General features: G+C 65.6%; 56 protein-coding genes (1 of these 56 cut by a window edge). 38 read left to right on the top strand and 18 right to left on the bottom strand.

The genetic code is table 11. The features are described from left to right. Positions 1-1,234: the 5' portion of a DEAD/DEAH box helicase gene (locus ACYVHH_RS06265; RefSeq protein WP_460564272.1), read on the bottom strand. It extends 464 nt beyond the left edge of the window; the window shows 1,234 of its 1,698 coding nt (coding positions 1-1,234); the start codon lies at positions 1,232-1,234; its stop codon lies off the left edge, out of view. 251 nt (positions 1,235-1,485) lie between these two features. On the opposite strand from ACYVHH_RS06265, the gene ettA reads away from it, so the two are divergent. The 3 genes from ettA to ACYVHH_RS06250 all read left to right on the top strand — a co-directional run bounded on the left by ettA (position 1,486) and on the right by ACYVHH_RS06250 (position 4,541). Continuing rightward, a complete protein-coding gene (gene ettA, locus ACYVHH_RS06260) occupies positions 1,486-3,150 on the top strand; it encodes an energy-dependent translational throttle protein EttA (RefSeq protein WP_460564271.1) in 1,665 nt (554 codons plus the stop codon). A 5-nt stretch (positions 3,151-3,155) separates the two neighbouring features. Further along, positions 3,156-3,725 carry a DUF1415 domain-containing protein gene (locus ACYVHH_RS06255; protein WP_460564270.1) on the top strand — a complete coding sequence of 190 codons (570 nt, stop codon included), beginning with the start codon at positions 3,156-3,158 and terminating at the stop codon, positions 3,723-3,725. A gap of 132 nt (positions 3,726-3,857) precedes the next feature. After that, positions 3,858-4,541, top strand: coding sequence for a helix-turn-helix domain-containing protein (locus ACYVHH_RS06250; protein WP_460564269.1), 684 nt, complete (start codon positions 3,858-3,860; stop codon positions 4,539-4,541). A 19-nt stretch (positions 4,542-4,560) separates the two neighbouring features. Here the strand turns inward: ACYVHH_RS06250 and ACYVHH_RS06245 are convergent, their stop codons facing one another. Then, the gene (locus ACYVHH_RS06245; RefSeq protein WP_460564268.1) at positions 4,561-5,046 is read right to left on the bottom strand and encodes a YqaA family protein; all 486 of its coding nucleotides are present in this window, start codon (positions 5,044-5,046) and stop codon (positions 4,561-4,563) included. Between the two features lie 122 nt (positions 5,047-5,168). On the opposite strand from ACYVHH_RS06245, the gene dusB reads away from it, so the two are divergent. The 9 genes from dusB to ACYVHH_RS06200 all read left to right on the top strand — a co-directional run bounded on the left by dusB (position 5,169) and on the right by ACYVHH_RS06200 (position 11,567). Then, positions 5,169-6,179: a tRNA dihydrouridine synthase DusB gene (gene dusB, locus ACYVHH_RS06240; RefSeq protein ID WP_460564267.1), complete on the top strand. Its 1,011-nt coding sequence runs from the start codon at positions 5,169-5,171 to the stop codon at positions 6,177-6,179. Further along, positions 6,176-6,412, top strand: a complete 237-nt coding sequence (locus tag ACYVHH_RS06235; RefSeq protein WP_460564266.1) for a helix-turn-helix domain-containing protein — start codon at positions 6,176-6,178, stop codon at positions 6,410-6,412. The genes dusB and ACYVHH_RS06235 overlap by 4 nt, the downstream gene beginning before the upstream one ends. A 49-nt stretch (positions 6,413-6,461) precedes the next feature. Continuing rightward, the gene (gene purH / locus ACYVHH_RS06230; RefSeq protein ID WP_460564265.1) at positions 6,462-8,069 is read left to right on the top strand and encodes a bifunctional phosphoribosylaminoimidazolecarboxamide formyltransferase/IMP cyclohydrolase; all 1,608 of its coding nucleotides are present in this window, start codon (positions 6,462-6,464) and stop codon (positions 8,067-8,069) included. Positions 8,070-8,183: 114 nt separating this feature from the next. Further along, a complete protein-coding gene (locus tag ACYVHH_RS06225; protein ID WP_460564264.1) occupies positions 8,184-8,378 on the top strand; it encodes a hypothetical protein in 195 nt (64 codons plus the stop codon). Positions 8,379-8,508: 130 nt separating this feature from the next. Next, positions 8,509-9,033 (top strand): YeeE/YedE thiosulfate transporter family protein, encoded by a 525-nt coding sequence (locus ACYVHH_RS06220; protein WP_460564263.1) that lies wholly within the window; start codon positions 8,509-8,511, stop codon positions 9,031-9,033. A 1-nt stretch (position 9,034) separates the two neighbouring features. Continuing rightward, positions 9,035-9,652, top strand: coding sequence for a DUF6691 family protein (locus ACYVHH_RS06215; protein ID WP_460564262.1), 618 nt, complete (start codon positions 9,035-9,037; stop codon positions 9,650-9,652). Positions 9,653-9,683: 31 nt separating this feature from the next. Further along, complete coding sequence (locus ACYVHH_RS06210; protein WP_460564260.1) at positions 9,684-9,938, top strand: hypothetical protein; 255 nt, start codon at positions 9,684-9,686, stop codon at positions 9,936-9,938. Continuing rightward, a complete protein-coding gene (locus ACYVHH_RS06205) occupies positions 9,899-10,540 on the top strand; it encodes a DUF6969 family protein (RefSeq protein WP_460564258.1) in 642 nt (213 codons plus the stop codon). The genes ACYVHH_RS06210 and ACYVHH_RS06205 overlap by 40 nt, the downstream gene beginning before the upstream one ends. A gap of 40 nt (positions 10,541-10,580) precedes the next feature. After that, complete coding sequence (locus ACYVHH_RS06200) at positions 10,581-11,567, top strand: sulfurtransferase (protein WP_460564256.1); 987 nt, start codon at positions 10,581-10,583, stop codon at positions 11,565-11,567. A gap of 3 nt (positions 11,568-11,570) precedes the next feature. On the opposite strand, the gene ACYVHH_RS06195 is transcribed toward ACYVHH_RS06200, so the two are convergent. Next, positions 11,571-12,350: an SAM-dependent methyltransferase gene (locus ACYVHH_RS06195; protein ID WP_460564255.1), complete on the bottom strand. Its 780-nt coding sequence runs from the start codon at positions 12,348-12,350 to the stop codon at positions 11,571-11,573. After that, a complete protein-coding gene (locus ACYVHH_RS06190) occupies positions 12,347-12,952 on the bottom strand; it encodes a Maf family nucleotide pyrophosphatase (RefSeq protein ID WP_460564254.1) in 606 nt (201 codons plus the stop codon). Before ACYVHH_RS06190 ends, ACYVHH_RS06195 begins: the two co-directional genes overlap by 4 nt. Before the next feature lie 56 nt (positions 12,953-13,008). Here ACYVHH_RS06190 and ACYVHH_RS06185 point away from each other — a divergent pair, with 56 nt between their 5' ends. The 9 genes from ACYVHH_RS06185 to ACYVHH_RS06145 all read left to right on the top strand — a co-directional run bounded on the left by ACYVHH_RS06185 (position 13,009) and on the right by ACYVHH_RS06145 (position 24,622). Next, positions 13,009-13,386, top strand: a complete 378-nt coding sequence (locus ACYVHH_RS06185) for a Rieske (2Fe-2S) protein (RefSeq protein ID WP_460564253.1) — start codon at positions 13,009-13,011, stop codon at positions 13,384-13,386. 12 nt (positions 13,387-13,398) lie between these two features. Beyond that, on the top strand, positions 13,399-14,370 hold the full coding sequence (locus tag ACYVHH_RS06180; protein WP_460564251.1) for a S49 family peptidase: 972 nt from the start codon (positions 13,399-13,401) through the stop codon (positions 14,368-14,370). A gap of 148 nt (positions 14,371-14,518) precedes the next feature. Continuing rightward, a complete protein-coding gene (locus ACYVHH_RS06175) occupies positions 14,519-16,366 on the top strand; it encodes a PAS domain S-box protein (RefSeq protein WP_460564249.1) in 1,848 nt (615 codons plus the stop codon). Then, positions 16,333-18,702, top strand: coding sequence for a response regulator (locus ACYVHH_RS06170; RefSeq protein ID WP_460564248.1), 2,370 nt, complete (start codon positions 16,333-16,335; stop codon positions 18,700-18,702). The genes ACYVHH_RS06175 and ACYVHH_RS06170 overlap by 34 nt, the downstream gene beginning before the upstream one ends. Before the next feature lie 10 nt (positions 18,703-18,712). Further along, positions 18,713-19,867, top strand: coding sequence for an HD domain-containing phosphohydrolase (locus ACYVHH_RS06165; RefSeq protein WP_460564247.1), 1,155 nt, complete (start codon positions 18,713-18,715; stop codon positions 19,865-19,867). A gap of 25 nt (positions 19,868-19,892) precedes the next feature. Beyond that, the gene (locus ACYVHH_RS06160; RefSeq protein ID WP_460564246.1) at positions 19,893-21,104 is read left to right on the top strand and encodes an FAD-dependent monooxygenase; all 1,212 of its coding nucleotides are present in this window, start codon (positions 19,893-19,895) and stop codon (positions 21,102-21,104) included. 46 nt (positions 21,105-21,150) lie between these two features. Further along, on the top strand, positions 21,151-22,161 hold the full coding sequence (locus tag ACYVHH_RS06155) for a Bug family tripartite tricarboxylate transporter substrate binding protein (protein WP_460564245.1): 1,011 nt from the start codon (positions 21,151-21,153) through the stop codon (positions 22,159-22,161). A gap of 8 nt (positions 22,162-22,169) precedes the next feature. Then, positions 22,170-23,759, top strand: coding sequence for a thymidine phosphorylase family protein (locus ACYVHH_RS06150; protein WP_460564243.1), 1,590 nt, complete (start codon positions 22,170-22,172; stop codon positions 23,757-23,759). After that, complete coding sequence (locus ACYVHH_RS06145; protein ID WP_460564242.1) at positions 23,759-24,622, top strand: ribose-phosphate diphosphokinase; 864 nt, start codon at positions 23,759-23,761, stop codon at positions 24,620-24,622. The genes ACYVHH_RS06150 and ACYVHH_RS06145 overlap by 1 nt, the downstream gene beginning before the upstream one ends. Before the next feature lie 12 nt (positions 24,623-24,634). Here ACYVHH_RS06145 and ACYVHH_RS06140 read toward each other — a convergent pair whose 3' ends face one another. The 8 genes from ACYVHH_RS06140 to ACYVHH_RS06105 form a co-directional block, all read right to left on the bottom strand. After that, on the bottom strand, positions 24,635-25,885 hold the full coding sequence (locus ACYVHH_RS06140) for an MFS transporter (RefSeq protein WP_460564241.1): 1,251 nt from the start codon (positions 25,883-25,885) through the stop codon (positions 24,635-24,637). Then, positions 25,882-26,769 (bottom strand): tryptophan 2,3-dioxygenase, encoded by an 888-nt coding sequence (gene kynA, locus ACYVHH_RS06135; RefSeq protein ID WP_460564240.1) that lies wholly within the window; start codon positions 26,767-26,769, stop codon positions 25,882-25,884. Before kynA ends, ACYVHH_RS06140 begins: the two co-directional genes overlap by 4 nt. Positions 26,770-26,800: 31 nt before the next feature. After that, entirely contained in the window at positions 26,801-28,084 is a 1,284-nt protein-coding gene (gene kynU, locus ACYVHH_RS06130) for a kynureninase (RefSeq protein WP_460564238.1), read from the bottom strand. Positions 28,085-28,115: 31 nt separating this feature from the next. Further along, positions 28,116-28,754, bottom strand: a complete 639-nt coding sequence (gene kynB, locus ACYVHH_RS06125; RefSeq protein WP_460564237.1) for an arylformamidase — start codon at positions 28,752-28,754, stop codon at positions 28,116-28,118. Between the two features lie 122 nt (positions 28,755-28,876). Next, positions 28,877-29,785: a class I SAM-dependent methyltransferase gene (locus tag ACYVHH_RS06120; protein WP_460564236.1), complete on the bottom strand. Its 909-nt coding sequence runs from the start codon at positions 29,783-29,785 to the stop codon at positions 28,877-28,879. Continuing rightward, a complete protein-coding gene (locus ACYVHH_RS06115; RefSeq protein WP_460564235.1) occupies positions 29,785-30,087 on the bottom strand; it encodes a YkgJ family cysteine cluster protein in 303 nt (100 codons plus the stop codon). Before ACYVHH_RS06115 ends, ACYVHH_RS06120 begins: the two co-directional genes overlap by 1 nt. A 25-nt stretch (positions 30,088-30,112) precedes the next feature. Further along, positions 30,113-31,081 carry an ornithine carbamoyltransferase gene (gene argF, locus ACYVHH_RS06110; RefSeq protein WP_460564233.1) on the bottom strand — a complete coding sequence of 323 codons (969 nt, stop codon included), beginning with the start codon at positions 31,079-31,081 and terminating at the stop codon, positions 30,113-30,115. 4 nt (positions 31,082-31,085) lie between these two features. Further along, positions 31,086-32,291 (bottom strand): acetylornithine/succinylornithine family transaminase, encoded by a 1,206-nt coding sequence (locus ACYVHH_RS06105; RefSeq protein ID WP_460564232.1) that lies wholly within the window; start codon positions 32,289-32,291, stop codon positions 31,086-31,088. A gap of 264 nt (positions 32,292-32,555) precedes the next feature. On the opposite strand from ACYVHH_RS06105, the gene ACYVHH_RS06100 reads away from it, so the two are divergent. Beyond that, complete coding sequence (locus ACYVHH_RS06100) at positions 32,556-32,873, top strand: DUF3579 domain-containing protein (RefSeq protein WP_460564231.1); 318 nt, start codon at positions 32,556-32,558, stop codon at positions 32,871-32,873. Positions 32,874-33,012: 139 nt separating this feature from the next. Here ACYVHH_RS06100 and rpsT read toward each other — a convergent pair whose 3' ends face one another. Then, the gene (rpsT, locus tag ACYVHH_RS06095; protein ID WP_460564333.1) at positions 33,013-33,312 is read right to left on the bottom strand and encodes a 30S ribosomal protein S20; all 300 of its coding nucleotides are present in this window, start codon (positions 33,310-33,312) and stop codon (positions 33,013-33,015) included. Positions 33,313-33,491: 179 nt separating this feature from the next. Here rpsT and ACYVHH_RS06090 point away from each other — a divergent pair, with 179 nt between their 5' ends. Then, positions 33,492-34,613, top strand: coding sequence for a fatty acid desaturase (locus ACYVHH_RS06090; RefSeq protein WP_460564230.1), 1,122 nt, complete (start codon positions 33,492-33,494; stop codon positions 34,611-34,613). Between the two features lie 100 nt (positions 34,614-34,713). Further along, positions 34,714-36,153: a DEAD/DEAH box helicase gene (locus tag ACYVHH_RS06085; protein WP_460564229.1), complete on the top strand. Its 1,440-nt coding sequence runs from the start codon at positions 34,714-34,716 to the stop codon at positions 36,151-36,153. A gap of 80 nt (positions 36,154-36,233) precedes the next feature. Here ACYVHH_RS06085 and ACYVHH_RS06080 read toward each other — a convergent pair whose 3' ends face one another. Beyond that, complete coding sequence (locus tag ACYVHH_RS06080; protein ID WP_460564228.1) at positions 36,234-37,076, bottom strand: symmetrical bis(5'-nucleosyl)-tetraphosphatase; 843 nt, start codon at positions 37,074-37,076, stop codon at positions 36,234-36,236. A 9-nt stretch (positions 37,077-37,085) separates the two neighbouring features. On the opposite strand from ACYVHH_RS06080, the gene ACYVHH_RS06075 reads away from it, so the two are divergent. Beyond that, a complete protein-coding gene (locus tag ACYVHH_RS06075) occupies positions 37,086-38,402 on the top strand; it encodes a hemolysin family protein (RefSeq protein WP_460564227.1) in 1,317 nt (438 codons plus the stop codon). On the opposite strand, the gene ACYVHH_RS06070 is transcribed toward ACYVHH_RS06075, so the two are convergent. After that, complete coding sequence (locus ACYVHH_RS06070; protein ID WP_460564226.1) at positions 38,359-39,267, bottom strand: LysR family transcriptional regulator; 909 nt, start codon at positions 39,265-39,267, stop codon at positions 38,359-38,361. The genes ACYVHH_RS06075 and ACYVHH_RS06070 overlap by 44 nt on opposite strands. Positions 39,268-39,392: 125 nt before the next feature. Between ACYVHH_RS06070 and ACYVHH_RS06065 the strand changes: the two genes are divergently transcribed. The 5 genes from ACYVHH_RS06065 (at position 39,393) to ACYVHH_RS06045 (ending at position 45,678) form a co-directional block, all read left to right on the top strand. Next, complete coding sequence (locus tag ACYVHH_RS06065) at positions 39,393-40,814, top strand: form I ribulose bisphosphate carboxylase large subunit (RefSeq protein WP_460564225.1); 1,422 nt, start codon at positions 39,393-39,395, stop codon at positions 40,812-40,814. Between the two features lie 30 nt (positions 40,815-40,844). Continuing rightward, complete coding sequence (locus ACYVHH_RS06060) at positions 40,845-41,192, top strand: ribulose bisphosphate carboxylase small subunit (RefSeq protein WP_460564223.1); 348 nt, start codon at positions 40,845-40,847, stop codon at positions 41,190-41,192. A gap of 13 nt (positions 41,193-41,205) precedes the next feature. Beyond that, positions 41,206-42,009, top strand: a complete 804-nt coding sequence (locus tag ACYVHH_RS06055; protein ID WP_460564221.1) for a CbbQ/NirQ/NorQ domain-containing protein — start codon at positions 41,206-41,208, stop codon at positions 42,007-42,009. A 25-nt stretch (positions 42,010-42,034) separates the two neighbouring features. Then, the gene (locus ACYVHH_RS06050) at positions 42,035-44,392 is read left to right on the top strand and encodes a nitric oxide reductase activation protein NorD (protein WP_460564220.1); all 2,358 of its coding nucleotides are present in this window, start codon (positions 42,035-42,037) and stop codon (positions 44,390-44,392) included. An 80-nt stretch (positions 44,393-44,472) separates the two neighbouring features. Beyond that, positions 44,473-45,678: a hypothetical protein gene (locus ACYVHH_RS06045; protein ID WP_460564219.1), complete on the top strand. Its 1,206-nt coding sequence runs from the start codon at positions 44,473-44,475 to the stop codon at positions 45,676-45,678. 64 nt (positions 45,679-45,742) lie between these two features. On the opposite strand, the gene ACYVHH_RS06040 is transcribed toward ACYVHH_RS06045, so the two are convergent. Together ACYVHH_RS06040 and ACYVHH_RS06035 are read right to left on the bottom strand one after the other, a co-directional pair. Beyond that, positions 45,743-46,057, bottom strand: coding sequence for an RNA recognition motif domain-containing protein (locus ACYVHH_RS06040; protein ID WP_460564218.1), 315 nt, complete (start codon positions 46,055-46,057; stop codon positions 45,743-45,745). 101 nt (positions 46,058-46,158) lie between these two features. Beyond that, the gene (locus ACYVHH_RS06035) at positions 46,159-46,326 is read right to left on the bottom strand and encodes a hypothetical protein (RefSeq protein WP_460564217.1); all 168 of its coding nucleotides are present in this window, start codon (positions 46,324-46,326) and stop codon (positions 46,159-46,161) included. A 250-nt stretch (positions 46,327-46,576) separates the two neighbouring features. On the opposite strand from ACYVHH_RS06035, the gene ACYVHH_RS06030 reads away from it, so the two are divergent. Continuing rightward, positions 46,577-47,341, top strand: a complete 765-nt coding sequence (locus ACYVHH_RS06030) for a trypsin-like peptidase domain-containing protein (protein WP_460564216.1) — start codon at positions 46,577-46,579, stop codon at positions 47,339-47,341. Here the strand turns inward: ACYVHH_RS06030 and ACYVHH_RS06025 are convergent. Beyond that, positions 47,325-47,480, bottom strand: a complete 156-nt coding sequence (locus ACYVHH_RS06025) for a hypothetical protein (protein ID WP_460564214.1) — start codon at positions 47,478-47,480, stop codon at positions 47,325-47,327. The two genes, ACYVHH_RS06030 and ACYVHH_RS06025, sit on opposite strands and share 17 nt — an antisense overlap. Before the next feature lie 177 nt (positions 47,481-47,657). Between ACYVHH_RS06025 and ACYVHH_RS06020 the strand changes: the two genes are divergently transcribed. From ACYVHH_RS06020 to pgk, 7 genes are all read left to right on the top strand, one after another. Then, on the top strand, positions 47,658-48,374 hold the full coding sequence (locus ACYVHH_RS06020; RefSeq protein WP_460564212.1) for an HAD-IA family hydrolase: 717 nt from the start codon (positions 47,658-47,660) through the stop codon (positions 48,372-48,374). Between the two features lie 42 nt (positions 48,375-48,416). Further along, entirely contained in the window at positions 48,417-49,514 is a 1,098-nt protein-coding gene (locus tag ACYVHH_RS06015; protein WP_460564211.1) for a class 1 fructose-bisphosphatase, read from the top strand. A 27-nt stretch (positions 49,515-49,541) separates the two neighbouring features. Continuing rightward, positions 49,542-50,426 carry a phosphoribulokinase gene (locus tag ACYVHH_RS06010; RefSeq protein WP_460564210.1) on the top strand — a complete coding sequence of 295 codons (885 nt, stop codon included), beginning with the start codon at positions 49,542-49,544 and terminating at the stop codon, positions 50,424-50,426. A 30-nt stretch (positions 50,427-50,456) separates the two neighbouring features. Then, complete coding sequence (tkt, locus tag ACYVHH_RS06005; protein WP_460564209.1) at positions 50,457-52,496, top strand: transketolase; 2,040 nt, start codon at positions 50,457-50,459, stop codon at positions 52,494-52,496. Positions 52,497-52,509: 13 nt separating this feature from the next. Then, the gene (locus ACYVHH_RS06000) at positions 52,510-53,232 is read left to right on the top strand and encodes an HAD-IA family hydrolase (RefSeq protein ID WP_460564208.1); all 723 of its coding nucleotides are present in this window, start codon (positions 52,510-52,512) and stop codon (positions 53,230-53,232) included. Beyond that, complete coding sequence (gap, locus tag ACYVHH_RS05995; RefSeq protein ID WP_460564207.1) at positions 53,229-54,239, top strand: type I glyceraldehyde-3-phosphate dehydrogenase; 1,011 nt, start codon at positions 53,229-53,231, stop codon at positions 54,237-54,239. The genes ACYVHH_RS06000 and gap overlap by 4 nt, the downstream gene beginning before the upstream one ends. Before the next feature lie 10 nt (positions 54,240-54,249). Then, positions 54,250-54,553 (top strand): phosphoglycerate kinase (pgk, locus tag ACYVHH_RS05990; RefSeq protein WP_460564206.1); only part of this gene is annotated, 304 nt, incomplete at its 3' end.

Below are 54,553 nucleotides of genomic sequence, written 5' to 3'. Positions count from 1 at the left end.
CAGCGGCCATCACCTCGCGGCTCGGCGGCTTGCCTGCACCACCCCAGATGGTCTGGCGGCCCATGGCGATCGGTTCGGCCTTCTCACCCGGCTCGGGCATGAACTCCTGGAAGATCTGAACCGGAATCTGCTGCTTGGTGAACTTCTCGATGGCCATCATGAAGCCTTCTTCGTCCAGGCTCACCAGGCTCACGGCCTCGCCCTCGGCACCCGCACGGCCCGTGCGGCCGATGCGGTGCACGTAGTCCTCGCAGACGTTGGGGATGTCGTAGTTCACCACGTGCGGCAGGTCGTCGATGTCGATACCGCGTGCCGCAATGTCGGTGGCCACCAGGGCGCGAATCTCACCGGTCTTGAAGCCGGCCAGCGCCTGGGTGCGGGCGCTCTGGCTCTTGTTGCCGTGCAGCGCCATGGCGGTGATGTGGTTCTTGTTGAGGAAGTCGGCCACGTTGTTGGCGCCGAACTTCGTGCGTGTGAACACCAGCACCTGGCTCCAGTTGTGCTGCTGGATGATGTGCGCCAGCAGCGCCTTCTTCTTGCCACGGCCCACGGGGTGGATGGTCTGCTTGATGCGCTGCACCGTGGTGTTGGGGGGCGTCACCTGAATGCTCTTGGGGTCGTTGAGCAGGCCATTGGCGAGTTCGCGGATCTCGTCGCTGAAGGTGGCCGAGAACAGCAGGCTCTGCTTGTTCTTGGGCATCAGCTTGAGCACCTTCTTCACGTCGTGGATGAAGCCCATGTCCAGCATGCGGTCGGCTTCGTCCAGCACCAGGATTTCCACATGGGAGAGGTCCAGGTGACCTTGTTCGTTCAGGTCGAGCAGGCGGCCCGGGGTCGCCACCAGGATGTCCACGCCTTTTTGCAGGGCGTTGATCTGCGGGTTCATGCCCACGCCGCCAAAGATCACGGCGGACTTGAGCTTGAGGTGTTTGCCGTAGGCCTTGACCGACTCTTCCACCTGGGCCGCCAGTTCACGCGTGGGGGCCAGCACCAGTGCGCGCACCGGGCGGCGTTCGCCACGGGCCACCGGCTGGGCGCTTTCGCTCAGGCGGTGCAGCATGGGCAGCGTGAAGGCCGCGGTCTTGCCGGTGCCGGTCTGGGCACCGGCCAGCAAGTCGTGGCCCTCCAGCACGGCGGGAATGGCCTCGGCCTGGATGGGCGTAGGGTGCTCGTAGCCTTGCTCACGCACGGCGTCCAGAATGGCCGGGGCCAGTTTCAGTTCTTCAAATGTCATGTGGTTGTCGGCGCCCATCCTGGGCGCAAGGGGTATCGGCCGCTTCCTGCGCAACGGGGCAACAGGCCAGTCAAGGGGGGCAGATGGGTCGAGAAAAGGCGGGCTGATCCGAGGTTGCCAAGTGGCAAGCGGGGCCCCAGCAAGGCGCTGATGTGGCACTGACTGAAGGTGCGCAACGCGTGCATTGTCGCATACTGGGATAATCCACGTTTGAGCGCCCGTCCGGGCGCCCTGTCTTTTATACGTACAAAATGGCTCAATACGTTTTTTCCATGAACCGCGTCTCCAAGACCGTGCCGCCCAAGCGGCAGATCTTGAAGGACATCTCCCTCAGCTTTTTCCCCGGTGCCAAGATCGGTGTGCTCGGCCTGAACGGTTCGGGCAAATCCACGCTGCTCAAGATCATGGCAGGCGTGGACAAGGAGATCGAAGGCGAAGCCATCCCCATGCCTGGCATCCAGATCGGCTACTTGCCGCAGGAACCGCAGCTGGACCCCGAGCAGACCGTGCGCCAGGCGGTGGAAGAGGGCATTGGCGGCGCACTCAAGGCCAAGGCCCGTCTTGAAGAGGTGTATGCGGCCTACGCCGAACCCGATGCCGACTTCGACGCCCTGGCCGCCGAGCAGGCCGAGCTTGAGGCCATCATCGCCGCCAGCGGTTCCGAGAACTCCGACCTGCAGTTGGAGCTGGCCGCCGACGCCCTGAACCTGCCGCCCTGGGACGCGATCATCAAGAACCTTTCCGGTGGTGAGAAGCGCCGTGTGGCCCTGTGCCGCCTGCTGTTGAGCAAGCCCGACATGCTGCTGCTCGACGAACCGACCAACCACCTGGACGCCGAAAGCGTGCACTGGCTGGAGCAGTTCCTGCAGCGCTTCCCTGGTACTGTGGTGGCCATCACCCACGACCGCTACTTCCTGGACAACGCTGCCGAGTGGATTCTTGAACTCGACCGTGGCCACGGCATTCCCTGGAAGGGCAACTACTCGGAGTGGCTGGACCAGAAGGGCAAGCGCCTGGACCAGGAACAGAAGGCCGAGGACGCTCACCGCAAGGCCATGAAGGAAGAGCTGGAGTGGGTGCGCAAGAACGCCAAGGGCCGTCAGGCCAAGAGCAAGGCGCGTCTGGCCCGCTTCGAGGAGTTGAGCGACGTCGAATACCAGAAGCGCAACGAGACCAACGAGATCTTCATCCCGGTGGCCGAGCGTCTGGGTGCACAGGTCATCGAGTTCAACAACGTCACCAAGTCCTTCGGTGACCGCGTGCTGATCGACAACCTCAGCTTCAAACTGCCTGCAGGTGCCATCGTCGGCATCATCGGCCCCAACGGCGCAGGCAAGTCCACCCTGTTCCGCATGATCCAGGGCGTGGAGAAACCCGACAGCGGCGAAATCATCATTGGCCAGACCGCCAAGCTGGCCTTCGTGGACCAGAGCCGCGAGTCGCTCGAAGGCGACAAGACCGTGTGGGAAGACGTCTCGGGCGGGCTGGACAACATCACCGTGGGCAAGTTCATCATGCCCAGCCGCGCCTACATCGGGCGCTTCAACTTCAAGGGCAACGACCAGCAGAAGCTGGTCAAGAACCTGTCGGGCGGTGAGCGCGGCCGCCTGCACCTGGCCAAGACCCTGGCCCAGGGCGGCAACGTGCTGATGCTGGACGAACCCTCGAACGACCTTGACGTGGAAACCCTGCGCGCGCTGGAAGAGGCGCTGCTCGAGTTTGCCGGTTCTGCCATGGTCATTTCCCACGACCGCTGGTTCCTCGACCGCATCTGCACCCACATCCTTGCCTACGAGGGCGACAGCCAGTGGTACTTCTACGACGGCAACTTCACCGAGTACGAGGCCGACAAGAAGAAGCGCCTGGGTGAAGAGGGCGCACGGCCCAAGCGCGCCCGCTTCAAGTCCTTGAAGTGATGGCCATGACAGAAGCCGCTTCCCCGCAGACCCCGGGCGACGAGCAGGTGCTGGCGGACACGCGCCGCTGGATCGAGGAGGCCGTGATCGGCCTCAACCTGTGCCCGTTCGCCAAGTCTGTCTACGTGAAGAACCAGGTGCGCATCGTGGTCAGCCACGCGCGCCACCTGGATGCCTTCCTGGACGACCTGGACCGTGAGCTGGAACTGCTGCGCGACACCCCCGCCGAGCAGGTGGACACCACCTTGCTCGTGCATCCCACGCTGTTCCCCGACTTCTTCGTCTTCAACGACTTCATGAACGTGGTGGACGAGGTGGTGGACGAACACGAACTGGAAGGGGTGATACAGGTTGCCCATTTCCACCCCGATTTCGTGTTTGAGGGGGTGGAAGCCGATGACGTGACCAACTTCACCAACCGTGCGCCGTACCCGACGCTGCACCTGCTGCGCGAGGAGAGCGTGGAGCGTGCCGTGGCGTCGGGTGACAGTGCGGAGGAGATCGTGGAGCGAAATCTGCGAACCTTGCGTGAGCTTGGCCGGGAGGGGTGGGCCAAACGCATGGCTGGCCGTTGAATTTACCGTTTGTTACACATGGTTATCGATTCATGTGTGGCTTTCGGCATGGCCTTGCCCAATGCCCCCACTGCAAACTGGTAAAAATTTTTTTGTTGTGGTCAATGTGAGATTTGTTGCAAAATCGCACCCATGAACAAGAACTCGACCGCCACCGACATGTCTTCCGCCAGCTACTACACCACGCTGGAGGTGGCCAAAATCCTGGGCATGGCCGTTCGCTCGGTCCAGCTCATGGTGGACCGGGGCGACCTGCAGGCGTGGAAAACGCCTGGTGGTCACCGCCGCATCACACGTGAATCGCTGGAGCGCTGGATCCAGGGCAGCCGCGCTGGCGTCACCGGCGTGGCCGCCCTGCACGGCGGGGCCGGCACCGAGGCCCGAGGGGGCCGCCGCCGTTCCGGCGTGCACATTCCTCGCATTCTGCTGATCGAGGACTCGTCCCACTTCCAGAATCTGGTGTCGATGCTGGTCAAGCAGAAGTACCCGACGGTGGACCTGCACATCGCCGACGATGGCATCACCGGCCTCGTGTCCTTTGGCCATCTGCAGCCCGATCTGATCATCGTGGACATCCTGCTGCCTGGCATTGATGGTGCCACCATGATCACCGGTCTGCGCCGTCACGCCCTTTTCGGGCAGTGCAAGCTGGTGGTGCTGACGGGGCTGGACGAGGACCAGCGTGCGCCCTACGCGTTTGCCCTGCAGGACGTGGCCGTTGTGCACAAGCCGCGGCTGGTGCAGGAGTTGCCTGCTCTCATCGAGGACGCGCTCAAGCACCTTATTCCCCCGGCTGCCCCGGCAACGGCTGCCTGACTCCCCGCACACCTGCTTCTCAGCCCGGGTTCAGCCCGCCCGGGAAGAGCCACAGCAGCACGGCGGTCATCGTCACGTAACGCAGGAACTTGCCCACGGCCATGTAGGCCATGCAGGGCAGGATGGGGAACTTCAGCCAGCCCGCCACCGCGCACAGCGGGTCACCCACGGCGGGCAACCAGCTCAGCAGGCAGGCCTTGGGCCCGAAGCGTTGCAGCCAGTCCAGCGCCTTGAGGTGTGTGGGTGAGCCACGTGCCTTGTCAATGGCGCGATGCGCGCCGTAACCCATGGCCCAGCTGACGGCACCGCCGAGGGTGTTGCCCACAGTGGCGACCAGAATGGCGGGCCAGAACAGCTCGGGGTTGAGCTTGATCAGCCCGAACACCGCTGGCTCGGACCCCATCGGCAACAGCGTCGCCGAAATGAACGCGACGACGAAGACCGTGCTCAAGCCGTATTGCGGCAGGCTCAAGGTTTCCAGCAAGGACCACAACCAGGTTTCCATGGCCGGGCAGTATAGGCGCGCTACAATCTGCCCACTTTTTCAGCATCCAAAGACCTCGCGCCCAGCCCGCCGCCGTTGCGGGCGTGGCGTTTTTTTCTCTGCCATTTTTGCAGGCTGCCCGAATGCGCATTGGCCCCTACACCTTGCCGAACGCCTTGTTCGTCGCCCCCATGGCGGGGGTGACCGACCGGCCGTTCCGCCGGCTGTGCAAACAGCTGGGGGCGGGCTATGCGGTGAGCGAGATGGTCACTTCGCGGCCGGACCTGCGCGACAGCCTGAAAACGTCGCGCCGCGCCAACCACGAAGGTGAGCCTGGGCCCATCGCTGTGCAGATCGCCGGTACCGACGCCGAGATGATGGCCGATGCCGCGCGCTACAACATCGACCGTGGCGCCCAGATCATCGACATCAACATGGGCTGCCCGGCCAAGAAGGTCTGCAACAAGTGGGCTGGTTCTGCATTGATGCAGGACGAGGCGCTGGCCATGGAAATCGTGGAGGCCGTGGTGGCTGCCTGTCAGCCCCATGGTGTGCCCGTGACGCTCAAGATGCGCACCGGCTGGTGCCAGTCCGCCAAGAACGCTCCTGTTCTGGCGCGCGCTGCCGAATCTGCTGGTGTGCAGATGCTCACCGTGCATGGCCGCACGCGCGAACAGGGCTACAAAGGCGTGGCCGAGCACGACACGGTGGCCGCCATCAAGGCGAGCGTGTCGATTCCCGTGGTGGCCAATGGCGACATCGACAGTCCGCGCAAGGCTGCCGAGGTGCTGGCCCATACGGGTTGCGACGCCATCATGATCGGCCGCGCGGCGCAGGGCAGGCCCTGGCTGTTTCGCGAGGTGGCGCATTTTCTGGCCACCGGCCAGGAAATGGCGCCGCCCACCCCCCAGGAGTTGCAGGGCTGGATGCTGGAACACCTGCACGACCACTACACGCTCTATGGCGAGTACACCGGCGTGCGAACCGCGCGCAAGCACCTGGGCTGGTACGCCCGCGCCCTGCCTGGGGACGCGGCGCGCATCGCCCTGTTTCGCGAGCACATCAACCGCATCGAAAGTTGCGAGGAACAGCTGGCGTGCGTGCGCGACTTCTTCGACAACACCACAAACGAACCCTGGAAACTGGCCGCATGAGCAACCAGACCCTGCCCGACTGTGTGCGGGCCAACATTGAAGCCTATTTCAGCGACCTGGACGGCACCGAGCCCGCGAACATGCACGACATGCTGATGCGTGCCGTGGAACGCCCCCTGCTGGAGGTGGTGATGGCACAAGCCCAGCACAACCAGTCGCGCGCCGCCCAGTGGCTGGGCCTGAACCGCAACACGCTGCGCAAGAAGCTGCTGGAACACGGCATGCTGGACTGACGCCGCCCACCTCGCTCAACCCTTTTCTTCACTCTTAGACCTCGACTCCATGAAAGCTCTTCTTTCGGTCTCCGACAAAACCGGCGTGCTCGACCTGGCGCGCGACCTGCACGCCCTGGGGGTGCAACTCATCTCCACGGGCGGCACAGCCAAACTGCTGGCCGACAACGGCCTGCCGGTGACCGAGGTGGCCGAGGTCACCGGTTTCCCCGAAATGCTGGACGGCCGCGTGAAGACCCTGCATCCCATGGTGCACGGCGGTCTGCTGGCCCGCCGCGACCTGCCCGAGCACATGGCCGCGTTGAAGGAGCATGGCATCGGCACCATCGACATCCTCGTCGTCAACCTCTACCCGTTCGAGGCCACCGTGGCCAAGGCTGGTTGCACGCTGGCCGACGCCATCGAGAACATCGACATTGGCGGCCCGGCCATGGTGCGTTCCGCCGCCAAGAACTGGAAAGACGTGGCCGTGCTGACCGACGCCAGCCAGTACGCCGAAGTTGTGGCCGAGCTGAAGGCAGGTGGCAAGGTGGGTGACGCGACCCGCTTCAAGCTGGCCGTGGCCGCGTTCAACCGCATCAGCAACTACGACGCCGCCATCAGCGACTACCTTTCCGCCATCGATCTGAGCGCTGGCGTGCCAGCTGGTGAAGCCGCACCGCAGCGCCTGGCTTTCCCGGGTCAGAGCAACGGCCGTTTCGTCAAGCTGCAAGACCTGCGCTACGGCGAGAACCCGCACCAGCAAGCCGCGTTCTACCGCGATCTGTACCCGGCCCCCGGCTCGCTGGTCACGGCCGAGCAGCTGCAAGGCAAGGAACTGTCCTACAACAACATCGCCGACGCCGACGCCGCCTGGGAGTGCGTCAAGAGCTTTGACGCGCCTGCCTGCGTGATCGTGAAGCACGCCAACCCCTGCGGCGTGGCCGTGGGCAAGGACTCGCTGGAGGCCTACAGCAAGGCCTTCCAGACCGACCCGACCAGCGCCTTTGGCGGCATCATCGCCTTCAACCGCGTGGTGGACGGCGCCGCCGCCCAGGCCGTGTCCAAGCAATTCGTGGAAGTGCTGATGGCGCCCGCCTTCACCGCCGAGGCGCTGGAGGTGTTCAAGGCCAAGGTGAACGTGCGCATCCTGAAGATCGAGCTGCCCGAGTCTCTGGCGACCGGCCGCACCGACTGGGAACGTGGCCGCAACGCGGTGGACGTCAAGCGGGTGGGTTCCGGCATCCTGCTGCAGACGGCGGACAACCACGAAATCACTCTGGCCGACCTGAAGGTGGTGACCAAGAAGCAGCCCACCCCCGAGCAGCTGCAGGATCTGCTGTTTGCCTGGAAGGTGGCTCAGTACGTCAAGAGCAACGCCATCGTCTTCTGCAAGAACGGCATGACCATGGGCGTGGGTGCTGGCCAGATGAGCCGCCTGGATTCCGCCCGCATCGCCAGCATCAAGGCGGAGCACGCCGGCCTGAGCCTGCAAGGCACAGCCGTGGCCAGCGACGCCTTCTTCCCGTTCCGCGACGGACTGGACGTGGTGGTGGACGCGGGCGCGACCTGCGTGATCCACCCGGGCGGCTCCATGCGCGACCAGGAAGTGATCGACGCGGCCGACGAGCGCGGCGTGGCCATGGTCTACACGGGCGTGCGCCACTTCCGCCATTGATCCAGGTCAAGGTTGCGGCGGCGCGCGGCGCCGCAACCTTGCGTGTGCATACCGGTTGCAGTACCTTTGCCTGGAGGGTCACGTTGGCCCTCTCATTCACGCAAGGAACCGGCCATGACAAGTCATCAGAATCCGCGCGATAACGCCCCCGCCCACGGCGGGAAGGTTGAGAACGACACCAACAAGCCGGGCGACAAGCCCGCCACCCAACTGAACCAGGGCAAGCGCACGCCCGACAGCCGCAGCGACCGGGAGTCGCACGTTGGCAGCCACAACCAGACGCAGTCGCGCCGTGGCTCCGGCCACTGAACGGGCACCTGCCGTTTTTGCCTGGCAACCCCAGGGTAAACACTTATTCATACGTTGACGGGCGAGGTCGCTGCCAGTCATTTCCTTTTTAGAATCTATACCCTGTAAGGTATTTATTCAAGGAGATGGCATGCAAACGGTAGTGCCTTCGTCTGGCGTCAAACCCTTCTGGCCACCGCTGGTGGCGGGCATCGTGCTGGGTCTGGTGCTGTTGCTGACTTTTCTGTGGACGGGTCACGGCCTGGGGGCCACGGGCGCGTCAACCCGCCTGGCCGCATGGCTGGGCATGACGCTGGCGCCCACGGCGACAGCCGCCAACGGCTACCTTGGCCCCATGGTCGAAGGTGGCAACCCCCTGGGCAGCTGGATCACCTGGCAGGTGGTGGGCGTTGCCCTGGGCGCTGTGCTGGCGGCCTTCATGGGCGGCCGCCTCAAGGTGCAACTGGACGGCGCCAGCCGCGTGGGCGCTGGCAAACGCATCGTCACGGCGCTGGCCGGGGGCGTTCTGGCGGGTTTCGGTGCCCGCGTTGCGGCAGGCTGCACCAGTGGCCTGGGGCTGTCGGGCGCTGCCACGCTGGGCATTGCGGCCTTCGTGTTCCTGGGCACTTTCTTCGTGGCGGGCCTGGTCGTCAGCCGTCTGGTCAAGGGGGTGTGAGATGTTTCCATTGAACGACGGCGGCATGTTGTCCGGTCTGGTGTGCGGTGTCCTGTTCGGCTTTGTGCTGGAGAACGCTGGTTTTGGCAGCCCCTGCAAGCTCACAGGGCAATTCTCCTTGCGTGACTGGTCGGTGCTCAAGGTGATGTTCACGGCCATTGTGGTGGCTGCGGCGGGTCTGTACCTGTTGAGGCTGGCTGGCCTGCTGGAGGCAGACGCCGTGTTCGTGCCGACCTCGTTGCTTGTGGCGTCGGCCATTGGCGGGGTGTTGGTGGGCAGCGGTTTTGCCGTGGGTGGCTATTGCCCTGGCACCTCGGTGGTGGGCATGTTCTCGGGCCGGGTGGATGCCTTCCTCTTCATTTTTGGTCTGTTGATTGGCACGTTTGCCTTTTCGGGCCTGTATGGCCCGGCCATTGAGGCCGTGATGGCCATGGGCGAAGTGGAAACCGGTGACACCTTCAGCGATGCATGGGGCATTCCCGATGCGGTGGTGATCGGCCTGATGGCCGTGGCGCTGGTGGGTGTGTTCTACGCGGGCAGCTGGTTCGAGCGGCGCAGCCAGGGCCCGGTGACGGCGCAGGAAGCCGTTGGCACGGACACGGATATGGGCAAGGCCTGATGGCGTGTGAACCTTGATTTGGAGAGTAAAGATGAAACGCACGAGCAAGAAGACTTCGCTGAACCAGGCGCTGGCGGCATTGGTGGCTTCCGCCGCCATGGTCGCGGCTGCACCAGCGGTGCAGGCGCAGCAGGCACAAGACAGCGGCAAGACGGTCAAGGAGCAGCAAACAGGCAACCCTTGCGGGCCAGCCAACCCTTGCGGCCCGGCACAAAAGAAAAAGAAGAAGAAGGGTTCCGACAACCCATGCGCCCCGGGCAACCCGTGCGCGCCAGGCAAGAACTGATCGCCCAGTGGGCGCAGACGGCGGTGGCCGTCCCTCTGGATTACGCCTCCAGCGGGCGCAGCGTGGCCTGGGCGGCCCTGGCCGGTTCCAGGCGGTTCGAGTGCTTGAGGCATTACCCGGCGAAAGACGTTGTCGACCGGGTGAACGGCACGCGGTTTTATTACCACGCGCATGGTGAGCAGCGCTGGAGCGAGCCGGAGCATGGCCACTTCCACCTGTTTGCAGACCGTGCCGCGGCAGATGGCTTCATGCATCTGGCCGCCTTGTCCCTGGACGCGCAGGGCAGGCCGTTGCGCTGGTTTGCCACCAATGGCTGGGTGACCGGCGAGCGCTGGCGGCCAGCGCCTGAGGTGGTGCCCGAACTCGGACATTTTGAAGTGCACGCCGCTGGCCGCATGGCGCCGGTGGCACGCTGGTTGACGGCGATGGCCGGGCTGTTCGGTGACCAGATTGTCCAGTTGCTGTACGAGCGGGATGCCCGGCTGGCGCAACTGGCCAATGGGCGGCCGTTGAGCGAGGTGTGGCAGGACAGGGCGCACGACGTGTTGGCGTCGTGCCCGGCCAACCTGCCGGACCAGTTGGTCCGGCTAGGGCTGGTTTGAAGCGTGAGACTTTTTTTCAACACGGCAAGAGGAGCTAGAAATGAGCAAGTGGATGCAGCGGTTGGTCGTCGGGGCCGCGATGAGCTGGAGCGCCGCAGGCGCATGGGCGGGCGTTCTGCCTGGGCCGCTGGTCAGCACAGCCTGGCTGGCCGACAACCTGGACAAGGTTCAGGTGGTGGAGGTGCGCTCCGACGCCAAGTCTTTCACCGCCGACCCGGTGATCGAGACCGACGCCAAGGGCAAAAAGACCGTTGAGGAGATCGGAGGGCACATTCCCGGCTCGCGGCTCGTCGAGGCCAAGACCATGCGCGTGGAGCGTGAGATCGGCGGTATCAAGGTCAAGTACATGATCCCGCAGCGTGCAGAGTTTGAGCAGTACGTGCAGAAGGCGGGCATTGACGCCGACAAGCCGATCGTCATCGTGCCGCTGGGGCTGGCTTCGCACGACGTGAACGATGCCATGCGCATGTACTGGCAGTTCAAGGTCTACGGGCAGGAGGACATGGCTGTGCTGGACGGTGGCATGGCAGCGTGGCTGCTGGAGGGGCGCCCCTTCGCCAAGGACCAGCCCGCCCCGAAAACCGGCAGCTGGAAGTCGGCGGCGGACCAGACCGCGCGTTATTTCGCCGACTCGGCGGAAGTGGCTGCGATCGTCGAGAAAAAGAACGCGACCCTGGTGGATGCGCGCGATCCCGCGCAATACCACGGCTTGATCAAGCGTGATTACGTGTATGGCTACGGGCACCTGGATGGCGCGAAGTCCCTGGCGCCGGAGACCACGTTCAAGACCAGTGGTGGAGCCGTGAAGATGCTGCCTGTCAATACCTACAAGGCAGTGTTGAAGGCCCAGGGCATCGACCCCGAGGCGCCGGCGGTGGTGTATTGCAACAGCGGCTCGCAGTCCGGCATGCCGTGGTTCATCATGTCGGAGATCCTGGGCAACAAGAGCGTGAAGCAGTACGACGGTTCCCTGCACCAGTGGACGCTGGAGAAACGCCCGCTGGCGGGGGCCGTGCCTTTGCAGTAAACCTCAGCGGCCCAGGAGGAACACCGCTGGCAGCTGCAGGGGCAGCAAGGCGGTGTTTTCTTTTTTCCACTGGGCAACGGTGTGGCTGCGGATGACTTGCTCCGCCAGTGTGGCGCCGAAACACAGGGCGAGCCGGGTGTCGGGCTTGAGTGCGCCGATGGCAGCCTGCAACAGCGCCGTGTTGCGGTAGGGCGTCTCGATGAAGAGTTGCGTCTGGCCGGTCTTGTGGGCCAGGGCTTCCAGTTCGCGCAGGCGTTGGGTGCGCTGCGCCCCGTCTTGCGGCAGGTAGCCGACAAAGGCAAAGTTCTGGCCGTTCAGCCCGCTGGCTGCCAAGGCCAGCATCAGTGACACTGGCCCCACCAGTGGCACCACGCGCAGCCCCAGGGCGTGCGCGGCGCGCACCACTGACGCACCCGGGTCGGCAATGGCGGGCATGCCTGCCTCGCTCACCAGGCCCACATCATGTCCCTGAAGCGCTGGGGCGAGCAGTGGTCGGGCGTCGAAGCCCTGTCCAGGGTCGTGGTCGCCCTTTTTGTGCACCTCACGCGGCAGTTCGACGATCTGCTGCGCCTGCAAGGGCGCGGCCAGCGGCTGGTGCGCGTCCACCCGCTTGAGGAAGGCTCGCGTGCTCTTGGCGTTTTCGGTGATCCAGTGGGTCAGCCCGGCGGCCACCTGCAGTGTGCGTGCGGGCAGGGCCGCCAGCAAGGCCGGGTCGTGGGTTTCGCAGCCAAAGTCCAGCGGTGTGGGCACCAGGTACAGGGTGCCGGGTTGAACGGTGCTCATGGCAGGCGCAGCCCGGCCTGGCGCAGCAGGCGTGCCGTGCGGATGAGGGGAAGGCCCACCAGTGCGGTGGGGTCGTCGTTGTCGATGTGGTCAAGCAGGGCGATGCCCAGACCCTCGCTCTTGGCGCTGCCCGCGCAGTCGTAGGGCCGCTCGATGCGCAGGTAGCGTTCGATTTCGTCGTCGCTCAGGTCGCGGAACACCACACGCACCACCGCCAGTTCGCAGCGTTCAAAGCCAGTGGCCGCGCACACCACGGCCACGGCAGTCTGGAACAGCACGGTCTGGCCGCTCATGCGGCGCAGCTGGGCCACGGCGCGTTCGTGGGTGCCTGGTTTGCCCAGGGGTTCGCCCGCCAGGTCGGCCACCTGGTCGCTGCCGATGACTACCGCCTCGGGGTGCAGCGCCGCCACGGCCCGCGCCTTGGCCAGTGCCAGGCGCTGTGCGATGGCGGCCGGGGTCTCTCCGGGCCGGGGGGTTTCGTCCACTTCCGGTGAAACCACATCGAAAGCCAGGTGCAGGCGCTGCAGCAGTTCGCGCCGGTAGCGGGACGTGGAACCCAGCACCAGCGGGCGCTCGGGTTGCGGGGAAATCGTAGCGTTCATGGCCGTATTGTCGGGACTTTTTCGGCCGCTTCGGTTTTGCGTTACCTTTGCATGCCATGACGTCACATGCTGCCGATCTTCACCCGTTGTGCAACAGTCGCGACCTCGCCGACGGGGGCGAGGCCTGCCCCTTCGACGTGATTTACCAGGGGCAGACCTGCCGGGCCTTCGCCATTCGCTACCAGGGGCGGGTGCATGCCTACTTGAACCGCTGCAGCCATGTGGCGATGGAGATGGACTGGCGCCCCAACCACTTCTTCGACCTGACTGGGCACCACCTGGTCTGCGCCAGCCACGGTGCGCTGTTCCAGCCCGACACCGGGCGCTGCGTGGGCGGGCCGGGGCGCGGCCCCCTGGTGAAGATTGACGCCGTCGAGCACGACGGGGTGGTCTACTGGCGGTCACAATACAACCTGCAACCCATAGCTTTCTGAAGAGCACACCCTATGCAAGACATGACGCAGCCGCCCCAGCCCTCACAACAGCCCGCGCCCGGCTGGGAGCGGGCCACGCTGGAAAAGCTCGCCTTCGCCGCACTGCAGGAGCAACGCGCGGCGCGGCGCTGGAAAGTGGCCTTGCGCCTGCTGTGGCTGGCCTTCCTGGTGTCGCTGGCCTGGCTTGTCTACCGTGACATTGCGCCAACAAGCACTGTCAGCCGCCCCCACACGGCACTCATCGAGATCCGTGGCGAGATCGCCGCCGAGGCCAGTTCGAACGCTCAGGCAGTCATGGGATCGTTGCGTTCGGCGTTCGAGGACCAGGGGGCGCAGGCCGTTGTCCTGTTGATCAATTCGCCCGGCGGCAGCCCGGTCCAGGCGGGCATGATCAACGACGAGATCCATCGCCTCAAAGCCTTGCACCAGAAGCCCGTCTACGCGGTGGTGGAGGAAACCTGTGCTTCTGCCGCCTACTACATTGCAGCGGCTGCCGACAACATCTATGTGGACAAGGCCAGCCTCGTCGGCAGCATCGGCGTGCTGATGGATGGCTTCGGGTTCACCGGTCTGATGAACAAGGTGGGGGTGGAGCGCCGCCTGCTGACGGCTGGCGAGAACAAAGGGTTCATGGACCCTTTCAGCCCACAGAGCACCGAGCAGCGTGCTCATGCGCAGGCCATGCTCGATGAAATCCATGAGCAGTTCATTGACGTGGTCAAGAAGGGTCGTGGAGACCGCCTGAAGATCACCCCCGAGACCTTCAGCGGGCTGGTGTGGAGCGGCCAGAAGGCGGTGAGCCTGGGGCTGGCCGATGATCTGGGCAGCCTGGATCAGGTGGCCCGTGATGTCGTCCAGGCGGAAGACATCATCGATTACACCCAGCGCGAGAACGTGGCCGAGCGCCTGGCCAAGCGGTTTGGCGCGGGCGTGAGCGAGAGTGCCATGAACATGGTGCGCACCTGGGGCCTGCCTATCCGTTGAATTCGATTTTTACGGCAAAAAATGATATTTTGAGGGAATTTATTTGACTTAAATCACTTAATATGCTCAAATCTCAGTGCGATAGATGATTCTGTCGTAGCATATGCGGGAGTCGGCCGTCTGGCTCTGGTGGTTTCTGGAGGAGAGCATGCAATTCGATTGGGATCGCGAGCTGGTGCTGCTGTCCGTGCTGGTAGCGGTGCTGGGGTCGTATGTGAGTCTGTCTCACGCCTTGCGCATGAGAGCATCCGAAGGACATGCGGCGCGCCTGTGGATGGTTGCCGGCGGTTCGACCTTTGGCCTGACGATCTGGTCGATGCATTTCATCGGGATGATGGCCATGCAGCTGCCGGTGGCCGTCTCCTTCGACGTCCGGCTGACGGTTCTTTCAGCGCTGCCCGCGGTGCTTGCCGCGATGATTGGCTTCACGCTGTTGCGCCGTCCGGTGCTGGGGGGGCGCTTGCTGCTGGTGGGCGGGCTGCTGATGGGCGGGGGCATCACCACGATGCATTACCTTGGCATGGCTGCCATGCGCATTTCCCCGCCTCCTGTCTATAACGGCTTGATTGCAACGTTGTCTGCACTGGTCGCCGTTGGGGCGTCGGCAGGCGCTCTGTACATCGTCTACCTGAGCGAACGCAAGGCCTGGCTGCACTGGGTCTACCAGCTGTTGGGTGCGACGATGATGGGCTTGACGGTGTCAGCGATGCATTACATCGCGATGAGCGGGACTTCGATAGCCCCAGGCAGCATAGGCCTGGCTGCCACCACGCCCATTGACATGCATGAACTGGCATTGGGCGTGGTGTCTGGGGTGGCGGTGCTGCTGGTGAGCGGCTTTGTGGCCAGCGTCTTTGACCAGCGCCTGCACCTGCAGAGCAGTGAGGTGATGACGAAACTGCATCAGACCGAGCAGTTGTTGCGCGAGATGACCGACAGCCTGCCTGTGGCCGTTTTTCGTTTTGAAGGGCGTGACTTGCGCACCGGGCGGTTCGTGTACGTGAGCCGCCAGGTTGCCCAGATTTTTGGTATCGGCGCTGCTGAACTGATCGAAGATCCGACCGCCTATTTCCGCTTGCTGCCGGAAGCAGACAAGGCAGAACTGGTGGCGTCCATAAAACGCAGTTTTGCACAGCGCACCGGCTGGCAACACGAGTTTCGCATCCAGTTGCCCGGAGGGGAGGTGCGGTGGATACACGGTGAAGTCAGTGCCGGTGTTCAGACGGAAGACTATTTCATCTGGAACGGGTATTGGGTTGATGTGACCGAACGTCACATGCGGGAAGAGCGAATGCAGAACCTGCTCGAGTTCAACCCGGACGGCTTGATCATCGTCAACGAGCAAGGTGTGATCACGCAGGTCAACGGCCAGGCGGAGAACCTCTTCGACTACCGCAGGGAGGAACTGGTGGGCCAGAAGGTTGACATCCTGATGCCTGAAGCGAGTCGCTTGATGCATGCGGATTTCATGCGCGACTACTTCCGTGACCCCCGAGACACCCAGATGCGCAATGGCCGCGACGTCGTCGGGGTGCTTCGCGACGGCGAGAAGATCGCCATCGAGGTCAGCCTGAGCCCGATGGAGACGGACAACGGGCTGTCCGTGATCGCCTCGGTGCGTGACGTGACCCGCCGCAAGCTGGCAGAGAACAAGCTCCGCGAAACGGAAACGATGCTGCGGGAGATGTCCGATCACCTTCCCGGGGTGGTCTACCAGTACATATCCTTCGGGAACGGCAAAGGCAAGTACACCTTCATCAGCAGACACGTGAAAGACCTGTTCGGCGTGGAGCCGGAGGACGCGCTCAAGGATGGCGCGGTGGTGGAGCCCGCGTTGCACGAGGAGGACCGCGAGAGCGTGATCGCCGCCATCGTTGGTTCGCAGCGCACGGGACAGCCTTGGGTCTCGGAGTTCCGCATCCGCCACCCCGATGGCTCGATCCACTGGGTCAAGGGGCGGCGGTGCCGGTGCGCCCGCTGGACATGGATGGTGTGACGATGTTCGATGCCTTCGTCTGGAGCGGTTACTGGATCGACATCACCGAAGCCAAGCACATGGAAGCGGCCCTGGCCGATGCAAAGGACGCCGCCGAGGCCGCCAGCCAGGCCAAGAGCGATTTCATCGCCAACATGAGCCACGAGATCCGCACGCCGATGAACGCGATCCTTGGCATGTCCTACTTGCTGCAGCAGGGTACTCTGGAGCCGGTCCAGCGCAACTACGTGGCCAAGCTGCAGCAGTCGGGGCAGCACCTGATGGGCATCATCAACGACATTCTGGATTTCTCGAAGGTGGAGGCAGGGAAGCTGGCCATCGAGCACATTGAAATGGACCTGGAGCAGGTTCTGGACAACGTTGCCAGCCTGGTGGGTGAGAAGGCCAGCTCCAAAGGGCTGGAGCTGCTTTTTGACATCGCGCCCGACGTGCCAACGGCGCTGGTGGGCGACCCGTTGCGGTTCAGGCAGATTCTGGTGAACTACGTCAGCAACGCCGTCAAGTTCACGGAGCGCGGGGAGGTCACGGTCAATGTGCGCAAGCTGGCCGAGGACGACACCACCGTGAAGCTGCAGGTGGAGGTGGCCGATACGGGCATCGGGCTGACGGACGAGCAGAAGGCGCGGCTGTTCCGCAGTTTCGAGCAGGCCGACAGTTCCACCACGCGCCGCTATGGTGGCACCGGGCTGGGGCTGGCCATCAGCAAGCGGCTGGCCGCGCTGATGGGCGGCAGCGTGGGCGTGGAAAGCCGGTTCGGCGAGGGTTCCACGTTCTGGTTCACGGCCACGCTGGGCAAGAGCCAGCGGGGGCAGCACCGGGCGGTGCTGGAGGCCGACCTGCGGGGCAAGCGCATGCTGGTGGTCGACGACAACGCACACGCCCGCGAGATTCTTGCCAACCTGCTGCGTTCCTTGAGCTTTGACGTGGAGGCGGCGGATTCGGGCGAGGCCGGGCTGGCTGCCGTTGCCGAGGCGGACCGCACGGGCAAGCCGTTCGACCTGCTGTTGCTGGACTGGCGCATGCCCGGCATGAGCGGCGTCGAGGCAGCGCGGCGCCTGGCGGCGCTTGGCCTTCAGTCGCCCGTGCCCCGTTGCATCATCGTCACCGCGCACGGCCGCGAAGAGGTGACGGGCGAGGCGCGCTCTGCCGGTGTCGAGGACGTTCTGGTCAAGCCGGTCAACCCGTCCATGCTGTTCGACGGCGTTGTGCGGGCGCTCACCCGCCACCAGGCGGTGAACGAACGGCAGGAAAGGCCGCAGAACCGTGCGGTCGACGATCCGGAGATCGCAGCCATCCGGGGTGCCAGGGTCTTGCTGGTGGAAGACAACGAGGTCAACCAGGAGGTGGCGCGCGGCCTGCTGGCCGCTCATGGGGTGGTGGCCGACATTGCCGGCAACGGGCAGGAGGCGATTGAACGCATCGGGCTGGCGCCTTACGACGCCGTGCTGATGGACATGCAGATGCCGGTGATGGATGGTCTGACCGCCACCCGGGAGATCCGCCGCATGGGCACATACGGCCACATCCCGATCATCGCCATGACGGCCAACGCCATGACGGCTGACCGGCAGCGGTGCATGGAGGCGGGCATGGTCGACTTCGTGGCCAAGCCCATCGATCCCCCGGAACTCCTGCGGGTCTTGCAGCGCTGGATACGTCCCCGCGTGGTTGTGGAACCGGTCCAGGCGCAGGAAGAAGGGCCTCGGCACCCCACGGTGCCCGCGGATCTGTACGGCCTGGACACGGGCGCGGGGCTGCGCCGCATGGCGGGGAACGCAGGCCTGTACCTGGCGATGCTGCGCAAATTCGTTGCGGGCCAGGCCGATGCGGATGAGCGTATTGCCTGCGCCATGGAGCAGGGCGACTGGGACACGGCCGAGAGACTGGCGCACTCCCTGAGGGGCGTTGCCGGGAACCTGGGCGCTGTGGAACTGGAGAGGCTCGCGGCGGCGCTGGAGTCGCGGCTGCGCGAGCCGGCAGGGCGCGTAGGTGCCCAGGAACAGCTGGACAGCCTGTCGCGTGAGCTGGCCGCGCTGGTGGGGGATGTTGAAGCCCGCCTGTCACTGCCCGAGGGCGCCAGTGCCACAGGACCGCAGAGCCGATTGCAGGCGGTGGCGCTGCTCGACAGGCTGGAAGGCCTGCTGCGGGAGGATGATCCCGAGGCGGCAGCGCTGTTCGAGGAGCACGCCAGCACCCTCAGGCCGCTGCTGGCATCGCGCCACGACAGGCTGGCCCGTGCCGTGGAAGAATTTGATTACACCGTGGCGTTGAACGTGTTGACGGAGGCCCGTGCCCAGGGCGCTGGTCAGGACACGGGTGCCAACCCGGGTCATTGAGGAGAAGATCGTGGACGACGACAGTGCGAGCAAACCCCTGGTGCTGGTGGTGGACGACACCCCCGCCAACCTGCAGTTGATGGGGGCCATCCTGAAGCAGAACTACCGCGTCAAGGTGGCCAACCACGGAGACAAGGCCTTGCAGATAGCGGCAGGGCAGCCTCGGCCGGACATCATCCTGCTGGACATCATGATGCCGGACATCGACGGCTACGAAGTCTGCAGGCAGCTCAAAGCCGATCCGGCCACCTCCAACATCCCGGTCATCTTCCTGACGGCCAAGACCGAGGTCCAGGACGAGGCGCTGGGGTTTGCCTGCGGCGCGGTGGACTACATTTCCAAACCGATCAGCCAGCCTGTGCTGCTGGCGCGCGTTCGCTCGCAGCTGCAGCTCAAGCACATGGCGGACTTCCTGCGCGACAAGAACGGCTTTCTGGAAAGCGAAGTGGTGCGCCGGACACAGGAAATCACTGCCATTCAGGACGTGACCATCACCGCCATGGCATCCCTGGCGGAGACCAGGGATGGCGATACCGGCAACCACATCCGGCGCACCCAGAACTACGTGCGCGCACTGGCGCGCAAGCTGCAAAGCCATCCTCGGTTTGCTGCTCAGCTCGACGACCGCACCATTGAAATGCTCTACAAGTCGGTTCCGCTGCACGACATTGGCAAGGTGGGTATCCCGGACCGCATCCTGCTCAAGCCCGGCAGACTCACAACCGATGAATTCGAGGTGATGAAGACCCACACCACACTTGGCCGGGATGCCATTGCGAACGCCGAGAAATCGCTCGGCCTGCAGGTGGCGTTCCTGCGCATCGCCAAGGAGATCGCCTACGGGCACCAGGAAAAGTGGGACGGCAGCGGTTACCCCGAAGGCTTGCGTGGTGACGAGATTCCCGTGTCGGCAAGGTTGATGGCGGTTGCCGACGTCTATGACGCGCTCATCAGCCGGCGTGTGTACAAGGACGGCATGCCGCATGAGCAGGCTGTGCGGATCATTGTCGAGGGCAAGGGCACGCACTTCGACCCGGACATGGTCGATGCGTTCGTCGACATCGCCGAGGAGTTCCGCGCCATTGCGCTGCGCTTTGCCGACAGCGATGACGACCTGTCCCGCAAGGCCGAGCAGTTGAGCGTGTTGGCCGGAGGCGCTGGCTGATCCCCGTTGGGGCACAATCGTCGCCATGACGACGAATCTCGTGGTGGTGGGCGGGGGCATGGCCGGTCTGGGCGCGGCTCTCGCATGTGTACGTGCGCGCCCGGATCTGCGCATACAACTGATTGAGCAGGCGCCGCTGTTTTCTGAAGTGGGGGCGGGCATCCAGCTCGGTCCCAACGCCGTGCGCGTGCTCCACGACTGGGGGCTGGCCGACGGGCTGGCGGAGTGTGCGGCGTTCCCTGAAGAGTTGGTGGTGCGGGATGCGGGCACGGGTGAATCCCTGGGCCGCCTGGCGTTGGGCGCGCGTGCACGCGAGCGCTACGGCCAGCCCTATGCCACCATCCACCGGGCCGACCTGCATTCGCTGTTGCTCGATGCCGTGCAGGATCACCCGGGTGTGTCTTGCCATCTCGACCAGCGGCTGACCGGTCTGCGCACCCAGGGCGACGTCGTGCGGCTGGACACCAGCGGGGACATGAGCCTGACGGCGCCTGCCGTGCTGGGCTGCGATGGGCTGTGGAGCCGCACGCGTGAGCTGGTGCTGGGCGACGGTCCCCCGACGTTCTCCGGGCATCTGGCTTACCGTGGCATGGTCTACATGGCCGATCTGCCGCAGCGGCTGCAGCGCCAGGCCGTCACTGCCTGGCTGGGGCCGCGCCTGCACGCCGTGCAATACCCCGTGCGTGGCGGCGAGTGGATGAACGTTGTGGTGGTGGTCGAGGCGCCGGTACCGGAGGGTGCGCAGGGCTGGGACCACGAGGCCCATGCAGCCGAATTGCGGACGCTGCTGGGCGACACGGCCCGTGACCTGGATGAGGTGCTCAACGCCGTGCTGCAGTGGCGTTTGTGGCCGCTGAACGCGCGCCATCCGGTGCGCGGGCCGCAGGAGCAGGTGCGCGGAAGGGTGGCGCTCATGGGCGACGCGGCTCACCCAATGAGGCCTTATCTGGCACAGGGAGCGGCCATGGCGCTGGAGGATGCCTGGACGCTTGGCCGGTTGCTGGCCGCTGTACCGGCGCCTGGCGCGCCAGACTGGCCGGACCTGCTCAAGCGCTGGGCCGCGGTCAGGTGGTCGCGCAACGCCTGGGTGCAGGAACGATCCCGGCGAAACGGGGTCCTGTTCCATGCGCAGGGGCCTTTGCGCTGGGCGCGCAACTTCACCATGGCAGCCTTGGGGGAGTCCGTGCTGGACGTGCCCAGGCTGTACGCGGGCCCGCCCATGCCGTCAACGGCTTGAGACAAATCCAGGGCGGCAACCGCCCGCATGCTTGAAGGAGACAGCCATGGCCGATCAACGCCAACCCCGTTCCATTCGCCGCCGGGATGCCGTGCTGGGCGCGCTGGCCACACTGATGGGCACCGCCGCCCAGGGTGTCTGGGCCCAGAACGCCGCAGGGCAGGCCTGGCCCAGCCGTCCCATCAGGCTGGTCGTGGGTTTTCCTGGCGGGTCGTCGCCCGACCTGATGGCCCGCGCCATCGCTGAACCGCTGTCGCAGGCACTGGGGCAGCCCGTGGTCGTGGATAACCGGCCGGGGGCTGGTGGAAACATCGCTGCCGATCTGGTGGCGCGCGCCACCGACGGACACACCCTGGGCCTCATGATCAACGGCAACATGACGATTGCCAAGATCCTCAATCCGGCCACGCCCTACGACCCTTTGAAGGACCTGGCGCCCGTGTCGTTGCTGGCCACTGCGCCGCTTGTGCTGGCCGCCTCGCCCAAGGTGCCTGGCCAGGGAGCGGCGTTCCTTGCCGCCGCGCGTCAATCTGCAGCGCAATGGAACTACGGCACGCCGGGCATCGGCACGGTGGCCCACATCGGCATGGAGATGCTCAAGTCCGCGGCGGGCTTGCAGGCCGTGCATGTGCCTTATCCGGGCAATCCGCAGGTCATCAACGCCATGATGCAGGGCGATGTGCAGATGGCGCTCCTGCCGCCTGGCCTGGCCATGGCACAGGTGCGGGCAGGCAAGCTGCAGGCCGTGGGGGTCACGTCCGCAGGCCGCAGCACCCTGGCCCCCGAGGTGCCCAGCCTGGGTGAGGCCGGCGTCAAGGATTTCCAGCTGGAGATATGGAACGCCGTTGCCGCGCCGGTTGGCATGCCCAAGGCCCAGATCAACCGCCTGTCTGCATTGCTGGCCGGTATCGTGCGCGAGCCGCAGGTGCGTGAAAAAATCTTCGCCCAGGGGTGGCAGGTCGCAGGCACCTCCGCCGAAGGGCTGGCCAGACGCATTCAGGCCGACACGGCCAAGATGCGCGAGGTCATTGAGCGCAACCAGATCCGTCCGCAGTGAGGCGCAAGATGAATCCCGTGTCCAGTCAGGCACCCGAGTCCGGGCCGGTCCATGCGGGTGCGGCGGTGCTTCAGCTGCGCCGCGTCGCCATCGACACCTACCGCGAGAACGTGGCCTACCTGCACAAGGACTGCGAGGTCTACCGGGCTGAGGGTTTTCAGGCCCTGTCGAAAGTGGAGGTTCGTGCCAATGGCAAACGCATCCTGGCCACGCTCAACGTCACGTCCGACCCCCGCATCGTCCGGTGCAACGAACTCGGCTTGTCGCAAGACGCCTTTGACCAGCTGGGCGTGGATCAGGGGCACACCGCGTCCATCCAGCAGGCCGAGGCGCCGGTGTCCATCGCCGCACTGCACCGCAAGATCGATGGGGAGCGGCTGGGGCGCGAGGACTTCCACGCCATCGTGCGCGACATCGCCGAGCACCGCTATTCCAAGATCGAACTGTCGGCCTTCGTGGTGGCCACCAACCGGGGTGAGCTGGACCGCGAGGAGGTGTTCTTCCTGACGGAGGCCATGATCGACAGCGGCCGCCGCGTGGACTGGCACGAGCCGCTGGTGGTGGACAAACACTGCATTGGAGGCATACCAGGCAACCGCACGTCAATGCTGGTGGTGCCCATCGTCGCGGCGCATGGCCTGGTCTGCCCCAAGACATCGTCACGCGCCATCACATCGCCCGCAGGCACGGCCGACACCATGGAGGTGCTGGCCAACGTGGAACTGCCCTTCGACCGCCTGGCCGAGATCGTGCGCGAGCACCGCGCCTGTCTGGCTTGGGGCGGCACGGCCGAGCTGTCGCCTGCCGACGACGTGCTGATCTCGGTGGAGCGCCCGCTGTCGCTCGATTCGCCTGGGCAGATGGTGGCTTCCATCCTGTCCAAGAAGATGGCCGCAGGCTCGAACCACCTGGTCCTGGACATTCCCATCGGGCCCACCGCCAAGGTGCGTTCCATGCCCGAGGCGCAGCGCCTGCGCCGCCTGTTCGAGTACGTCGCGCGGCGCCTGAACCTGTCGCTCGACGTGGTGATCACCGATGGCCGCCAGCCCATCGGCAACGGCGTGGGCCCGGTGCTGGAGGCACGTGACGTGATGCGCGTGTTGGAGAACCACCCGTTGGCGCCGCAAGACCTGCGCCAGAAGTCGCTGCGCCTGGCGGGCCGCCTGCTGGAGTGCGACCCCGACATCCGGGGCGGTGACGGCTACGCCATCGCGCGCGACATTCTGGATTCGGGCCGCGCACTGAAGAAGATGATGGCCATCATCGAGGCGCAGGGCGGCAAGGCCTTTGACCACGAACATCCCCAGTTGGGCGCCCTGAGCTTCGACGTGTGCGCGCTGCAGGACGGCGTGGTGACGGGCATCGACAACCTGCGCATTGCGCGCATTGCCCAGCTGGCGGGCGCCCCCAAGGTACAGGGCGCGGGGGTGGACTTGGCACGCAAGCTGGGCGACCAGGTGCGTGCAGGCGAGCCACTTTACCGCGTGTACGCCAGCTTCCAGTCCGACCTGGAATTCGCCCGGCAGGCCACGCTCAAGGACAACGCTTACACCCTGGGTGGCCCGGGTGACCTGCCACACGTCTACGTGGAGTTCTGATGCTGCTGTACTTTGAAGACGAGGCCGCTGCCGCCACCCGGCTGGCAGAGGCCGCCGGTTTGCCAGCAACCCTGGTGGAGTGCCACCGCTTTCCAGATGGCGAGCTGAAGCTGCGCCTGCCTGCGCCGCTGCCTGAACAGGTGGTGGTGTTTCGCGGCCTGCACCAGCCCAACGAGAAACTTGTGCAACTGCTGCTTGCCGCACGCACCGCGCGCGAGTTGGGTGCGCGCGACCTGACGCTCGTGTGCCCCTACCTGGGCTACATGCGCCAGGACATGGCCTTCCGCCCCGGCGAGGCGGTGAGCCAGCGCATCGTCGGCGGCTTTCTGGCGGGTTTGTTCAATGCGGTGATCACGGTAGACCCGCACCTGCACCGTGTGGCTACGCTGGGCGAAGCGGTGCCGGTGGCGCGGCCCGTGGTGCTCAGCGGTGCCCCCGCGCTGGCCGACTGGATTGCCCAGCAGCGACCTGGCGCCTTGCTGCTGGGGCCAGACGAGGAGGCCGCGCAGTGGGTGGCCCAGGCCGCCGCACGGCATGGCAACGACAGTGCCGTGTGCCGCAAGGTGCGCCACGGCGACCGGCACGTGGAAATTGAATTGCCCGATGTGCCCTTGCTGGGGCGGCAGGTGGTGGTGCTGGATGACGTGGCCAGCACCGGGCACACGGTGGCGCGTGCCACGCGGCTGCTGCTGGCGGCGGGTGCTGCGTCGGTGGACGTGGCCGTTACCCACGCCCTGTTCGCGGGCGACGCCCTGCAGGTGATGCGTGAAGCGGGCGTGGGCGATGTGTGGAGCACCGACTGCATTGCCCACCCGACGAACGTCGTGCCCATGGCGCCGTTGCTGGCGCAGGCGCTTCGCTGAAACGCGCGGGTTTCAGGCCGCCGTGTCGTGGGCGGGCCTGGGCGGAGCAGGCAGCCACCAGAAGGACAGCGCGCCCAGGGCCAGCAACCCCCCGGTGGTGGCCAGCGCTGCGGTGTAAGGTTCCAGGCCGTGCTGCTGCGCTGCCGACGCGGCCCAGCCCGTGAGCGACTGCACCAGCGCCACCCCCAGGAACATGGCCATGGTGAACACCGACAAAGCCCTGCCGGTCATGTCGGCGCTGTAGGCCGACCGCACGTTGGCATACTGCAGCACGCCTGCGCCCGACAGGGCGCCCACCAGCACCATTCCTGCCACGTCCGTCCAGGCGTTGTGCCACACGGCCATCAGCATGAAAACGAAGGCCGTGGAGCAGGCGAACACGACAATCCACCGCCGCCGCGACGCCGCGCCCGGGTCGAACCGGCCGAACACCGCAGGCATGAAGAGCGACAGCACCGATACCGCCAGTGCCACGTTGCCCACGTCCAGCAGGCTGAAGCCGTGCCGGTGAATCAGCAAAGGCCCAAGCCAGAGCCCGCGCAGGGTGAGGAAGGCGGCATAGCTGACCAGCGCCAACGCCATGATGCCCAGGGTATGCGGCAACAGAAACAGCGAGCCGAAGCCCCGCAGCGTGCTCAGCAGGGTGGCCGGGCGGTTGCCTGTGTTGCTTGCGGGCTCCTTGAGCTGCGAGCGGATCAACAACCACGCCAGCGCGGCCAACACCGCCAGAAGGCCGAAGCCCGCCCGCCAGGATGTCTGCTGCACCCACCAGGCCATGGGCGTGCCCGTGAGCAACAGACCCAGGCCACCCAGGCCCAGCGCCAGCCCAGAAAAGAAGGCAAAGCGCTTGGGCGGGAAGTGCCGCGCAATGTAGAGTGTGCACGTGACGAAGGCGGGCGAGCAGCCCATGCCGATCAGCGCCTGGCCCAGCACCAGCACGCTGTAGTTGGGCGCCAGTGCCGAAACGACCGCCCCCAGAATGGCCAACGGGAACACCGCCAGCATGGTGCGGCGCAGGCCGTAGTAGTCCAGCGCCACGCCCATGGCAAACTGGCTCAGCCCGAAGGCAAACGCAAAGGTGCCCGCAAACAGCCCCAGGGCCTGGGCTGAGAGCCCGAATTCCGCTTGCAGCCCACCGGCGATGATGGCAGTGACGGTGCGGAAGGCCTGGCTCAGCGCGAAGCCTGCAATCAGTGCCAGCAACGGCCACCAGGCACTGCGGTCTTGTTGGAGGGAAGTGTAGTCGGCAGAAGGTGGGTTCACAGGTCGGTACGCAGTTTCCAGATTTCCGGAAACAGTACCACGTCCAGCATCTTGCGCAGGTAGCTGGTGCCGCCGGTGCCGCCCGTACCGCGCTTGAGCCCGATGACGCGCTCGACAGTGGTGAGGTGGCGGAAGCGCCAGAGGCGGAAGGCGTCTTCCAGGTCGGTCAGTTCCTCGCCCAGCTGGTAGAGGTCCCAGTGCTGTTCGGGCTGGCGGTACACCTGCAGCCAGGCCTGTTCCACCGCTTCGTTTTCCACGTAGGGCTGAGTCCAGTCGCGCTGGGTGTGGCTGGCGGGCACGGCCAAGCCACGGCGGGCCAGCAGGCGCAGGGCTTCGTCGTACAGCGATGGCGCCTCGTAGGCGGCCTGCACCATGGCCAACAGGTCAGGCCGGTGCGCGTGCGGTTTGAGCATGGCCGCGTTCTTGTTGCCCAGCGCGAATTCGATGCAGCGGTACTGGTAGCTCTGGAAGCCGCTGGACTGTGCCAGGTAGGGCCGGATGGCGCTGTACTCGGGGGGCGTCATGGTGGCCAGCACGTCCCAGGCGTGCACCAGCTGCTCCATGATCTTGCTCACGCGCGCCAGCATCTTGAAGGCCGCAGGCAGCTGGTCACGCGCCACGCAGGCCACGGCGGCGTGCAGCTCGTGCAGCATCAGCTTCATCCACAGCTCGCTCGTCTGGTGCTGCACGATGAAGAGCATTTCGTTGTGGTCGGGTGAAAGCGGCTTTTGCGCGTTGAGGATGGCGTCGAGCTGCAGGTAGTCGCCATAGCTCATGGCATGGCTGAAGTCGAGCTGCGCCTTTTCCTCGTGCACGATGGTTTCGGTGTGGCCGGTGGCATGGACCGGGCAGCCGCTGCTGGCAGGCTGGGCGTGTGGGCACATGGGGTGTCTCCTTGTCGTTCGCTTCGGGGCTTCAGGTCACGGCGTGCTGCTGGTTGAACTCAGGCCGTTGCCATTCGCCCGTGACCAGCACCTGGCGCAGGTGTTCCACGCTGTTCCACACATCCTCAAAGCCCAGGTAAAGCGGCGTGAAGCCGAAGCGCAGGATGTCGGGCTGCTGCGCGTCGCCCGCGCGGAAGTCGCCAATCACGTTGCGTGCGATCAGCGCCTGCACGATGGCGTAGGCGCCTTCTGAACGGGACAGACACACTTGTGAGCCGCGCTGGCTGCGCGCGCGCGGCGTGACCAGGCTCAAGCCGTGCCCTGCGCAGCGTTCCTCCACCAGCTGGATGAACAGGTCGGTCAGCGCCAGCGACTTGGCGCGCAGCGCTGCCATGCCGCCCAAGGGTTCGGCGGCCAGCACCGTGTCCACGCCGCAATCCAGCGCGGCCAGGCTGATCATGGGTTGCGTGCCGCACATGAAGCGCGTGATGCCGGGGGCGGGCTGGTATTCCGGCGTGAAGGCGAAGGGTGCGGCATGCCCCCACCAGCCGGCCAGCGGTTGCCACAGGTCCTTGCCCAGGCGCGCGGCGTGGCGGGTGTTCATCCAGGCGAAGGCCGGGGCTCCAGGGCCACCGTTCAGGTATTTGTAGCCGCAACCCACGGCAAAGTCGGCGTTGGCGCCGTTCAGGTCCACGGGCACAGCACCGGCGCTGTGCGCCAGGTCCCACACCATGAGCGCGCCCGCGCCTTGCACGGCGGCCGTCACGGCGGGCATGTCGTGCATGGCGCCAGTGCGGTAGTTCACGTGGGTCAGCATCACCACACCCACGTCGGGGCCCAGCGTGGCGGGCAGCTCGGCGGCTTCGATCAGGCGCAGCGTCCAGCCGCGTTCGCGGCACAGCGCCTCGGCAATGTACAGGTCGGTGGGGAAGTTGCTGCGCTCGCTCACGATCACCCGGCGCGCCGGGGCGGCCTGGGCCTGCAGCGTCATCGCCAGGCTCAGCACCTTGAACAGGTTGACCGAGGTGCTGTCGGTGGCCACGGTTTCACCAGCGCGGGCGCCAATCAGCTGGCCGATCTTGTTGCCCACCTGCTGCGGCCACTGGAACCAGCCAGCCGTGTTCCAGCTGCGGATCAGCCCTTGCCCCCATTCCTGCTGCACTACCTGCGCCACGCGGGCCGGGGTGGCCTTGGGGCAAACACCCAGGGAATTGCCGTCCAGGTAGATCACGCCTTCGGGCAGGTCGAACAGGTCGCGCAGGGCGCGCAAGGGGTCCTGGGCGTCCAGGCGCTGGCAGTCTTGCAGTGTCGTCATGTCTCTCGTCTCTTTCTTCGGGGGCGGGTGTTCAGGGCAGGCTGCGCAGCACGGCACGCACCGGGCTGGCGTCGGCCTGCATCAGCTTCAAGGGCAGGGCGATGAGTTCGTAGTCGCCTTCGGGGACCTCGTCCAGCCACAGGTTTTCCAGCACGCGCAGGCCGCGCTGGCGGATCACCTGGTGGCTGTCCAGCGTCTTGCTGTCGGCCGGGTCGATGCTGGCGCTGTCAATGCCGATCAGCAGCACACCCAGGTCGGCCAGGCGTTGTACCGTTTCGGGCGCAAAGGCGGGCAGGGCGGCATCCCAGCGGTCCACAGGCATGCGTTCGTAGGTACGCACCAGCAGGCGCGGCGGCAGTTGCGCCGGGTGGGGAATGGCGTGTTCGATGTGCTCCCAGCGCACCAGCGGACCGCACCCCATGGCGTGCACCACGCGGCAGGGGCCGATGAAGGCGGCCAGGTCCACCGCGCCTATGGCGGCGCCTTGCGGGTCGTAGTGCAGAGGGGCGTCGGCGTGCGCGCCAACGTGCGGCGTGGTGGTGATGGCGCTGACGTTGACCGGGCACCCCGGCCCGAGCGTGGCCACCCACTCCTGGCGGTAGGCGGTGTCGCCCGGAAACACCGGCGTGGCGGTGTTGACGGGCGGGCTGATGTCCCAGATCTTTTGCATGGCGGCGAAGTTAGCACCCGGTGAAAAGTCGTGGTGTCGGTTATTTCCAACACTCCGAAATTATTTTAGACCTAAAGCATGTTTCAGGTCTTGGGCGTCCGACGCACGGCGCCCGGGGTGGGTCAGCTCAGGCGCGCCACCAGCACTTTCAGGGCCCGGTCGGCGGACACATCGGCAAACACCGCCGGGTTGGGCAGACGTTCCTGCACCACCAGGCCGGGGGCTTGCTGTGCCAGTTGATCCTGCAAGAAGGCCAGCGGCAGTTCTGGCGCGTTCAGGCAGAGCAGGGCGTGGCCACCGGGTATCAGCAGGTCGGGCAGGCGGCGCAACAGGCGGGCGTAGTCCTTGCCCGCCACAAAGCTGCCCTTCTGGTAGGCGGGCGGGTCCACGATCACCAAGCCGTAAGGCCCCATGCGAGTGACCTTGCCCCAGGAGCTGAACAGGTCGTGCGCCAGAAAGCGCGCGCCGCCGCTCAGGCCATTGAGGTGGTGGTTGCGCTGTCCGATCGCGATTGCGCCAGACGCCATGTCCAGGTTGATCACTTCCTTGGCACCGCCTTGCAGCGCCGCCACCGAAAACGCGCAGGTGTAGGCAAACAGGTTGAGCACTTTTTGCCCGGCGGCATGGGCGCGCACCCAGCGCCTGCCCTCTGCCATGTCCAGGAACAGGCCGTGGTTCTGCCCCTTGAGCACATGCACCAGGTACTGGGCTCCGTCTTCGGTGACGATGTGCGGGTCCGGAACGGTGCCGCCCATCAAGCGGGTGTCAGGGCGCCCGTCGGTTCGGCACTGGAACACCCAGTTCAGGGGCTGGCCGGGCGCCAGCTGTTCCCAGCGGCAGGCCAGTGCTTCACCCACGGCAAGGACCTGCTCTTCAGCCACTTCGCCAAAGTGGGTCAGCACCCAGACCGGGGCGTACCAGTCCAGCGTCCAGGCTTCACACCCAGGGTACATGCCACCTCGGCCGTGGAACACGCGTTGCGCGTCACGCGGCAGTTCCAGGCGGGAAATCGCGTCCAGCAGGGGTTGCATCAGACGGGCGCCATGCCGTGGCGCTGCCGGGCGCGGGCGCAGGCATCGCTGCCTTCCTCGAATTCCCGGCAGGGCGAGGGCCGCCACTCGTAGATGCCGCAGCCCACCTTTTCGCCCAGCTTGCCGGTGAGCGCCGCGCAGCGTATGGGCACGTGGTCCGTGCCGCGCATGCGGCAGGTGTTGCCGTTGACCTCGACCGTCAGGCCCGACGGTACCTGGCCGCCCTCGGTGTCGAGTTCGTAGATGGAGAAATCCACGCGGAAGTTGGCGCAGCAGGCGCCACAGCACTGGCAGGCACTCATGGTGTCAACGGCGGGTACGAAGCGGTCAGAGGCGACCCAGCAGCAGGTACTCCATCAACGCCTTCTGCACGTGCATGCGGTTTTCGGCCTCGTCCCACACCACGCTCTGCGGGCCGTCGATCACGTCGGCGGTCACTTCCTCACCACGGTGGGCGGGCAGGCAGTGCATGAACAGGGCGTCCGGTTTGGCCTGGGCCATCATCTCGGGCGTCACGCACCAGGCGGCAAAGGCCTTCATGCGGGCTTCGTTCTCGGCCTCGTAGCCCATGCTGGTCCACACGTCGGTGGTCACCAGGTCGGCGCCCTTGCAGGCCTCCATCGGGTCCTGGAACACCTTCCAGCAGTCGGGGCAGGTCACGCCAGCCACCGCCGGGTTGATCTCGTAGCCGCTGGGCGTGCTCACGTGCACCTTGAAGCCCAGGATCTCGGCCGCCTGCAGCCAGGTGTTGGCCATGTTGTTGCCGTCACCCACCCAGGCCACGGTGATGCCCTTGAGCGCGCCCACGTCCAGCGAGCCGTCGGCCCGCTTGCCACGGTACTCCAGCCAGGTGAACAGGTCGGCCAGAATCTGGCAGGGGTGGAATTCGTTGGTCAGGCCGTTGATCACCGGCACGCGCGAGTGCGCGGCAAAGCGTTCGATCTTGTCCTGCCCGAAGGTGCGGATCATGACGATGTCGGTCATGCGGCTGATGACGCGCGCGCTGTCCTCGATGGGCTCGGCACGGCCCAGCTGGCTGTCGCCCGTGGTCAGGTGCACCACGCTGCCGCCCAGCTGGTACATGCCCGCCTCGAAGCTCACGCGGGTGCGCGTGCTGGCCTTCTCGAAGATCATGGCCAGTGTGCGGTCGGTCAGGGTGTGGTGCTTCTGGTACGTCTTGAACTTCTGCTTGATCAGCCAGGCGCGCGCCAGCAGGTAGGCGTAATCATCCGCGCTGAAGTCCTTGAACTGCAGGTAGTGCTTGACGGGCACGGGTGGGGTGATGGACGTGTTCATGTGCTTACGCTTGTGTTTCTGCCAGGAATGCCTTGATCAGCGGCACCAGCTTGGCGACGATCTCGTCGGCCTCGGCACCGCTCAGGATGAGCGGGGGCACCATGCGCACCACGGTGTCGGCGGTGACGCTGAGCAACAGACCGGCGTCGGCGCAGCGGTTCACCAGCACGCCGCAGGGCCGGTCCAGTTCCACGCCGATCATCAGGCCTCTGCCGCGCACTTCCTTGACACCGGGCACGTTCATCAGCTGCGTGGCCAGGGCTGTCTGAAGCTGGAAGCCGACCTTGGCGGCGTTCTCCAGCAGGCGGTCTTCTTCCATGATGCGGATGGTTTCGACACCCGCGCGTACCGACAGCGGGTTACCGCCAAACGTGGTGCCATGGTTGCCCGGCTGGAAGATGTTGGCGGCCTTGGGGCCGGCCACCACGGCGCCAATCGGCACGCCCGAACCCAGGCCTTTGGCCAGGGGCATCACGTCGGGCACGATGCCTGCCCACTGGTGGGCAAACCACTTGCCGGTGCGGCCCATGCCGCACTGCACTTCGTCGATCATCAGCAGCCAGTCGTTGGCGTCGCACAGGGCGCGCACCTGCTGCATGTACTCGGGCGTCATGGGGTTGACGCCGCCTTCACCCTGGATGGCCTCGAAGAACACCGCCACCACGTTGGGGTTGTTGGCCGTGGCCTTGCGGATGGCCTCGATGTCGTTGAGCGGCACGCGAATGAAACCTTCCACCAGCGGTCCGAAGCCAGCTTGCACCTTGGGGTTGCCGGTGGCGCTCAGCGTGGCGATGGAGCGGCCGTGGAAGGCCTTCTCGTACACCACGATCTGCGGGTTCTGGATGCCCTTGTCGTGGCCGTACTTGCGGGCCAGCTTCAGAGCGGCCTCGTTCGCTTCCAGGCCGGTGGAGCAGAAGAACACATTGCTCATGCCCGAACGCTCCACCAGCATGGCGGCCAGTTGCTCGGTCAGCGGGTTGTAGTAGTAGTTGCTGCAGTGGATCATCTTGGCGATCTGATCCTGCAGCGCGGGCACCAGCTTGGGGTGGGCGTGGCCCAGGGTGTTCACGGCGATGCCGCCCAGCGCGTCCAGGTACTGCTTGCCGTTCACGTCCCAGACTCGGCAGCCTCGGCCATGCGACAGCGCGATCGGCACACGGCCGTAGGTGGTCATGACGTGGGGTTCAACCGGAGCGGCAATGCTGGACATGGCAGGCTTTCTGAAGGACAGTGGCACCGAAAGGTCGCGTGGAAAAAAAGCGGCCCAACGCGAGGAGGGCCGTTGAATGCGCATTTTAGGCGCAGACTTTGCATGTTCTTTCGCATGCAGTCCGCCTGCGGTTCGACAGGTGGCGGGGTCAGGGTTTCCACGGGTCTCAAGTCTTATATAAGATATAATTCCGCGAGTGCCCCAGCGGCCTGGGTGATCCCCAGGGTGGGCTGCCGTTTTCCCCATGCAAAGGGCCTCTACCCGATGGTCTCTCCCACCGCCAAAGAAGTCTTCATCCAGGGTGTCACCCGCAATGGCAAGACCTTCCGGCCCAGTGACTGGGCCGAGCGTCTCGCGGGGGTGATGAGCCAGTTCCACCCCGGTGGCAACGTGCCCGGTGCTCACCTTTCGTATTCGCCCTGGTGCATTCCGCAGGTGATCAACGGCGTCAAGTGCGTGGTGGTCAACACCGCGCTGCGGGACTTCAACGTCATGGCCTGGGACTTCGTCATGAACTTCGCCAAGGACAACGACCTGCAGATCGTTGAGGCCTGTCTGCTGCCCGACCCGCCGCGCGGCTGAATCTTCCCCCAAACAAACAAAAAAGCCATCGATTTCTCGATGGCTTTTTTGTTTTGTGCGTCTGATTTGCTGGCAGCGCACCCGGTACAAACGGCGGGCCTGGGGCTGTGCCCGGGCCCGGGCTTGGGTTTGTCGCTGCTTAGGCGGCGACGGCCAGGGCCTTGACCTTGGCGGACAGGCGGCTCTTGTCGCGAGCAGCCTTGTTCTTGTGGAAGATGCCCTTGTCGGCGATGGTGTCCACCACGGCCTGCATCTTGGCGAACAGCTCGGTGGCTTTGGCCTTGTCGCCGGTCAGAACGGCTTTTTCAACGTTCTTGACAGCGGTGCGGTACTTGGAACGCAGCGAAGAGTTGGCTGCGTTCAGCTTGACGTCTTGACGAGCGCGCTTGCGGCCAGAGGCCAGGCGCGGGTTCTTTTTCTTGGGCTTGGTTGCCATAATCGGTATTCCTTGGGGTTTGTGGATGTTGCCAGCAAAGCCAAGCATTATAGCGTCTGCTCAAACAATCAGCAACGCCCCTTCAACCCTTTCATTTGACCTGTGTCAAGGCGTGGGACTCGCCCCAACGCTAGCATCGGCCATCTTTTGTGAACGGGCCACCCGCGCCCCTGTGTCCACTCATGTCCATTTCTGCAGATTCCCGCCCTCAGGCCGAAGCCGCTTCTGCCCAGCAACCCATCGCTCCCGGCGCACCCATGCCGCACCGCAAGGTCATTCGTGGCTGGCTCACGCCGCTGGTGGAGCGCCAAGTGGCCATTGCTGTGGTGTTGCTGGTGCTCGACTGGGCCATCTTTGCCTCGCTCATCGCTGGCACGGTGCTCTTCTCGGCCTGGTGGGCCAAGCTGCTGTGCGGCCTGGCTGCCGGTTTCATGATCGGCCGGCTGTTCATCATCGGCCACGACGCCTGCCACCAGAGCTATACGCCGCACCGCGGCCTCAACCGTGTCCTGGGCCGCATCGCCATGGTGCCATCGCTCACACCCTACAGCCTGTGGGATGTGGGCCACAACGTGGTGCACCACGGCTACACCAACCTCAAAGGGGTGGACTTTGTGTGGGCGCCGCTCACCAAGGAAGAGTTCGATGCCCTGTCCCCTGCTCGCCGCCTGATGGAGCGCATCTACCGCAGCGGCTGGGGCCCGGCCCTGTACTACCTCATTGAAATGTGGTGGCTGCGCATGTTCTTCCCGCGCAAGTCCTACATGGGAACGCGCCGCCCCATCTTCTTCTGGGACGGTGTCTTTGTGGCGGCCATGGGCATTCTGTGGATCGCGGGCATGGCCTGGGCCGCGGTGGCTACCGGCCAGTCGGTGTGGCTGCAGGTGGTGATGGGCTTCGTCGTGCCCTTCATGTTCTGGAACGCCATGATCGGTTTCGTGGTGTACGTGCACCACACCCACACTTCGGTGCAGTGGCACGACGACAAGCAAGCCTGGGCCAAGGCCGCACCGTTTGTTTCCACCACCGTGCATCTGCAGTTCCCCTGGCGCATCGGCGGCCTGCTGCACCACATCATGGAGCACACCGCCCACCACGTGGACATGAGCGTGCCGCTGTACAAACTCAAACAGGCACAGAAGAAGCTGGAGGACATGCTGCCCGGGCGCATCATCATCCAGCGCTTCAGCTGGCGCTGGTACTTCCAGACGGCACGCAAGTGCAAGCTCTACGACTTCACGCGCCGCTGCTGGACCGACTTCCACGGCCGCCCGACGAGCGTGCAGGCACCTTCCTACGCCTGATGAAAAGCGGGGCCCTAGCGGCCCCGCTCTGTTTGGGGAACCCGGCGGCAGGGTGGTTGTCACACCATTTTCCGGCCAAGGTGCGACAATACACGGCTACATGACACAAGCATTCTCTGAACTTTCCCTGGCGGAGCCGCTGGCGCGCGCCGTGGCCGAGATGGGCTATACGTCCATGACGCCCATCCAGGCGCAGGCCATTCCCGTGGTTCTGCAAGGCCGCGACGTGATGGGCGCAGCCCAGACCGGCACTGGCAAGACGGCAGCTTTCTCGCTGCCGCTGCTGCAGCGCCTGCTCAAACACGCCAACTCGTCCACATCGCCCGCGCGCCATCCCGTGCGTGCCCTGGTGCTGCTGCCCACGCGCGAACTGGCCGACCAGGTGGCTCAGCAGATAGAGCTGTACGCCAAGCACACCGAGCTGCGCAGCACGGTGGTCTTTGGCGGCATGGACATGAAGCCCCAGACCGCCGAGCTGAAGAAGGGCGTGGAAGTGCTGGTGGCCACGCCGGGCCGCCTGCTGGACCACATCGAGGCCAAGAATTGCGTGCTCAACCAGGTGGAATACGTGGTGCTGGACGAGGCCGACCGCATGCTGGACATCGGCTTCCTGCCGGACCTGCAGCGCATCCTGTCCTATCTGCCCAAGCAGCGCACCACGCTGCTGTTCTCGGCCACCTTCTCGCCCGAGATCAAGCGTCTGGCCAACAGCTACCTGCAGGACCCCGTCACCATTGAGGTGGCGCGTTCCAACGCCACTGCCTCCACGGTGGAGCAGCGCTTCTACCGCGTGGACGACGACGACAAGCGCCAGGCACTCAAGCAGCTGGTGCGCGAAAAGGGCGTGACGCAGGCCTTCGTTTTCGTCAACAGCAAGCTGGGCTGCGCCCGCCTGGCGCGTGCCCTGGAGCGAGACGGCCTGAACACCGCCGCGCTGCACGGCGACAAGAGCCAGGACGAACGCCTGAAGGCGCTTGAAGCCTTCAAGAAGGGCGAAGTCGAGCTGCTGATCTGCACCGACGTGGCCGCGCGCGGGCTCGACATCAAGGACGTGCCTGCGGTGTTCAACGTCGACATTCCCTTCAATGCCGAGGACTACGTGCACCGCATTGGCCGCACGGGCCGCGCGGGTGCTTCTGGCCTGGCCATTTCCTTCGTTGGCGGGCGCGACGCCAAGCTGCTGGCCGACATTGAAAAGCTCATCGGCAAGAAGGCCGAGGTCGAGCCCATCGAGCTGGAAAGCGACCGCCGCCGTTTTGGTGGCGAGCCTGGCCGCGGCAACGACGGCCAGCGCCTGTGGCACGACCAGCGCGGCCGTGAAGAGGCTGCACGTGCGGCCCGCGCCAGCCGCCCGGCGCGAGCCCCGGCCGATCCGTTCTTCGACAAACCTTACGAGCCCACCCTGGCCGCCGACGCAAAGCCTGCCTGGGAGGCCAACGCCAAACCCGCGGCCGTGCGCGGCCTGTCGCCCTACATCAAGACCAAGAAGAAGGTGCCCGCGCTGTTCAAGGCCGCGCCACCTGCCGAAGCGGTGGAGTGAGTCGCCGCCGTGCCGCCCCAAGGCGACGAAGGCCCCCTCGGGGGACAGCGAAGCGTGGGGGCAGATGGCTCGCCGCCTTCTCAAACGCCTGGTTTTTGTGCCTGCGGGCACTCCACCTGAATGAAAGCGAGCGACGCGGGCGCACTGCTGTGCTCCGGCAGGCGTGCGGCGCTCAGGCAGCCGCCCCATACGCAGCCCGTGTCCAGCGCCAGCAGGTCGGGCCGGTGCACCAAACCCAAGGTGGACCAGTGACCGAAGGCCACGGGCGTGCCCGCTGTGCGTCGCCCTGGCACGTCGAACCAGGGCATGAAGCCCGGTGGTGCAGCTGCCGCACTGTCCTTGGTGGCAAATTCCATCACCCCATCCATATTGCAAAAGCGCAGCCGCGTCAGCGCGTTCACCACCACGCGCCAGCGGTCGGCACCCTGCAGGCTGTCGTCCCACTGGTCGGGGAGGTTGCCGTACATGCGCAGCAGCCACTCGGCGCCGTCGGGGCCGTTGAGCATGCGCGTCACCTCCTGGCCCAGCGCCACGGTCTGCTCGGCCGTCCACTGAGGCAGCACGCCAGCGTGCACCAGCAGCCAGCCGCGCACCTGCAGCGCCAGCGGGCGCTGGCGCACCCAGCGCAGCAGTTCCTCGCGGTCGGGCGCATGGAGGATGTCGTCGATGGTGTCGGTGCGGTGTGCCTTGCGCGCGCCCTGCGCCACGGCTAGCAGGTGCAGGTCGTGGTTGCCCAGCAGGCAGTGCGCCGATGTGCCCAGCGCCATCAGGCGGCGCAGCACGGCCAGCGAGTCCGGCCCCCGGTTCACCAGGTCACCCAGGAGGTAGAGGGTGTCCCGGCTCGGTGAAAAGTCTATCGTTTGCAACAAACGCTGCAGGGGCTCGTCGCAGCCCTGTACATCGCCGATAAGGTAAAGTGCCATGCCACGATTATGGATATCCTGCTGATCGCATTCCTGACCTTCCTGAGCGGGGTCTTCTCCATGACGGAAATCGCCGTCGTGTCCAGCCGGCGGCTGCGCATCCAGGCCTTGGCCGATGCGGGTGACCGGGGTGCGCAGGCCGTGCTTCGCCTGCAGGACAACCCGACGCAGTTCTTCTCCACCATCCAGATGGGCAACACCACGATTGCCCTGCTCAACGGCATTGTTGGCGAGGGGGCGTTCGGTTCGGGTCTCAGCCATTCGTTCCAGCGCCTGGGCATGGGCGAGGGCCTGGCCAACGCCCTGGGCACGGCCGTGGTGGTGGTGGGCGTGACCTACATCACCATCGTGTTCGGTGAGCTGGTGGCCAAGCGCATCGGGCAGAGCGCGCCCGAAAGCATTGCCCGCTGGATGTCGCGGCCTTTGCTGGTGCTGGCCCGCGTTGCCAAGCCGTTTGTCGATCTGCTGGCCCTGTCCACCAACCTGACCTTGCGGCTGTTGCGCATTCCGTCCGAGGTGCCCAAGGATGTGACCGAGGCCGAGATCCAGGCGCACCTGGAGCAGGGCGTGGACGCGGGCATCATCGAGCAGCATGAACATCGCATGGTGCGCAATGTGTTCCTGCTGGACGACCGTCCGCTCACCAGCATCATGCTGCCACGCTCTGACATCGCCTGGCTGGACGCGGGCGATCCGCTGGCCGACGCCCTGGCCAAGGCGCAGCAGGGCGGGCATTCGTGGTACCCGGTGTGCCGGGGCGGGCTGGAGGACGTGGTCGGCGTGATCTCGCTCAAGCGCCTGCTCGACCTGCAGGGCAAGCGGCGGGAGGCCGATTGGCACCGCGAAGCCGCTGCTGCGGTGTTCGTTCCCGAAACGCTGACTGGCATGGAGTTGTTGGAGCAGTTCCGCGCAACGGCCACGCGCATGGTGTTCGTCGTGGACGAGTATGGTGAGGTGCAGGGTTTGCTGACCCCGCTGGACATGCTGGAAGCCATCACCGGCGAGCTGTCGCCCGAGACGCCCTTGGAGGCGTGGGCCACGTTGCAGGACGATGGTTCTTGGCTGGTGGACGGTGCGATGCCCGCGCACGAGCTGAAGGCGCGGCTGGACATCAAGGAGCTGCCCGACGAGGACAAGGGCCGCTACAACACCGTGGCGGGCCTGATGCAGGCCGTGGCGGGCGAACTGCTGGCCCAGGGCGACCGGGTAGAGATCGCGGGCTGGGAGTTCGAGGTGTTGAAGCTCGAAGGCCGCCGCATCGACGAGGTGCGGATCGAAGCCGCTATCGCCCCACCTGAGGACGATGCTCAAACAGCCACGCCTTGAACGCCAGCGCGGCGGGTGACAGGCGCTTGCCGCGCGGGTACACCACGTGCCAGCGGCGGATCAACGGGAAGCCCTGCACGTCGAGCTGCACCAGCTCGCCCAGCGCCAGTTCCGACACCACCGTGGTGGCCGACAGCACGGCCAGCCCCAGGCCGCCAGCCACCGTCTGTTTGATGGCTTCGCTGCTGCCCACCTCCAGCCGGTTGCGCAACTGCACGCCGTGGCTGTTGAAGAAGCGCTCCGCCGTGAGCCGCGTGCCCGAGCCCGGCTCGCGCATGATGAAGGGCTCGTTGATGAGGCGTTGCGGCGCGATGCGCTTCTTGCCCACCAGCGGGTGGTTGGGCGGCGCCACCAGCACCAGGGGGTTGTCGGCAAAGTCTTCGCACACCACGTCCATCTGCTCGGGCGGCTGTCCCATGATGTAGAGGTCGTCCTGGTTGCTGGAGAGGCGTTGCAGCAGCATCTCGCGGTTGCCCACCAGCATGGCCACGTCTATGCCCGGGTGCGCCGCGCAAAAGCCCCCCAGCAGCTTGGGCACGGTGTACTTCACCGTGGTCAGGATGGCCAGCTTCAGGCTGCCTTTTTCCACCCCGCTCAGGGCCGCCAGGTCTTGCGACAGGCGTTCCATGCGCGCCTCGATGTCCTGGCAGGCCTCGGCCAGCGTCTGCCCGGCGGCGGTCAGGTAGATCTTTTTGCCCAGCTGCTCGAACAGCGGTTGCCCCACCGTTTCCGACAGCTGCTTGACCTGCAGGCTGAGCGTGGGGGGGGAGAGGTGCAGTTCCTCCGCCGCGCGGGCAAAGCTGCCCTGGCGTGCCACCGCCAGAAAGATGCGCAACTGGTGCAGGGTGGCGTGGCGCAGATTCATGGTTTACTAAAGTAAAAGATAACGTTCAAAACATTTTACTTTTATTTATTTATTGGCGGGCCAACAATTCACCTCAGTTCAGGCACCAACCCCTTTTCATGAACCCGCCGGACCGAGGAGCAAACATGGCCACCAAAACCTACAGCGCAGGTGTGAAGGAATACCGAAGCACCTACTGGGAACCCCACTACACCGTGAAGGACACCGACCTGCTGGCCGTGTTCAAGATCACGCCGCAGCCTGGCGTGGACCGCGAGGAGGTGGCCGCTGCCGTGGCCGCTGAGTCGTCCACCGGCACCTGGACCACCGTGTGGACCGACCTGCTGACCGACCTGGACTACTACAAAGGCCGCGCCTACAAGATCGAGGACGTGCCTGGCGACGACACCTGTTTCTACGCCTTCGTGGCCTACCCCATCGACCTGTTCGAAGAAGGTTCCATGGTCAACGTGCTCACCTCGCTGGTGGGCAACGTGTTCGGTTTCAAGGCGCTGCGGGCCCTGCGCCTGGAAGACGTGCGCTTCCCCATCGCCTACGTCAAGACCTGCGGCGGCCCGCCCCACGGCATCCAGGTCGAACGCGACATCATGAACAAATACGGCCGCCCCATGCTGGGCTGCACCATCAAGCCCAAGCTGGGCCTGTCGGGCAAGAACTACGGGCGCGCCGTTTATGAATGCCTGCGCGGCGGGTTGGACTTCACCAAGGACGACGAGAACGTCAACAGCCAGCCCTTCATGCGCTGGAAACAGCGCTTCGACTTCGTGCAGGAGGCCATCGACAAGGCCGAGCGCGAGACCGGCGAGCGCAAGGGCCACTACCTGAACGTGACCGCCCCCACGCCCGAAGAGATGTACAAGCGCGCCGAGTACGCCAAGTCCATCGGTTCGCGCATCATCATGCACGACTACCTGACCGGCGGCCTGTGCGCCAACACCGGCCTGGCCAACTGGTGCCGCGACAACGGCATGCTGCTGCACATCCACCGCGCCATGCACGCCGTGCTCGACCGCAACCCGCACCACGGCATCCACTTCCGCGTGCTCACCAAGGTATTGCGCCTGTCGGGCGGCGACCACCTGCACTCGGGCACCGTGGTGGGCAAGCTCGAAGGCGACCGCGCCTCCACCCTGGGCTGGATCGACATCATGCGCGACAGCTTCATCAAGGAAGACCGCTCGCGCGGCATCTTCTTTGACCAGGACTTTGGCTCCATGCCGGGTGTGATGCCGGTGGCGTCCGGCGGCATCCACGTGTGGCACATGCCCGCGCTGGTCAACATCTTTGGGGACGATTCGGTGCTGCAGTTTGGCGGCGGCACGCTGGGCCACCCCTGGGGCAACGCGGCAGGCGCAGCTGCCAACCGCGTGGCGCTGGAAGCCTGCGTGAAGGCACGCAACGAAGGCGTGGCGGTGGAGAAGGAAGGCAAGGCCGTGCTGCTGGAGGCCGCTGAGCATTCCCCCGAACTGGCCATCGCCATGGAGACATGGAAAGAGATCAAGTTCGAGTTTGACACAGTGGACAAGCTCGACATCGCCCACCGCTGAGCCCCTTCGCAACCTCAACAGGAACCTGAAATGCAAGACTACCATTCCCGCCTGTCGGACCCGGCCAGCCGCAAGTTCGAGACCTTTTCCTACCTGCCCGCCATGACCACGGACGAGATCCGCAAGCAGGTGGCCTACATCGTGAGCCGTGGCTGGAACCCCGCCATCGAGCACACCGAGCCGCAGTACCTGATGGACTCCTACTGGTACATGTGGAAGCTGCCGATGTTTGGCGAGACGGACATCGACCGCATCCTGGCCGAGGCCGAGGCCTGCCACAAGGCCAACCCAGACAACCATGTGCGCCTGATCGGCTACGACAACTTCGCGCAGTCGCAGGGGGCTTCCATGGTGATCTACCGCGGCAAGACCGTTTGAGGGGAGTGGGGCCATGAGCAAGGAGCTGGAAGCCTACCGCGTGACGCAGGAACCGTACTACCGCGCCGTGGCCGACGAGGTGGCGCTGTTCGAGGCCGCCTACTCGGTGCGCATGCCCATGATGCTCAAGGGCCCCACCGGCTGCGGCAAGACGCGCTTTGTGGAGCACATGGCGTGGCGGCTGCAAAAGCCGCTCATCACCGTGGCCTGCAACGAGGACATGACCGCATCCGACCTGGTGGGCCGCTTTCTGCTGGACGCGCAGGGCACCCGCTGGCAGGACGGCCCGCTGGCTCTGGCTGCGCGGCACGGCGCCATCTGCTACCTGGACGAAGTGGTGGAGGCCCGGCAGGACACCACGGTGGTCATCCACCCGCTGACCGACAGCCGACGCGTGCTGCCTCTGGAGAAGAAGGGCGAGCTGGTGAAGGCACACCCGGACTTCCAGATCGTCATCTCGTACAACCCTGGCTACCAGAGCCTGATGAAGGATTTGAAGCAGTCCACCAAGCAGCGCTTTGGCGCGCTGGACTTCAACTACCCCGAGCGCGCGCTGGAGACCGAGATCGTGGCCCACGAAACCGGCGTGGGCGCCGACGTGGCCGACAAGCTGGTGGCCATTGCCGAGCGGGCGCGCAACCTCAAGGGCCATGGGCTGGACGAGGGTATCTCTACCCGCATGCTCATCCACGCTGGCAGCCTGATTGCGCAGGGCGTGGCCGCGCCCGCTGCCTGCCGGGTGGCGCTGGTGCGCCCCATCACCGACGACCCGGACATGCGCGACGCGCTGGACGCGGCGGTGTCCACCTTCTTCTGAGCCGGGCCAGGGCGCGGGGGCGGGCATGTCCATCCATCTGCACGACCACGAGGCCTGGACGGCCCTGCTGCCGCCCGAGAGCCGTGCCCTGCTGGAACGCCAGTGGAGCGACGCGGCCAAGGTGCTGTCTGCCCGGGGGCTGGACAACTACGTCAAGGGCGCCAGCGCGCTGCACGGCCTGGGCCGGGGCGCGGGCCTGGTGGACGCCTGGGTAGACGCCGTGCCCCAGGTGGCCCGCGAGGTGGGCGAAGACGTGCTGAGCGAGCTGGTCACCAGCGCGCTGACGCTGGCCTCCAAAACCTCGGGTGTGGTGATTGAACTGGTGTTGAGCACCGCACCCACCGCCGCGCGCCGCCTGGCCGACGCGGCGCTGTTCGTGCAGTACCTGCAGTTCTTGAACACGCTGCTGGCGCAGGCCCCGCGCGGGCTGCGCCCCATGTTGAGCCACCTGGACGTGCTGCTGGGGCAACTGACCCTGGGCGGGCTGCGCCGCTGGGCCACCTGGGGCGCGCACGCCCACCGCACCCAGTACGACGAACAGATACGCTACTTTGGGCTGGAGTCGAAAGAGTCTCTGGCCATGCTGCAGAAAGAGCGCAAGGGCACCCTGCTGGTGGACGTGCAGCGGCGCATCAACATGTACCTGCGTGCCCTGTGGGGGCGCGACTTCTACATGCGCCCCACGGCGGGCGACTTTGAAACCCGCGAAGGCTACCGCCCCTTCATAGAAGACCACTTCATCCACCTGCCCGACGCCTACGACGCCGCACCCGGCCGCCAGGGCAGCGTGGCCCCCACTGAGCTGTACCGCGCCGCCGCCGCCCACGCCGCCGCGCACATGGTGTACACCCGCCAGCCCATGCCCGCCGAAGGGCTGAACGCCTGGCAGATGGCCCTGGTGGCTCTGGTGGAAGACGCCCGCGTGGAAGCGCTGGCCTGCGCGCGCTTCCCAGGCCTGCGCGACCTGTGGGCCAGCCTGCACACCGTGGATGCCACCCAGGCCACCACCGCCGGCCACTGGCTGGACCGCCTGGCCCGCGCCCTGCTGGACCCCGCCTGCACCGACGCCCACCCCTGGGTGGCGCAGGGCAGGGCGCTGTGGGCCCAGGCGCTGCCGCGCGTGCTGGCCCATCCGCACGACAACGCCGTGTCTTGGGAGCTGGGCGTGACCCTGGCCCACAGCTACCGCGAACTCACCCAAGGCCCCGCCTACCAGGCCCGGGCCGACGTGCCCACCGCCCCCTACCGCGACGACAACCGCTACTTCTGGGCCTTTGACGGCTTCGACGCCGAGCGTGCCATTGCCGCAGGCTACGAGCCGCCCCGGCAGGTGCGCAAGCACGTGAATTTGATGGAGTTCGTCAACGAGCTGGACGTGGAAACCGCTGGTGACGATGCCGAGGAAGTGTGGGTGCTGGGCACCGAACTTTTCCCGTACGAGGACCTGGGCGTTTCGTACAACGACGCCGAGGGCAAACCCCCCGTGGCCCCGCCCGTGCACTACGCCGAGTGGGACCACATGATCCAGCTGGAGCGCCCCGCCTGGGCCACCGTGCAGGAACGCCACCCGCCTCTGGGCGACCCCGCCGCCATAGACGCCATACTGGCCGAGCACAAGCGCCTGACCAGCCGCATGAAATACCTGCTGGACGCCATGCAGCCCCAAGGCGTGCAGCGCCTGCGCAAGCTGGAAGACGGCGACGACCTGGATCTGAACGCCGCCCTGCAAGCCGTGGTGGACCAGCGCATGGGCCGCCAGCCCGACCCGCGCGTGATGATGCGCAGCGTGCGCAAAACGCGCGACATATCGGTGCTGGTGCTGCTGGACCTGTCGCATTCCACAAATGATGTGGTGGCCAACCACCAGCACACCGTGCTGGAGCTGACGCGCCAGGCCTGCGCCCTGCTGGCCGACGCGCTGGACAAGGTGGGCGACCCGTTTGCCATCCACGGCTTTTGTTCAGACGGGCGGCACGACGTGAGCTACTGGCGCTTCAAAGACTTTGCCCAGCCCTACGACGCGCTGGCCAAGGCCCGGCTGGCGGGCATGACGGGGCAGCTTTCCACCCGCATGGGGGCCGCCGTGCGCCACGCCACCGTCGCGCTGCGACAGCAAAAGTCTGCCAAGAAGCTGCTGCTGGTGGTGACCGACGGCGAACCCGCCGACGTGGACGTGCGCGACCCGCAATACCTGCGCGCCGACACCCGCAAGGCCGTGGAAGAAGCCCAGCGCCAGGGTGTGCAGACCTACTGCATGAGCCTGGACCCGCGCGCCGACCAGTACGTGAGCCGCATTTTTGGTGCGCGCAACTACCTGGTGGTGGACAAGGTGGAGCGGCTGCCGGAGCGGCTGCCAGTGTTGTATGCGGGGTTGACGCGGTAGGCACCTGGTCGCGAGGCAAACGGTGGCTGCTGGTCTATAGTGGCTTACGCCATAGATCACGGTAACCCGACACGGCCACCATGCCTACCCAGCCAACCATCAAAGGCTCGAAGACGCTGACTGCTTTGTTGTTGGCGGGCCTTTTGGGCTTGGGGCTCGCCCCACAAGCCCGCGCCAGCGAGCCGCCCCAAGGCATTGTTTACGACTGCGAACCCGCAGCCCGCGCCGCCTTGCCCCGGGCCATGGCGGCCTACCTGCGCGAGCTGGGCGTGGACCGTGATTGGATCGTGCAGACCGAAAGGCCGGACGGCACGCTGAGCTTCACGCTGGACCGCGCTGGCACCAACACCCTGAACCTGGCGCAGGACAAGACCTACCGCATTGCCCTGGAACGCCTGAAGCTGCCCGACGCCAAGGGCAAGCAGCGGGTGGTGCGCACCGTGTCCAAGCGGGAAATTTTGCTGGCGCTGGCACACCCTGGCAGGGCGTTGCGCCTGAGCGGTGCGGCCTGCAACGTGCAGGCGTTGCGCGAGCATGTGGCCCTGCGCCAGAACATTGTGGCCTGGGCCGAAGAGTTGCACTGGGTGTGGCCCGACGGCGGCGACGCCTGTTGGAACCCCAAGAAGTGGCGCGACGGCACCCCCACCGTGCCGCTGGACGACGCGCTGCTGGACGCCTTCACCCAGCAGGCGAAGTACGCCATAGGCTGCTACACCGCCAGCAAACTCACCTACGCGCACGGCGTGCTGGACTACTACGCCCGCGTGCTCAAAGACCCGGCCAAGGCCGCGCTGGTGCGCCAGCGCTTGCTGCACGACGGCGACCCGCTGGTGGGTGTGGAGCCCCCCGCCACGTGGGACTTTGAAAAGGAATTCGACCCCGCCACGCGCCAGCAGCCTGGCAAGTTGCTGCGGCTGGTGCGCGGCGTGCCACCCCGCCACTTTGTGCCCGGCGACTGGGCTTACCTGCTCAACACCGACCCCGTGACTTACGAAAAAACCGGCTACGAAGGCTCCAACGCCATCTACCTGGGCCGGGGGCGGTTTGACGACTATTACGACGACCACAACCATTCCTACACCTTCGATGAAAAACTGGACGAGGTGTACCAGTGGCGCAACGGGGTGTTCAGCCGGTCGCGCGACGCCGCGCTGGTGCAGCCGCTGAGTGCCGAAGATTACGAAAGGCTCAGCCGCACGCCAGAACAAGGCGGGCTGCTGCTGGATTTGCGGCTGGAGCCGTATCTGTTTGGGTTTGAGGGGTTGCCTGGGTTGCCGGGGCGGTGAAGGGGGCCCGCCAAAAACAACAAAGGCCCCGAAGGGCCTTTGATTGACAGCGCGGTGCTACGTATCAGTAGCTGCGGCGCTGTTCGCGGTAACCGCCGCCGCCATTGCCGTAGCCGGAGCCAGAACTGGCTTCCTTGGGGCGCGAGATGTTGACCACGATCGAACGGCCGTCAACGGACATGCCGTTCAAGCCTTTGATGGCAGCCTGGGCTTCGTCGGCCGTGGCCATTTCAACGAACCCGAAGCCTTTGGAGCGTCCGGAGTCGCGGTCCATCATGACCTTGGCGGAGGACACGCTGCCAAACTCCGAAAAGTTGTGACGCAGCGCGTGGTCGTCGATGGAGTAAGGCAGGTTGCCGACGTAGATTTTGTTGCTCATGACAGAGCCTTTCAGAGAGCTTGTGCCACAGGTTTGATGGGTGGCACGGATCGAAGGCGGACGGATGCCCGCCAGAGAGAATGTGTTGTCCCGCGGTGGAGTCAACACATGGCAGGGCGTGGCTGAAAGGTTTCCAGCCAGTCTTGCGTCAGGGTCACCAGCCTGGCCGCTTCCTTGGAGGCGAAGGGCATGGCTGGCGTAGTGAACACGGTAGTGGGTAGCAGCGCAGACGGTCTTTTGGACAGCGTCGATTCAGGGGTTGGATTCATCAAGGGTCGCAGGCTCGTCCGTGGGGAGCGCCTACGCAGAGCCGGGGTGGGAATGAAGTTGTCTGAGGCTCGGCAGAACAACTTTTTTGACTGAGCCAGGAACCCGGCGCATGAGTGGCGGGGCTGGTAGCTCTGCGGGTATTATATTCTTTGAAGAAATAATTGCAAGCGTTTTTATTTTTCCTGGTTTTATAGTGAGGTGCGGCCTGCTGCGCGCCACTTCACACGCTTTAGCGCCGACACTAGGGGGATGAACCTGCCCACACGTGCCCCGTCTCCCAAGCCCTTGGTGGACCCGCTGTTTCTGGCCACCGTGTGCGTGGCCACTTTTGATGGCACCCGTGGCCTGACCAACGCCAGCGGCTTTTACTTTGAACGCGAGGGCAGGTTGTACCTGGTGACCAGCCGCCACGTGCTGATCGACGAAACCACCCAGCACCACCCAGACCGGATTGAGATTGCGCTGCACCTGGACGAGCAGGACCTGACGCGGTGCACGGGGTTTTCCATACCGTTGTTCCACAAGGGCACTGCCGTGTGGCGGCAGGGGCGTGACGGTGGGGGCGACATCGACGTGGCGGTGATTGCGCTGGACCGCAGCGCCTTGCCTGCTGGCGCCGTTCTGTACGCGTTCACGCCAGCGCATTTGCCACAGTACTGCGACGCGGTGCCCGTGGATGCCACGCTGTGCATTGCGGGTTTTCCACTGGGTTTTGGCGACACGGTGCACCAGTTGCCGGTGCTTCGGCATGCGGCCATGGCGTCGCCGTTCGGGGTGCGTTTTCAGGGGCGCGGGTTTTTTCTGACCGACGCGCGAACCCACCGGGGCACCAGCGGTGCGCCGGTGGTAATGAGAAAACCCCCAGGCACCGGGGCGCCGGACCGCATGCCCTGGTGGCTGCTGGGCGTGCATTCGGCGCGCATGGACATGGGCAACCGCGACCGGGTGCTGGACGAGTCGCTGGGCCTGAACTGCGCGTGGTATGCCGACATTCTGCTCACGCTGACGCGTTGAGGGCTGCGGCCCCTTGCCCCTGCGGCAACTTCAGCCATCTGCGGTACTTCTCGGCCAGGTGGTTTTCTGCCCGCTCCTGCATGAAGTAGCGAAACGCCTCGGCCGCTGTTGACAGCAGTTTGGCCAGCGTGTGCAACACGTTCCGCGCGCGTGTCGCGGGGCACCGCCCCCTTAACGCACTCAACTGGCGGAAGGCGGTGTTCTTGATTAAGTTTTTACTTAATCAAAACAAAATGTATTGTGAATTTACCTTATTTTAGTATTTTCTTATAGTTGACCAACGTGACGGCCCCCGGCCGCCCCTGGAGACGACACCATGTTGGCAGCACTGATTTTTGACGTGGACGGCACGCTGGCCGATACCGAACAGGCGCACCTGGCGGCGTTCAACCACGCGTTCGCGGTGCACGGCATGGGCTGGGCGTGGGACGTGCCGCATTACACCGAGTTGCTGGAGGTGTCTGGCGGCAAGGAGCGCATCCTGCACCACTGGCAGCAGGTGCAGCCGGGCCTGAAGGACATAGGCAACGGCAGCGCGTTGCAGGCCGAAGTGGACCGCCTGCACGCCATCAAGACGGCGGCCTACGAAGAGGCCGTGCGCGACGGCGCGGTGCAGCTGCGCCCCGGCGTGCTGGAGCTGATGGGCGCCGCCGACGATGCCGGGCTGCGCCTGGCCATCGCCACCACCACGTCGCCAGTAAATATTGCGGCGTTGCTGCGCACGGCCATCGGGCCGGACTGGATGTGTTACTTCACCGTGGTGGAAGACGCCTCCACCGCGCCGCGCAAGAAGCCGCACCCGCAGGTGTACCTGCAGACGCTGCAGCGCCTGGGCCTGCCCGCCAGCGCCTGCCTGGCGTTCGAGGATTCGGCCAACGGCCTGCGGGCCGCCACGGACGCGGGGCTGGCCACCGTCATCACGCCCAACGGTTTCACGGCCCACCACAACTTTGATGGCGCGCTGCGCGTGCTGCCCAGCCTGCACGGCGTGGGCCTGGCCGACCTGCGCCAGTGGCTGGCAGAGCGGGGCTGAAGCCCTGCGAAACGATTTTCAGTATCTCCAAGGACTTTCCCCATGCCTCTGTCGCAACGCTCCACCCTTACGCAGTTCCTCATTGAGGAACGCCGCCGCTACCCTGAGGCCAGCGGCGACTTCAACGCACTCATCCTCGATGTGGCGCTGGCCTGCAAGGCCATTGCGCGCTCGGTGGCCTTTGGCGCCCTGGGTGACGTGCTGGGCAACCACGGCGGTGGCGACAGCGTCAACGTGCAGGGCGAAACGCAGAAGAAGCTCGACGTGATCAGCAACGAGATGTTCATGCGCGCCAACGAATGGGGCGGCCACCTGGCCGGCATGGCCAGCGAGGAGATGGACGAGCCCTACAACATTCCCGCACGCTTTCCGCGTGGCAAGTACCTGCTGGTGTTCGACCCGCTGGACGGCTCCAGCAACATCGACGTGAACGTGTCGGTGGGCAGCATCTTCTCCATCCTGCGTGCGCCACAGGCGGTGATAGACAGCGGGCGCGACGTGGTGGCCGAGGACTTCTTGCAGCCTGGAGTCAAGCAGATGGCCGCTGGTTACGCGCTCTACGGCCCCACCACCATGCTGGTGCTGACGGTGGGCACGGGCGTGCACGGCTTCACGCTCGACCCCAACCTGGGCGAGTTCAAGCTCACGCACCACAACATACAGATTCCGCCCGACACGCAGGAGTTCGCTATCAACGCGTCGAACAGCCGCTTCTGGGAAGCGCCCGTGAAGCGCTATGTGGACGAGTGCCTGGCAGGCCGTTCGGGCCCGCGCGGCAAGGACTTCAACATGCGCTGGATCGCGTCGATGGTGGCCGAGGCGCACCGCATCCTCATGCGCGGCGGGGTGTTCCTGTACCCGCGCGACACCAAGGACCTGAGCAAGCCCGGCCGCCTGCGCCTGCTGTACGAAGCCAACCCCATTGCCATGGTGATGGAGCAGGCTGGCGGACGTGCCAGCACTGGCCGCGAACCCATGCTGGGTGTGCAACCCACGGGGCTGCACCAGCGCATCGGGCTGGTGTTCGGTTCCCGCAACGAGGTGGAGCGCATCGAGCGCTACCACGCCGAACCCGTGGCCGTGAAGGACGACAACCCGCTCTTTGCCGAGCGCAGCCTGTTCCGCGACTGCGCGGGCTGAACCCCTTTCAAAACTCCGGAGACAGCCATGTCCGAACGCCACCCCATCATCGCCATCACCGGCTCGTCCGGCGCGGGCACCTCCACGGTGACGCGCACGTTCCAGAACATCTTCCGCCGCGAAGAGGTGAAGGCCGCCGTCATCGAAGGCGACAGCTTCCACCGCTTCGACCGCAAGGCCATGAAAGCACGCATGGCCGACGAAGAGACCCACGGCAACCGCCACTTCAGCCACTTCGGTGCGGAAGGCAACCTGTTCGAGGACATTGAAGCCCTGTTCCGCCAGTACGCCACCGACGGCACCGGCAAGTGCCGCAAGTACCTGCACAACGCCGAAGAGGCCGCGCCCTACGGCCAGGAGCCCGGCACCTTCACCCCGTGGGAGGACATTCCCGCCGGCACGGACATGCTCTTCTACGAAGGCCTGCACGGCGCGGTCAAGACCGACACGGTCAACATCGCACAGTACCCCGACCTGCTCATCGGCGTGGTGCCCTCCATCAACCTGGAGTGGATACAGAAGCTCATCCGCGACAAGACCCAGCGCGGCTACAGCCAGGAAGCGGTGGTGGACACCATCCTGCGGCGCATGCCCGATTACGTGAACTACATCGTGCCCCAGTTCGGGTTGACGCACGTGAACTTCCAGCGCGTGCCGGTGGTGGACACCAGCAACCCCTTCATCGCGCGCGACATCCCCAGCGCCGACGAGAGCATGGTGGTCATCCGTTTCGCCAAGCCCAAAGGCATCGACTTCCAGTACCTGCTCAGCATGATCAACGGCTCGTGGATGAGCCGTGCCAACACCATCGTGGTGCCAGGCGGCAAGATGGAACTGGCCATGCAGCTCATCTTCACCCCCTTCATCTGGCGCATGATGGACCGCAAGAAGCGCGCCATGGGCCTGGCCTGAACGCTCAGGGAAAGACGCACAACAATGAACATGAACGACACCCCCGCCGCCCAGGCACCCGCGCCCGAACTGGCGCGCCGCATGGCCAACGCCATACGCATGCTGGCCGTGGACGCCGTGGAACAGGCCAAGAGCGGCCACCCCGGCGCCCCCATGGGCATGGCCGAGATTGCCGAGGTGCTTTGGCACCGCCACCTGCGCCACAACCCCACCAATCCGCACTGGCCCGACCGCGACCGCTTCGTGCTGAGCAACGGCCACGGCTCCATGCTGCTGTACGCGCTGCTGCACCTGACGGGCTACAACCTGCCCATGGACGAGTTGCGGCGCTTTCGCCAGCTGCACAGCAAGACGGCAGGCCACCCCGAAGTGGGCGTGACCCCCGGCGTGGAAACCACTACCGGTCCGCTGGGGCAGGGCGTGGCCAACGCGGTGGGCATGGCCCTGGCCGAAAAACAGCTGGCCGCCGAATTCAACCGGCCCGGCCACAGCATCGTGGACCATTTCACCTACGTGTTCCTGGGTGACGGCTGCATGATGGAAGGCATTAGCCACGAGGTGTGTTCGCTCGCGGGCACGCTGCGCCTGAGCAAGCTGGTGGCCTTTTACGACGACAACGGCATCTCCATCGACGGGCACGTTCAGGGCTGGTTCGCAGACGACACGCCCAAGCGCTTCGAGGCCTACGGCTGGAACGTGATCCGCAGCGTGGACGGGCACGACACCGCCGCGGTGGACGCCGCCTTGCGCGCCGCCCGCGAGCAGGCTGTGCGCCCCGATGGCAAGCCCACGCTGATCTGCTGCAAGACGGTGATTGGCCAGGGTTCGCCCAACAAGGCTGGCACGCACGATGTGCATGGTGCGGCGCTCGGCACGGCCGAGGTGCAGGCCACCCGCGAGGCACTGGGCTGGACAGCCGCCCCTTTCGAGGTGCCCGCCGACGTGGCCGCAGCCTGGGACGCACGCGACCGTGGCGAAGGCCTGGAAGCCGCCTGGCGCCAGCGCTTTGACAGCTACCGCGCGGCCTACCCGGCAGAGGCGGCCGAGTTCGAGCGCCGCATGCGTGGCGAACTGTTGCCAGCCTTCCGCCAGCGTCTGCCCGAAATCCTGATGACGATTTCTGCCAGCGGCCAGCCCGTGGCCACGCGCAAGGCCAGCCAGAACGCGCTGGACGCGCTGGCCACGCTGGTGCCCGAATTCTTTGGCGGCAGCGCCGACCTGACCGGTTCCAACCTCACCAACTTCAAGGGCTGCACCCTGGCTGGGCGCGACCGCTGGGGCAACCACCTGAGTTATGGCGTGCGTGAATTCGGCATGGCCGCCATCATGAACGGCGTGGCCCTGCACGGCGGCTACATCCCCTACGGCGGAACCTTCCTCACCTTCAGCGACTACTCGCGCAACGCCATCCGCATGGCCGCGCTGATGAAGCAGCGCGTCATCCACGTGTTCACGCACGACTCCATCGGCCTGGGCGAAGACGGCCCCACCCACCAGAGCGTGGAGCATGTGCCCAGCCTGCGCATCATCCCCCAGCTGGACGTGTGGCGCCCCGCCGACGGGCTGGAAACCGCCGTGGCCTGGGCCAGCGCCATCGAGCGCAACGACGGGCCCAGCGCGTTGTGCCTGTCGCGCCAGAACCTGCCGCGCGTGTCGGCGGCCATCACCGCGGGCACCATCCGCCGGGGCGGCTACGTGTTGTCAGACGTGGAAGCGCCGCAGGCGGTGATCATCGGCACCGGCTCCGAAACCTCGCTGGCGCTGGAGGCGCAGCGCCTGCTGGCGGGGCAGGGCGTGCGGGTGCGCGTGGTGTCCATGCCCTGCACTAACGTGTTCGACCGCCAGCCCCAGGCCTACCAGGACACGGTGTTGCCGCCGCACCTGCCCACCGTGGCGGTGGAGGCAGCGCACCCCGATTTCTGGCGCAAGTACGTGGGCCGCAGCGGTGCCGTGGTGGGTATCGCCACCTTTGGCGAATCAGCACCGGCGCCGGTTTTGTACGAACATTTCGGCATCACGGCCCGGAAGGTGGCTGAAGCCGTGCAACGTTTGCTCATCACCACCGTCTGAACGAAAGCGGCGCATGACCCCAGCCCAGTACCCCTACGACCTCGTTCTTTTCGACCTGGACGGCACGCTGATTGAAACGGCCCCCGAGATTGCCGACGCCGTGAACGACACGCTCACCCAGTTCGGCATGGCCCCCGTGGAGCAGGAGCGCGTGGACCGCTGGATAGGCCACGGCACGCGCGAACTGCTGATCCAGGCGCTGGCCTTCCGCAGCGACACCCACCCCGAGGTGGTGCGCCACGCCGAGAGTTTTCGCCTGGTGGAGGCCGCCTTCGGCAAGCACTACCAGCGCCGCTGCGGCACGCGCAGCCACCTCTATCCCCATGTGCGCGAAACCCTGCACGTCCTGCGTGAACGTGGCGTGAAGCTGGCCGTGGTGACCAACAAGGAAGGCCGCTACACCCAGACCGTGCTGGACGCACACGCGCTGGCCCCGCTGTTCGATCGCGTCATCAGCGGCGACACGCTCACCGTGAAAAAGCCCAATCCCCTGGCCATTTCCGATTGCCTGCTGCGCTACGGCGTGGCCGCGCACCGGGCGCTGTTCGTGGGTGATTCGTCCATCGATGTGGCGACCGCGCGCAACGCTGGTGTGGCCGTGTGGGCCTTGCCCTATGGCTACAACATGGGCGAGCCCATCGAAGCCTGCGCTCCCGACCGCGTCATTCCCGACTTTCGCGCCCTGTTGCCGCAGGCCGTGACCAACGATTCTTTGAAACTGGAGACAAACACATGACCATCAAAGTAGGCATCAACGGATTCGGCCGCATCGGCCGCATGGTGTTTCGCGCGGCGGTGCAGAACTTCGCCGACGACATCGAGATCGTGGGCATCAACGACCTGCTCGAGCCCGACTATTTGGCCTACATGCTCACCTACGACAGCGTGCACGGCCGCTTCAAGGGCAGCGTCGCCGTCGAAGGCTCCACCCTCGTCGTCAATGGCAGAAAGATCCGCCTGACCCAGGAACGCGATCCCGCCAACCTCAAGTGGAACGAGGTGGGTGCCGACGTGGTCATCGAATCCACCGGCCTGTTCCTGGACAAGACCACCGCCGAGAAGCACCTGGCCGCAGGCGCCAAGAAGGTGGTGCTCTCCGCCCCCAGCAAGGACGACACGCCCATGTTCGTCTATGGCGTCAACCACGACAAGTACGCTGGGCAGGCCATCGTCAGCAACGCCAGCTGCACCACCAACTGCTTGGCCCCGGTGGCCAAGGTGCTCAACGACAAGTGGGGCATCAAGCGCGGGCTGATGACCACCGTGCACGCGGCCACCGCCACGCAAAAGACGGTGGACGGCCCCAGCAACAAGGACTGGCGCGGCGGGCGCGGCATTCTGGAAAACATCATCCCCAGCAGCACGGGCGCGGCCAAGGCCGTGGGCGTGGTGCTGCCCGAGCTGAAGGGCCGCCTGACCGGCATGGCCTTCCGCGTGCCCACCAGCGACGTGTCGGTGGTGGACCTGACGGTGGAGCTGGACAAGGCTGCCACCTACGCCGAGATCTGTGCCGAGATGAAGGCGCAGAGCGTGGGGGCCATGAAAGGCGTGCTGGGCTACACCGAGGACAAGGTGGTGTCCACCGACTTCCGGGGCGAGAGCTGCACCAGCGTGTTCGATGCGGACGCGGGCATTGCGCTGGACGGCACCTTCGTGAAGGTGGTGAGCTGGTACGACAACGAGTGGGGCTATTCCAACAAGTGCCTGGAAATGGCGCGCGTGGTGGGCCGTCACCGGGCTTGAGGGGCACAAGATGAAGTTCCTACGTTTTTCCGACGTTTGCGCCAGTGGCTTTGCCCGGGGCAAACGCGTCTTCATCCGAGCCGACCTGAACGTGCCTATGCAGCCCCCCACGCTGCGCTGCCCCCCCGAGGGGGGCTCATCCGCCTTGGGGCGGCCCGGCGGCGGCTGGAATGACCCGGCCCGCATCACCGAAGACACGCGCATCCGCGCCTCGCTGCCCGCCATCCGCCTGGCGCTGGACGCAGGTGCTGCCGTCATGGTCACGTCTCACCTGGGCCGCCCCACCGAGGGCGAATTCAAGCCCGAGGATTCCC

This window comes from Hydrogenophaga aquatica (assembly GCF_054780915.1).
The sequence above is the reverse complement of the archived record's forward strand: the minus strand, read 5'-3'. Positions and strand labels throughout refer to the sequence as shown.

What these genes read in the sequence shown, in the direction of transcription:
- ettA (WP_460564271.1), top strand. Translation starts at nt 1,486, where the DNA reads ATGGCTCAATACGTTTTTTCCATGAACCGCGTCTCCAAGACCGTGCCG.
- ACYVHH_RS06255 (WP_460564270.1), top strand. Translation starts at nt 3,156, where the DNA reads ATGACAGAAGCCGCTTCCCCGCAGACCCCGGGCGACGAGCAGGTGCTG.
- ACYVHH_RS06250 (WP_460564269.1), top strand. Translation starts at nt 3,858, where the DNA reads ATGAACAAGAACTCGACCGCCACCGACATGTCTTCCGCCAGCTACTAC.
- ACYVHH_RS06245 (WP_460564268.1), bottom strand. Translation starts at nt 5,046, where the DNA reads ATGGAAACCTGGTTGTGGTCCTTGCTGGAAACCTTGAGCCTGCCGCAA.
- dusB (WP_460564267.1), top strand. Translation starts at nt 5,169, where the DNA reads ATGCGCATTGGCCCCTACACCTTGCCGAACGCCTTGTTCGTCGCCCCC.
- ACYVHH_RS06235 (WP_460564266.1), top strand. Translation starts at nt 6,176, where the DNA reads ATGAGCAACCAGACCCTGCCCGACTGTGTGCGGGCCAACATTGAAGCC.
- purH (WP_460564265.1), top strand. Translation starts at nt 6,462, where the DNA reads ATGAAAGCTCTTCTTTCGGTCTCCGACAAAACCGGCGTGCTCGACCTG.
- ACYVHH_RS06225 (WP_460564264.1), top strand. Translation starts at nt 8,184, where the DNA reads ATGACAAGTCATCAGAATCCGCGCGATAACGCCCCCGCCCACGGCGGG.
- ACYVHH_RS06220 (WP_460564263.1), top strand. Translation starts at nt 8,509, where the DNA reads ATGCAAACGGTAGTGCCTTCGTCTGGCGTCAAACCCTTCTGGCCACCG.
- ACYVHH_RS06215 (WP_460564262.1), top strand. Translation starts at nt 9,035, where the DNA reads ATGTTTCCATTGAACGACGGCGGCATGTTGTCCGGTCTGGTGTGCGGT.
- ACYVHH_RS06210 (WP_460564260.1), top strand. Translation starts at nt 9,684, where the DNA reads ATGAAACGCACGAGCAAGAAGACTTCGCTGAACCAGGCGCTGGCGGCA.
- ACYVHH_RS06205 (WP_460564258.1), top strand. Translation starts at nt 9,899, where the DNA reads ATGCGCCCCGGGCAACCCGTGCGCGCCAGGCAAGAACTGATCGCCCAG.
- ACYVHH_RS06200 (WP_460564256.1), top strand. Translation starts at nt 10,581, where the DNA reads ATGAGCAAGTGGATGCAGCGGTTGGTCGTCGGGGCCGCGATGAGCTGG.
- ACYVHH_RS06195 (WP_460564255.1), bottom strand. Translation starts at nt 12,350, where the DNA reads ATGAGCACCGTTCAACCCGGCACCCTGTACCTGGTGCCCACACCGCTG.
- ACYVHH_RS06190 (WP_460564254.1), bottom strand. Translation starts at nt 12,952, where the DNA reads ATGAACGCTACGATTTCCCCGCAACCCGAGCGCCCGCTGGTGCTGGGT.
- ACYVHH_RS06185 (WP_460564253.1), top strand. Translation starts at nt 13,009, where the DNA reads ATGACGTCACATGCTGCCGATCTTCACCCGTTGTGCAACAGTCGCGAC.
- ACYVHH_RS06180 (WP_460564251.1), top strand. Translation starts at nt 13,399, where the DNA reads ATGCAAGACATGACGCAGCCGCCCCAGCCCTCACAACAGCCCGCGCCC.
- ACYVHH_RS06175 (WP_460564249.1), top strand. Translation starts at nt 14,519, where the DNA reads ATGCAATTCGATTGGGATCGCGAGCTGGTGCTGCTGTCCGTGCTGGTA.
- ACYVHH_RS06160 (WP_460564246.1), top strand. Translation starts at nt 19,893, where the DNA reads ATGACGACGAATCTCGTGGTGGTGGGCGGGGGCATGGCCGGTCTGGGC.
- ACYVHH_RS06155 (WP_460564245.1), top strand. Translation starts at nt 21,151, where the DNA reads ATGGCCGATCAACGCCAACCCCGTTCCATTCGCCGCCGGGATGCCGTG.
- ACYVHH_RS06150 (WP_460564243.1), top strand. Translation starts at nt 22,170, where the DNA reads ATGAATCCCGTGTCCAGTCAGGCACCCGAGTCCGGGCCGGTCCATGCG.
- ACYVHH_RS06145 (WP_460564242.1), top strand. Translation starts at nt 23,759, where the DNA reads ATGCTGCTGTACTTTGAAGACGAGGCCGCTGCCGCCACCCGGCTGGCA.
- kynA (WP_460564240.1), bottom strand. Translation starts at nt 26,769, where the DNA reads ATGTGCCCACACGCCCAGCCTGCCAGCAGCGGCTGCCCGGTCCATGCC.
- kynU (WP_460564238.1), bottom strand. Translation starts at nt 28,084, where the DNA reads ATGACGACACTGCAAGACTGCCAGCGCCTGGACGCCCAGGACCCCTTG.
- kynB (WP_460564237.1), bottom strand. Translation starts at nt 28,754, where the DNA reads ATGCAAAAGATCTGGGACATCAGCCCGCCCGTCAACACCGCCACGCCG.
- ACYVHH_RS06120 (WP_460564236.1), bottom strand. Translation starts at nt 29,785, where the DNA reads ATGCAACCCCTGCTGGACGCGATTTCCCGCCTGGAACTGCCGCGTGAC.
- ACYVHH_RS06115 (WP_460564235.1), bottom strand. Translation starts at nt 30,087, where the DNA reads ATGAGTGCCTGCCAGTGCTGTGGCGCCTGCTGCGCCAACTTCCGCGTG.
- argF (WP_460564233.1), bottom strand. Translation starts at nt 31,081, where the DNA reads ATGAACACGTCCATCACCCCACCCGTGCCCGTCAAGCACTACCTGCAG.
- ACYVHH_RS06105 (WP_460564232.1), bottom strand. Translation starts at nt 32,291, where the DNA reads ATGTCCAGCATTGCCGCTCCGGTTGAACCCCACGTCATGACCACCTAC.
- ACYVHH_RS06100 (WP_460564231.1), top strand. Translation starts at nt 32,556, where the DNA reads ATGGTCTCTCCCACCGCCAAAGAAGTCTTCATCCAGGGTGTCACCCGC.
- ACYVHH_RS06090 (WP_460564230.1), top strand. Translation starts at nt 33,492, where the DNA reads ATGTCCATTTCTGCAGATTCCCGCCCTCAGGCCGAAGCCGCTTCTGCC.
- ACYVHH_RS06085 (WP_460564229.1), top strand. Translation starts at nt 34,714, where the DNA reads ATGACACAAGCATTCTCTGAACTTTCCCTGGCGGAGCCGCTGGCGCGC.
- ACYVHH_RS06080 (WP_460564228.1), bottom strand. Translation starts at nt 37,076, where the DNA reads ATGGCACTTTACCTTATCGGCGATGTACAGGGCTGCGACGAGCCCCTG.
- ACYVHH_RS06075 (WP_460564227.1), top strand. Translation starts at nt 37,086, where the DNA reads ATGGATATCCTGCTGATCGCATTCCTGACCTTCCTGAGCGGGGTCTTC.
- ACYVHH_RS06070 (WP_460564226.1), bottom strand. Translation starts at nt 39,267, where the DNA reads ATGAATCTGCGCCACGCCACCCTGCACCAGTTGCGCATCTTTCTGGCG.
- ACYVHH_RS06065 (WP_460564225.1), top strand. Translation starts at nt 39,393, where the DNA reads ATGGCCACCAAAACCTACAGCGCAGGTGTGAAGGAATACCGAAGCACC.
- ACYVHH_RS06060 (WP_460564223.1), top strand. Translation starts at nt 40,845, where the DNA reads ATGCAAGACTACCATTCCCGCCTGTCGGACCCGGCCAGCCGCAAGTTC.
- ACYVHH_RS06055 (WP_460564221.1), top strand. Translation starts at nt 41,206, where the DNA reads ATGAGCAAGGAGCTGGAAGCCTACCGCGTGACGCAGGAACCGTACTAC.
- ACYVHH_RS06050 (WP_460564220.1), top strand. Translation starts at nt 42,035, where the DNA reads ATGTCCATCCATCTGCACGACCACGAGGCCTGGACGGCCCTGCTGCCG.
- ACYVHH_RS06045 (WP_460564219.1), top strand. Translation starts at nt 44,473, where the DNA reads ATGCCTACCCAGCCAACCATCAAAGGCTCGAAGACGCTGACTGCTTTG.
- ACYVHH_RS06040 (WP_460564218.1), bottom strand. Translation starts at nt 46,057, where the DNA reads ATGAGCAACAAAATCTACGTCGGCAACCTGCCTTACTCCATCGACGAC.
- ACYVHH_RS06035 (WP_460564217.1), bottom strand. Translation starts at nt 46,326, where the DNA reads ATGAATCCAACCCCTGAATCGACGCTGTCCAAAAGACCGTCTGCGCTG.
- ACYVHH_RS06030 (WP_460564216.1), top strand. Translation starts at nt 46,577, where the DNA reads ATGAACCTGCCCACACGTGCCCCGTCTCCCAAGCCCTTGGTGGACCCG.
- ACYVHH_RS06020 (WP_460564212.1), top strand. Translation starts at nt 47,658, where the DNA reads ATGTTGGCAGCACTGATTTTTGACGTGGACGGCACGCTGGCCGATACC.
- ACYVHH_RS06015 (WP_460564211.1), top strand. Translation starts at nt 48,417, where the DNA reads ATGCCTCTGTCGCAACGCTCCACCCTTACGCAGTTCCTCATTGAGGAA.
- ACYVHH_RS06010 (WP_460564210.1), top strand. Translation starts at nt 49,542, where the DNA reads ATGTCCGAACGCCACCCCATCATCGCCATCACCGGCTCGTCCGGCGCG.
- tkt (WP_460564209.1), top strand. Translation starts at nt 50,457, where the DNA reads ATGAACGACACCCCCGCCGCCCAGGCACCCGCGCCCGAACTGGCGCGC.
- ACYVHH_RS06000 (WP_460564208.1), top strand. Translation starts at nt 52,510, where the DNA reads ATGACCCCAGCCCAGTACCCCTACGACCTCGTTCTTTTCGACCTGGAC.
- gap (WP_460564207.1), top strand. Translation starts at nt 53,229, where the DNA reads ATGACCATCAAAGTAGGCATCAACGGATTCGGCCGCATCGGCCGCATG.